This is a genomic window from Roseateles sp. (genome assembly GCF_052436255.1).
Taxonomy (GTDB): Bacteria; Pseudomonadota; Gammaproteobacteria; order Burkholderiales; family Burkholderiaceae_C; genus Pelomonas.
The window spans coordinates 1-46,612 of the sequence record NZ_JBQVNP010000030.1 but is presented as its reverse complement, the minus strand read 5'-3'; the positions used below and the strand labels follow the sequence as shown (position 1 = coordinate 46,612).

45 protein-coding genes are annotated in these 46,612 nt (G+C 68.7%); 31 read left to right on the top strand and 14 right to left on the bottom strand.

The genetic code is table 11. The annotated features are described in order from the left end of the window. Positions 1-163: 163 nt before the first annotated feature. Entirely contained in the window at positions 164-565 is a 402-nt protein-coding gene (locus tag ACT6S0_RS09665) for a PaaI family thioesterase (RefSeq protein WP_444763690.1), read from the top strand. Positions 566-572: 7 nt separating this feature from the next. Here ACT6S0_RS09665 and mpl read toward each other — a convergent pair whose 3' ends face one another. The 3 genes from mpl to thiD are packed head-to-tail and all read right to left on the bottom strand — an operon-like array spanning position 573 to position 4,210. Further along, positions 573-1,934 (bottom strand): UDP-N-acetylmuramate:L-alanyl-gamma-D-glutamyl-meso-diaminopimelate ligase, encoded by a 1,362-nt coding sequence (mpl, locus tag ACT6S0_RS09660; RefSeq protein WP_444763688.1) that lies wholly within the window; start codon positions 1,932-1,934, stop codon positions 573-575. Between the two features lie 26 nt (positions 1,935-1,960). After that, complete coding sequence (gene hemL, locus ACT6S0_RS09655) at positions 1,961-3,247, bottom strand: glutamate-1-semialdehyde 2,1-aminomutase (RefSeq protein ID WP_444763687.1); 1,287 nt, start codon at positions 3,245-3,247, stop codon at positions 1,961-1,963. 18 nt (positions 3,248-3,265) lie between these two features. After that, the gene (thiD, locus tag ACT6S0_RS09650; RefSeq protein WP_444763686.1) at positions 3,266-4,210 is read right to left on the bottom strand and encodes a bifunctional hydroxymethylpyrimidine kinase/phosphomethylpyrimidine kinase; all 945 of its coding nucleotides are present in this window, start codon (positions 4,208-4,210) and stop codon (positions 3,266-3,268) included. A gap of 182 nt (positions 4,211-4,392) precedes the next feature. On the opposite strand from thiD, the gene ACT6S0_RS09645 reads away from it, so the two are divergent. From ACT6S0_RS09645 to ACT6S0_RS09615, 7 genes are all read left to right on the top strand, one after another. Further along, positions 4,393-4,545: a rubredoxin gene (locus ACT6S0_RS09645; protein WP_056199756.1), complete on the top strand. Its 153-nt coding sequence runs from the start codon at positions 4,393-4,395 to the stop codon at positions 4,543-4,545. Positions 4,546-4,615: 70 nt separating this feature from the next. Next, complete coding sequence (locus ACT6S0_RS09640) at positions 4,616-5,020, top strand: response regulator (protein ID WP_056263019.1); 405 nt, start codon at positions 4,616-4,618, stop codon at positions 5,018-5,020. Positions 5,021-5,031: 11 nt separating this feature from the next. Further along, the gene (locus ACT6S0_RS09635) at positions 5,032-5,397 is read left to right on the top strand and encodes a response regulator transcription factor (RefSeq protein WP_056263022.1); all 366 of its coding nucleotides are present in this window, start codon (positions 5,032-5,034) and stop codon (positions 5,395-5,397) included. Positions 5,398-5,407: 10 nt separating this feature from the next. Next, positions 5,408-5,938: a chemotaxis protein CheW gene (locus ACT6S0_RS09630; protein WP_444763685.1), complete on the top strand. Its 531-nt coding sequence runs from the start codon at positions 5,408-5,410 to the stop codon at positions 5,936-5,938. A gap of 72 nt (positions 5,939-6,010) precedes the next feature. Then, positions 6,011-8,383 carry a methyl-accepting chemotaxis protein gene (locus tag ACT6S0_RS09625; protein ID WP_444763684.1) on the top strand — a complete coding sequence of 791 codons (2,373 nt, stop codon included), beginning with the start codon at positions 6,011-6,013 and terminating at the stop codon, positions 8,381-8,383. A gap of 164 nt (positions 8,384-8,547) precedes the next feature. Further along, complete coding sequence (locus ACT6S0_RS09620; protein ID WP_444763683.1) at positions 8,548-14,592, top strand: Hpt domain-containing protein; 6,045 nt, start codon at positions 8,548-8,550, stop codon at positions 14,590-14,592. 8 nt (positions 14,593-14,600) lie between these two features. Then, complete coding sequence (locus ACT6S0_RS09615) at positions 14,601-15,638, top strand: GGDEF domain-containing protein (protein ID WP_444763682.1); 1,038 nt, start codon at positions 14,601-14,603, stop codon at positions 15,636-15,638. Between the two features lie 18 nt (positions 15,639-15,656). Here the strand turns inward: ACT6S0_RS09615 and ACT6S0_RS09610 are convergent, their stop codons facing one another. Beyond that, on the bottom strand, positions 15,657-17,099 hold the full coding sequence (locus ACT6S0_RS09610) for a cryptochrome/photolyase family protein (protein WP_444763681.1): 1,443 nt from the start codon (positions 17,097-17,099) through the stop codon (positions 15,657-15,659). A 23-nt stretch (positions 17,100-17,122) separates the two neighbouring features. Here ACT6S0_RS09610 and ACT6S0_RS09605 point away from each other — a divergent pair, with 23 nt between their 5' ends. The 6 genes from ACT6S0_RS09605 to ACT6S0_RS09580 all read left to right on the top strand — a co-directional run bounded on the left by ACT6S0_RS09605 (position 17,123) and on the right by ACT6S0_RS09580 (position 21,878). Beyond that, the gene (locus ACT6S0_RS09605; protein ID WP_444763680.1) at positions 17,123-17,701 is read left to right on the top strand and encodes a YqgE/AlgH family protein; all 579 of its coding nucleotides are present in this window, start codon (positions 17,123-17,125) and stop codon (positions 17,699-17,701) included. A gap of 159 nt (positions 17,702-17,860) precedes the next feature. Further along, a complete protein-coding gene (ruvX, locus tag ACT6S0_RS09600) occupies positions 17,861-18,256 on the top strand; it encodes a Holliday junction resolvase RuvX (RefSeq protein ID WP_444763679.1) in 396 nt (131 codons plus the stop codon). Then, on the top strand, positions 18,253-18,741 hold the full coding sequence (gene pyrR / locus ACT6S0_RS09595) for a bifunctional pyr operon transcriptional regulator/uracil phosphoribosyltransferase PyrR (protein ID WP_444763678.1): 489 nt from the start codon (positions 18,253-18,255) through the stop codon (positions 18,739-18,741). Before ruvX ends, pyrR begins: the two co-directional genes overlap by 4 nt. Further along, positions 18,741-19,703 carry an aspartate carbamoyltransferase catalytic subunit gene (locus ACT6S0_RS09590; protein ID WP_444763677.1) on the top strand — a complete coding sequence of 321 codons (963 nt, stop codon included), beginning with the start codon at positions 18,741-18,743 and terminating at the stop codon, positions 19,701-19,703. Before pyrR ends, ACT6S0_RS09590 begins: the two co-directional genes overlap by 1 nt. Before the next feature lie 142 nt (positions 19,704-19,845). Next, the gene (locus tag ACT6S0_RS09585; protein WP_444763676.1) at positions 19,846-21,150 is read left to right on the top strand and encodes a dihydroorotase; all 1,305 of its coding nucleotides are present in this window, start codon (positions 19,846-19,848) and stop codon (positions 21,148-21,150) included. After that, positions 21,147-21,878: a lysophospholipid acyltransferase family protein gene (locus ACT6S0_RS09580; protein WP_444763675.1), complete on the top strand. Its 732-nt coding sequence runs from the start codon at positions 21,147-21,149 to the stop codon at positions 21,876-21,878. The genes ACT6S0_RS09585 and ACT6S0_RS09580 overlap by 4 nt, the downstream gene beginning before the upstream one ends. Here the strand turns inward: ACT6S0_RS09580 and ACT6S0_RS09575 are convergent. Then, positions 21,862-22,623 carry a hydroxypyruvate isomerase family protein gene (locus tag ACT6S0_RS09575; protein ID WP_444763674.1) on the bottom strand — a complete coding sequence of 254 codons (762 nt, stop codon included), beginning with the start codon at positions 22,621-22,623 and terminating at the stop codon, positions 21,862-21,864. The two genes, ACT6S0_RS09580 and ACT6S0_RS09575, sit on opposite strands and share 17 nt — an antisense overlap. Then, the gene (locus tag ACT6S0_RS09570) at positions 22,620-23,243 is read right to left on the bottom strand and encodes a DUF4254 domain-containing protein (protein WP_444763673.1); all 624 of its coding nucleotides are present in this window, start codon (positions 23,241-23,243) and stop codon (positions 22,620-22,622) included. The genes ACT6S0_RS09575 and ACT6S0_RS09570 overlap by 4 nt, the downstream gene beginning before the upstream one ends. 59 nt (positions 23,244-23,302) lie before the next feature. Here ACT6S0_RS09570 and ACT6S0_RS09565 point away from each other — a divergent pair, with 59 nt between their 5' ends. Then, entirely contained in the window at positions 23,303-24,235 is a 933-nt protein-coding gene (locus tag ACT6S0_RS09565) for a glycosyltransferase family 9 protein (RefSeq protein ID WP_444763672.1), read from the top strand. Here the strand turns inward: ACT6S0_RS09565 and gpmA are convergent. Beyond that, entirely contained in the window at positions 24,220-24,963 is a 744-nt protein-coding gene (gpmA, locus tag ACT6S0_RS09560) for a 2,3-diphosphoglycerate-dependent phosphoglycerate mutase (RefSeq protein ID WP_444763671.1), read from the bottom strand. The genes ACT6S0_RS09565 and gpmA overlap by 16 nt on opposite strands. 87 nt (positions 24,964-25,050) lie before the next feature. On the opposite strand from gpmA, the gene ACT6S0_RS09555 reads away from it, so the two are divergent. From ACT6S0_RS09555 to ACT6S0_RS09540, 4 genes are all read left to right on the top strand, one after another. Then, entirely contained in the window at positions 25,051-25,461 is a 411-nt protein-coding gene (locus ACT6S0_RS09555; RefSeq protein WP_444763670.1) for a rhodanese-like domain-containing protein, read from the top strand. 24 nt (positions 25,462-25,485) lie between these two features. Then, entirely contained in the window at positions 25,486-25,746 is a 261-nt protein-coding gene (grxC, locus tag ACT6S0_RS09550; RefSeq protein ID WP_444763669.1) for a glutaredoxin 3, read from the top strand. Positions 25,747-25,872: 126 nt separating this feature from the next. Continuing rightward, positions 25,873-26,349 (top strand): protein-export chaperone SecB, encoded by a 477-nt coding sequence (gene secB, locus ACT6S0_RS09545; RefSeq protein ID WP_444763668.1) that lies wholly within the window; start codon positions 25,873-25,875, stop codon positions 26,347-26,349. A 78-nt stretch (positions 26,350-26,427) separates the two neighbouring features. Further along, positions 26,428-27,438 carry an NAD(P)H-dependent glycerol-3-phosphate dehydrogenase gene (locus tag ACT6S0_RS09540; RefSeq protein ID WP_444763689.1) on the top strand — a complete coding sequence of 337 codons (1,011 nt, stop codon included), beginning with the start codon at positions 26,428-26,430 and terminating at the stop codon, positions 27,436-27,438. 2 nt (positions 27,439-27,440) lie between these two features. Here ACT6S0_RS09540 and trmL read toward each other — a convergent pair whose 3' ends face one another. Continuing rightward, complete coding sequence (trmL, locus tag ACT6S0_RS09535; protein ID WP_444763667.1) at positions 27,441-27,911, bottom strand: tRNA (uridine(34)/cytosine(34)/5-carboxymethylaminomethyluridine(34)-2'-O)-methyltransferase TrmL; 471 nt, start codon at positions 27,909-27,911, stop codon at positions 27,441-27,443. A gap of 162 nt (positions 27,912-28,073) precedes the next feature. Further along, positions 28,074-28,829: a ComF family protein gene (locus ACT6S0_RS09530; RefSeq protein ID WP_444763666.1), complete on the bottom strand. Its 756-nt coding sequence runs from the start codon at positions 28,827-28,829 to the stop codon at positions 28,074-28,076. Positions 28,830-28,852: 23 nt separating this feature from the next. Here ACT6S0_RS09530 and ACT6S0_RS09525 point away from each other — a divergent pair, with 23 nt between their 5' ends. The 7 genes from ACT6S0_RS09525 to ACT6S0_RS09495 all read left to right on the top strand — a co-directional run bounded on the left by ACT6S0_RS09525 (position 28,853) and on the right by ACT6S0_RS09495 (position 34,690). After that, a complete protein-coding gene (locus tag ACT6S0_RS09525) occupies positions 28,853-29,776 on the top strand; it encodes a methyltransferase domain-containing protein (RefSeq protein ID WP_444763665.1) in 924 nt (307 codons plus the stop codon). Between the two features lie 162 nt (positions 29,777-29,938). Further along, on the top strand, positions 29,939-31,123 hold the full coding sequence (gene coxB / locus ACT6S0_RS09520) for a cytochrome c oxidase subunit II (RefSeq protein WP_444763664.1): 1,185 nt from the start codon (positions 29,939-29,941) through the stop codon (positions 31,121-31,123). 27 nt (positions 31,124-31,150) lie between these two features. After that, positions 31,151-32,794 (top strand): cytochrome c oxidase subunit I, encoded by a 1,644-nt coding sequence (gene ctaD, locus ACT6S0_RS09515; protein WP_444763663.1) that lies wholly within the window; start codon positions 31,151-31,153, stop codon positions 32,792-32,794. 5 nt (positions 32,795-32,799) lie between these two features. Next, positions 32,800-32,910 (top strand): cytochrome oxidase small assembly protein, encoded by a 111-nt coding sequence (locus ACT6S0_RS09510; RefSeq protein WP_444763662.1) that lies wholly within the window; start codon positions 32,800-32,802, stop codon positions 32,908-32,910. Between the two features lies 1 nt (position 32,911). Then, positions 32,912-33,517 carry a cytochrome c oxidase assembly protein gene (locus ACT6S0_RS09505; protein ID WP_444763661.1) on the top strand — a complete coding sequence of 202 codons (606 nt, stop codon included), beginning with the start codon at positions 32,912-32,914 and terminating at the stop codon, positions 33,515-33,517. After that, complete coding sequence (locus tag ACT6S0_RS09500) at positions 33,514-33,756, top strand: DUF2970 domain-containing protein (protein ID WP_444763660.1); 243 nt, start codon at positions 33,514-33,516, stop codon at positions 33,754-33,756. The genes ACT6S0_RS09505 and ACT6S0_RS09500 overlap by 4 nt, the downstream gene beginning before the upstream one ends. Before the next feature lie 49 nt (positions 33,757-33,805). Continuing rightward, entirely contained in the window at positions 33,806-34,690 is an 885-nt protein-coding gene (locus ACT6S0_RS09495) for a cytochrome c oxidase subunit 3 (RefSeq protein ID WP_444763659.1), read from the top strand. 59 nt (positions 34,691-34,749) lie between these two features. Here ACT6S0_RS09495 and ACT6S0_RS09490 read toward each other — a convergent pair whose 3' ends face one another. Continuing rightward, entirely contained in the window at positions 34,750-34,971 is a 222-nt protein-coding gene (locus ACT6S0_RS09490) for a DUF2909 domain-containing protein (protein WP_444763658.1), read from the bottom strand. Positions 34,972-35,001: 30 nt separating this feature from the next. Here ACT6S0_RS09490 and ACT6S0_RS09485 point away from each other — a divergent pair, with 30 nt between their 5' ends. From ACT6S0_RS09485 to ACT6S0_RS09465, 5 genes are read left to right on the top strand one after another with little or no spacing between them, the layout of a single operon-like run. Then, positions 35,002-35,709, top strand: coding sequence for an SURF1 family protein (locus ACT6S0_RS09485; protein ID WP_444763657.1), 708 nt, complete (start codon positions 35,002-35,004; stop codon positions 35,707-35,709). 16 nt (positions 35,710-35,725) lie between these two features. Then, positions 35,726-36,358 carry an SCO family protein gene (locus ACT6S0_RS09480; protein WP_444763656.1) on the top strand — a complete coding sequence of 211 codons (633 nt, stop codon included), beginning with the start codon at positions 35,726-35,728 and terminating at the stop codon, positions 36,356-36,358. After that, positions 36,355-37,443, top strand: a complete 1,089-nt coding sequence (locus ACT6S0_RS09475; RefSeq protein ID WP_444763655.1) for a COX15/CtaA family protein — start codon at positions 36,355-36,357, stop codon at positions 37,441-37,443. Before ACT6S0_RS09480 ends, ACT6S0_RS09475 begins: the two co-directional genes overlap by 4 nt. A gap of 2 nt (positions 37,444-37,445) precedes the next feature. After that, positions 37,446-38,348 carry a heme o synthase gene (cyoE, locus tag ACT6S0_RS09470; protein WP_444763654.1) on the top strand — a complete coding sequence of 301 codons (903 nt, stop codon included), beginning with the start codon at positions 37,446-37,448 and terminating at the stop codon, positions 38,346-38,348. Beyond that, complete coding sequence (locus tag ACT6S0_RS09465; protein WP_444763653.1) at positions 38,345-38,947, top strand: SCO family protein; 603 nt, start codon at positions 38,345-38,347, stop codon at positions 38,945-38,947. The genes cyoE and ACT6S0_RS09465 overlap by 4 nt, the downstream gene beginning before the upstream one ends. 78 nt (positions 38,948-39,025) lie before the next feature. Here ACT6S0_RS09465 and rpoH read toward each other — a convergent pair whose 3' ends face one another. The 4 genes from rpoH to ACT6S0_RS09445 form a co-directional block, all read right to left on the bottom strand. Then, positions 39,026-39,949, bottom strand: coding sequence for an RNA polymerase sigma factor RpoH (rpoH, locus tag ACT6S0_RS09460; protein ID WP_444763652.1), 924 nt, complete (start codon positions 39,947-39,949; stop codon positions 39,026-39,028). 157 nt (positions 39,950-40,106) lie between these two features. Beyond that, a complete protein-coding gene (locus ACT6S0_RS09455; RefSeq protein ID WP_444763651.1) occupies positions 40,107-40,613 on the bottom strand; it encodes a chemotaxis protein CheW in 507 nt (168 codons plus the stop codon). A 38-nt stretch (positions 40,614-40,651) separates the two neighbouring features. Beyond that, positions 40,652-43,831 carry a PAS domain S-box protein gene (locus ACT6S0_RS09450; RefSeq protein ID WP_444763650.1) on the bottom strand — a complete coding sequence of 1,060 codons (3,180 nt, stop codon included), beginning with the start codon at positions 43,829-43,831 and terminating at the stop codon, positions 40,652-40,654. 73 nt (positions 43,832-43,904) lie between these two features. Then, the gene (locus tag ACT6S0_RS09445; protein ID WP_444763649.1) at positions 43,905-46,472 is read right to left on the bottom strand and encodes an ABC transporter permease; all 2,568 of its coding nucleotides are present in this window, start codon (positions 46,470-46,472) and stop codon (positions 43,905-43,907) included. Positions 46,473-46,612 lie beyond the last annotated feature (140 nt).

The following is a 46,612-nucleotide window of genomic DNA, read 5'->3' as shown; positions in this document are numbered from 1 at the left end:
ATTTGAAACTTACATTCCCCTTGTCGCCGCCGCTGCCGCCACCATCGGGCCGGCGGTTCAGTCCAACAGGTTTATCCGCCGCTGCTATGCCAAGACTTCTTCCAAGCTCGCCTGGGCGGCGGATAAACGCTATTCGTTAGACGGCTCGCTGGAGGCGAATCCAATGAAAGATTTCAACAAGCTCGGCGCGGCTCACCTGCCGGGCTATCTGGGCATCGTCATCGTCGGCGCGGCAGATGCCGAGGTGCAGGCCGAGCTCCCCGTGCGCCAGGAACTGATGGCGCCGAACGGCTACCTTCACGCCGGCAGCATCGTGACGCTGGCTGACACCTGTGCGGGCTATGGCTGCCCGGCCAACCTGCCCGAGGGCGCGGTCGGCTTCACCACCATCGAGCTGAAGTCCAACCATCTCGGCACCGCGCGTGACGGCACCTTGGCCTGCGTGGCCAAGGCCGTGCACCTGGGCCGCACGACGCAGGTCTGGGATGCGGTTGTCACCCACCAGGACACGGGCAAGACGCTCGCCTTGTTCCGATGCACTCAGATGGTGCTGTACGGGAAGTGAACAGTGACTAATGGGCCAGGGCGGCCAGCAGCTTTTCGTGGATGCCGTCGAAGCCACCGTTGCTCATGCACAGCAGATGGTCGCCGGGCTTGGCGACCTTGACGATGGCAGCAACCAGCACATCGACGTCGGCGCCGACGAACGCCTGGGCACCCATCGGCGCCAGCGCTTCCTTGGCATCCCAGCTCAGGCCCTGCTGATTGCAAAAGGCCAGGTCCGCCTCTTCCAGCGCCCAGGGCAGCTGGGCCTTCATCGTGCCGAGCTTCATGGTGTTGGAGCGCGGCTCGAAGATGGCCAGGATGCGCTCGGCCGGCGCGATGCGGCGGCGCAGCCCGTTGACGGTCGTGCGCATAGCCGTCGGGTGGTGGGCGAAGTCGTCGTAGACCCTGATGCCGCCCGCTTCACCACGCAGTTCCATGCGACGGCGCACATTCTGGAATTCGGCCAATGCCGCGGCCGACTGCTCGGGCGACACGCCGACATGCTCGGCAGCGGCAATCGCCGCCAACGCATTGAGCTGGTTGTGCTCGCCGATCAGGTTCCACTCGACCCGCGCGACCTTCAGGCTGCCGCGCAGCACGTCGAAGGCCTGCGGCTCGCCGCGGGCGCGCAGCATGCCGGCTTCTTCCTTCTTGGCGCCGAAGCGCAGCACCTCGCTCCAGCAGCCGCGCGCGATGACACGCTGCAGCGCCTCCTCGCGGGCGTTGACGACCAGCCGCCCGCTGGCCGGCACGGTGCGCACGAGATGGTGGAACTGGGTCTCGATGGCCGCCAGGTCCGGGAAGATGTCGGCGTGGTCGTGCTCGAGGTTGTTCAGCACGGCCGTGCGCGGCCGGTAGTGGACGAACTTGCTGCGCTTGTCGAAGAAGGCGGTGTCGTATTCGTCGGCCTCGATCACGAAGGCCGACCCACTGCCGAGGCGCGCCGACACGCCAAAGTTCTGCGGCACGCCGCCGACCAGGAAGCCGGGCTTGAGGCCCGCGTGCTCGAGGATCCAGGCCAGCATGGAGGTCGTCGACGTCTTGCCATGCGTGCCGGCCACGGCCAGCGTGTGGCGGCCCTGCAGGACATGCTCGGCCAGCCATTGCGGGCCGGACGTGTAGGGCCGGCCGGCGTCGAGGATGGCCTCCATCAGCGGGAAGCGCTCGCCGCGCGTGACGACGTTGCCGATGACGAAAACGTCGGGCTTGAGGGCCAGCTGCTCGGCGCCGAAGCCGGTGATGAGCTCGATGCCAAGGGCTTCGAGCTGGGTGCTCATCGGCGGGTAGACGTTGACATCGCAGCCGGTGACCTGGTGCCCGGCTTCGCGCGCGAGTGCCGCCAGGCCGCCCATGAAGGTGCCGCAGATGCCGAGGATGTGGAGATGCATGTCAGTGGCGCCGGGGGCGCGAAGGATCAGCGCAGGGCCGTGCGCGCCGCCGCGAGCGTGGCGTCGATATCGGCCTGGCTGTGGGCCGCCGACACGAAGCCCGCCTCGTAAAGGGCTGGCGCCAGATAGATGCCGGCGTCCAGCATCGCGTGGAAGAAGCCGTTGAAGCGCGCCTTGTCCGTGGTCATCACCGTGGTGTAGTTCTGCGGCAATTCGGGCATCAGGAAGAAGCCGAACATGCCGCCTTCGCTGTCCGTGCTGAAGGGCACGCCGTTCTCGGCGGCGACCGCGCCGAGGCCGTCGACGAGCTGGCGGGTCCGGGCCGACAGCGCGTCGAAGAACCCGGGCTTCTGAATCTCGCGCAGCGTCGCCAGCCCGCAGGCCGTGGCCACCGGGTTGCCCGACAGCGTGCCGGCCTGGTAGACACCACCCAGCGGGGCCAGGTGTTGCATGACCTCGCGCCGGGCACCGAAGGCGGCCAGCGGCATGCCACCGCCGATGACCTTGCCGAAGACGGAGATGTCCGGCGCAAAGCCCGGGATGAGCCGTGCGTAGTGCGCCTGTGCGCCACCCAGGCCGACGCGGAACCCGGTCATCACTTCGTCCAGCACCAGCAGAGCGCCATGCGCCGTGCAAAGCCGGCGCATGGCGCTCATGAAGGCCAGGGAGGCGCGCACGAAGTTCATGTTGCCGGCAATCGGCTCGACGATCACGCAGGCGAGCTCGTCGCCGTGCTGCGTGAACGCTGCTTCGAGCTGCTCGACGTTGTTGTACTCAAGGACGACGGTGTCGGCTGCGGCGCCCGGCGTGACGCCCGCGCTGGTGGGGTGACCAAAGGTCGCGAGTCCCGAGCCGGCCTTCACGAGCAGCGCGTCGGTGTGGCCGTGGTAGCAGCCCTCGAACTTGATGAACTTGGCCCGGCCGGTGGCGCCACGCGCCAGACGGATGGCGCTCATCGTCGCCTCGGTGCCCGAGCTGACCAGGCGCACCTGGTCCATGCTGGGCACTAGCTTCAGGATCTCCTCGGCCAGCTCGATCTCGCGCACGGTTGGCGCGCCGAAGGAGAAGCCTTCGGTGGCGGCCTGGGCCACCGCCTCCAGCACGGCTGGGTGGCCGTGGCCGAGGATCATCGGCCCCCAGGAGCCGATGTAGTCGACATAACGCTTGCCTTCCGCGTCATAGATATAGGCGCCTTCGCCGCGGGCGATGAAGCGGGGCGTGCCACCGACGGCGCGGAAGGCGCGCACGGGCGAGTTGACGCCGCCGGGGATGACGCGCGCGGCGCGTTCGAAAAGCTCGGAATTGCTGGCCATGAGGAGGGAATCAGGAGATCAGTGCATGCGCCGCGGCGTTTTGGGCGGCGTCTCGGGCTCGGGGTCGGGCTCGAAGTCGGGGGGCTCGCCACCTTCCTCGTCCGCTCCGGGCAGGGCCCAGAAGAAGCGGTCGGGGATGACATTGCCCATGCCCGGCCGGAAGCCCGCGTCGAGCGACTGGTCCAGGAAGGACAGCGCCTCGCTGACGGCGGAATGCAGTTCGGCCCCGACCGACAGCAAGGCCGCCAGCGCCGCCGACAGCGTGTCGCCGGCCCCCACGAAGGCGGTCTCGAAGCGCTCGAATTTCTCGCCGGTGATGGGCCCCTGCGCGTTGGCCAGCACGTTGTCCACGTACTGGTTGGGCAGCTGCATGCCGGTCACCAACACATGCTGGGCACCCGCCTGGGCGGCCGCGACAGCCAGCTCGCGCGCCGACGGCGCCCGTTCGTTGTCCCAGTCCGGCAGCAGAAAGTCGGTCATCGTCTTGTGGTTGCCCACCAGCACCGCGGTCTGCGGCAGCACCAGCTCGCGCAGCGCGTCCAGGTATTGCTGCTGCTCGTCTTCGTCGATCCAGGCGACCGAGGGCAAATAGGTGACCAGCGGCACGTCCGGGTAGTCGCTGAGCACCTCGGCGACGGCGCTGACGGCCTCGGCATTGCCGAGGAAGCCGACCTTCCAGGCCGTGATGGGCACGTCCTCGAGGATGTGGCGGGCCTGCTCGGCAACGGTGTCGGCGTCGAGGTTCTCGTGCTCGAAGACCTCGGCCGTGTCGCGCAGCACCACCGCAGTGACGACGGGCAGACAGTGCGCGCCCATCGCCGCGATGGTGGCGATGTCACCGGCCAGGCCGCCGGCGCCGGAGGCGTCGCTGGCGTTGAAGCTCAGCACGCAAGCCGGCGGCGGGCTTTCCTGTTCGGATTCATCGTCCACGGGGTCGGCGGGTAGGGGGGGTGTTGGGCTCATGGGGAGGTCGTCGCGGGCGCGGCCTAAGAGCGGCCGCAAAGCGTGGAGTCTGCCGCTAAAAGGGCGCGTCTGAGGCTTCGGGCACAGGCGTTTGCCCTCAGCATTGCGCTCTCGGGCCCTGGCTAGAATGGTTCGATTGTAGTGAGCAAACTCTAAGCACCGTGAGCGAACCCAGTACCTGGATGTGCCTGATCTGCGGATGGATCTATGACGAAGCGGCAGGCGATCCGGAGCACGGCATCGCGCCGGGCACCGCCTGGGCCGATGTCGACATGAACTGGACCTGCCCCGACTGCGGTGCGCGCAAAGAGGATTTCGAGATGGTGCGCATCTGACTCGGCCTCACAAGCCTCACAGGGGGCCGAAAGGGCCCGGCCCCGAGCTGAAGTTCCGAGGAGACGACGTTTGAACGATCAAGTTTCCGGTGCAGGACCCACGCGTATCCTGGTCATCGACGACAGCAACACCATCCGTCGCAGCGCGGAGATTTTCCTGAAGCAGGGCGGCCATGAAGTGGCTTTGGCCGAGGACGGCTTCGACGCTTTGGCCAAGTTGGGCGACTTCCATCCCGACCTCGTGTTCTGCGACATCCTGATGCCCCGCCTGGACGGCTACCAGACCTGCGCCATCATCAAGCGCAACCCGGAGTTCTCGGGAGTGCCGGTGATCATGCTGTCGTCAAAGGATGGCCTGTTCGACAAGGCGCGCGGGCGCATGGTGGGCTCGCAGGACTACCTGACCAAGCCATTCACCAAGGACCAGCTGCTCCAGGCGGTGCTGCAGCACCGCCGCCAGGAAGCACGTACCTAGAGAGAACTGCCATGAGCATCCATAACATCCTGCTGGTTGACGATTCCAAGACCGAACTGCATGCGCTGTCGGAAATGCTGGTCAAGCGCGGCTTCGACGTCCGCACCGCCGAGAACGCCGAAGAGGCGATGAAGCGCCTGGCCGAGGCCAAGCCCGACCTGATCCTGATGGACGTGGTCATGCCCGGGCAGAACGGTTTCCAGCTGACCCGCGCCATCACGCGCGACGAGCGCTATGCCGGCGTGCCCATCATCATGTGCACGAGCAAGGGCCAGGAGACCGACAAGGTCTGGGGCATGCGCCAGGGCGCGAGCGACTACGTCGTCAAGCCCGTCAAGGCCGAAGAACTCCTCGCCAAGATCAAAGCCCTCGGCTGAAGGCATCCGCATGGCCAACAAGACCGCCCTCCGCGAACTCCAGCAGCGCCTGGCCGAGCGCATGCAGGCTGCGCGTGAGCAGACGCTCATCGCGAACTGGCTGGCTGTGGAGTGCGCGGGCGTCGGCCTGCTGTTTTCGTTGAAGCAGGCCAGCGAGATCTTCGCGCCCGTGCCGATCAAGCCGGTGCCCTATGCCAAGCCCTGGCTGGCCGGCGTGGCCAACCTGCGCGGCGGCCTGTTCACGGTCGTCGACCTCGCCGTCTACCTGGGCCTGCGCGAGCCCTCACCGAACCGCGGCGTCGCCGCGCAGAGCCGCCTGGTGTCGCTGGGCAGCGACCTGAATCTGAACTGTGCGCTGTTGGTCGACCGGCTTGCCGGCCTGCGCAGCGACGAGCAATTGCCGCTGGCGACCCAGCAGCCGGCCGGGCCGCTGCCTCGTTTTGCTGGCGCCTTGCGCCGCGACGAAGCCGGCCGCAGCTGGCAGGAAATCAATCTCGAAGCGTTGGCGCGGCAGGAGAACTTCCTGCACATCGTCGCGTGATGGACGCTTCGGTTTCAAACTTCAAGCCGCGTGCAAACGTGGACATCACAAACACTGAAGGACGAGGGTGAGATGAGCCTGCTGGACAAGATCAGGGGAAAGTCCGAAGCCGATGAGCTGCCGTTGGCAGCACCGGAGGCTGTCGACACGACCATCGATTCGCGCAGCGGTGTCGGCTTCGACGCACCCCGCAACATGGACTCCACGCTTGCCGGCGTTGACCTGCCTACGCGCAGCGAGGCATACGCGCGTACGGAGGCGCCCTCCATCATCTCGCCGGCCGTGCCGACCGAGCCGGGTCCGAACAGCGAGTTCCCTCCCAGCACGACGATGAATTTCGCGGCGACGACGCAGGCCGCCGACCCGACGATGTTGCCGCCTCTGCCAGCCACGGGCGCCGAGAAGCTGGGTGACCTGTTCGGCCGTCACCGCCAGCGCGTGCTGACGGCCCTCGTCGTCGCCGGCCTGATCGGCACCGCCGTCTCGGTCAGCATGGTGCTGGTCAGTTCCAACCGCAGCGCCGCGCAGGTGCGCGCGACCGGCCAGGCGCTGATGCATTCGCAGCGCATGGCCAAATCCGTCTCCGCCGCGCTGGTGGGAAACCCCGCCGCGTTCGCTGAACTGCGCGAGTCGGTCGGTACGCTCAGTGGCGTCGTCAACAACCTGCGCACCGGCGAAGGTGAGCTGGCGATCGCGCCGGCCGCCGTGCTGCCGACGCTGCAAGCGCTGACGCCCCTGGTCGAGCGCGCCGAGAAGAACGGCAAGGTCGTGCAGGCGCAGGAAAAGATCCTGACCCAGGTCGGCACGGCGCTGCGCGCCATCAACCGCCAGTCCAGCGACTTGCTGGAAAGCGCCGAGGCCGTGTCATCTCAAGCCCTGCAGATCGGTTCTTCGGCGGGCGAGGTTTCCGCGGTCGGTCAGCTCGTCATGCTGACCCAGCGTATCGGCAAGAGCGCCAACGAGTTCCTGACCCAGGAAGGCGTCAGCCCCGAGGCGGTGTTCCTGCTGGGCAAGGACTTGAACTCCTTCAAGCTGATCACCGAAGCGCTGATCAGCGGCAGCCCCGAGCTGCGTCTGAACGCTGCGCGGGACCCGCAGCTGAAGGAACGCCTGCAAACCCTGCTGACGCAGTATGAGCAGACCCGTACCCAGGCCTCCGCCATTCTGGGCAACCTGCAAGGCCTGGTGTCGGCGCGTGAAGCGCAGACGGCCATCCTCAACGACTCCGAACCGCTGCGCAAAGGCCTGGAGCAGGCCGCGGCGGAGCTGGAGAAGTCCGGCGGTGCGGGGTTTGGCCTGGGTCTGCTGATGGCGCTCTCGCTGATCGCCCTGGTCGGTGGTTTATACGGCTTCCTGCGCCTGTATGTCGCCGACCAGTCCGAGCGCGCTGCGCTTGCCGATGCCCAGCGCCGCGAGGCCGAGGCGCAGGAGCAGGAAGCCAAGCGCGTCAACGATGCCAACCAGGCCGCCATTTTGCGTTTGATGAACGAGCTGGCCAGCGTCGCTGAAGGTGACCTGACGCAGCAGGCGACGGTGACGGAAGACATCACGGGCGCGATTGCCGACTCGGTGAACTACACCGTGGAGGAGTTGCGCAACCTCGTGGGCCAGGTGCAGGCCACGGCGGCCCGCGTGACCGACACCACCGGCGCGGTCGACCAGACGTCGACCGACCTGCTGGCCGCGTCCAAGGAGCAACTGCACGAGATCCGCGCGACCGGCGAGGCCGTACTCGGCATGGCGAGTCGAATCACCGACGTGTCCGTGCAGGCGCAGACAACGGCCGAGGTGGCGCGCCAGAGCCGTCAGGCTGCCGAGCAGGGCCTGTCCGCGATGCAGAACAACATCGCCGGCATGAACGCCATCCGCGACTCCATCCAGGAGACGTCCAAGCGCATCAAGCGCCTGGGCGAGTCGTCTCAGGAAATCGGCGAGATCACCGAGCTGATCTCCGACATTACCGAGCAGACCAACGTGCTGGCCTTGAACGCCGCCATCCAGGCCGCGTCCGCCGGTGAAGCAGGCCGTGGCTTCTCGGTCGTTGCCGAAGAAGTGCAGCGCCTGGCCGAACGCTCGGGCGATGCGACGCGCCGGATTGCCGCGCTGGTCAAGACCATTCAGACCGACACCCACGACGCCGTCGCCGCCATGGAGCGCTCGACGCGCGGTGTGGTGGAAGGCACGCAACTGTCCGACGCGGCCGGCAAGGCGCTGGAAGACATCGACAGCGTGTCTCGCCAGCTCGACGAGCTGATCGGCAAGATCTCGTCACAGGCCCAGCAGGAAGCCGCGTCCGCCAACGAGGTGGCCTCCAACATCCAGCACATCTTCGCGGTGACGGAGCAGACGTCCGAGGGCACGCGCTCCACCGCCCAGATGGTGCATGAGCTGTCCCGCTCGGCCGAGGCGCTGCGCACGTCCGTGTCCCGATTCAAGGTCGCCTGACATGGAGCCCCTCGCCCAGTCTTGCCGCGCTGGACGCGGGCAAGCCCAGCCGGTCCCCCTGGGGGACGGCGATGCCTGCGGTATCGAACCGCAGGCACATCGTCCGGCCCGCAATACCCGCACTTCAGCCGTTGGGGTGGCGCGCGGCGCCGTGAATCACTGATATGGACAGCGCCCTGCGAGACTCCGAACTCCCGGCCGACCTGAGCCCACTGGCCTGGGTGCAGGAGGAACTGCGCCGCTCCCTGGAGTCGGTGCACAAGACCCTGCGCCGCCTGGTGCGCGAAGGCAGTGACAACCGGCTGTCGGCCTTTGGCGGCGATGCCCAGCCCAGCCTGCCGCTGCAGCAGGCGGCTGCTCAGCTGCACCAGGTCAGCGGCGTGCTGTCCCTGGTCGGCCTGCCGGCTGGCGCCACGGTGCTGCGGGCTGCCGAGGCGGCCGTTGCCCGGCTGGCCGAGCGGCCGCTCGAGGTCGAGCTCAGCACCGTCGAGACCATCGAACGCGCCGACTTTGCGCTGCTTGCCTATGTCGCCCGGCTGCTGGCCGGCAACAAGACCTCCTCGCTGGCCCTCTATCCCAGCTATCGCGCGCTGCAGCAGCTCAATGGTGCTGAGCGCATCCATCCGGCCGACCTCTGGCAGTACGACTGGGCCTGGCGCAGCATTGCGCCCGAGACCGGCGTGCAGCCACGCCCGGCCGAGGCCGTGCGGGCGCCCTTCGAATCGGCGCTGCTGCGTCATATGCGCGAGCCCAGTTCCGCGCATGCGGCCAATCTGTCCGGCCTGTGCGCCGGCCTCGCCGCCACGCTGCCTGCTGGCAGCTCGCGCACGCTGTGGCAGCTGGCCGCCGCGGTCTTTGAAGGTCAGGCGCTGAGGCTGATTCCCAGTGACGGCTACACCAAGCGACTGGGTTCGAAGCTGCTGCATGAGCTGCGCGTCGTCGAACAGGGCGATCAGGCCGACCCGCAGCGGGAGCGCCTCGCCCAGGACCTGCTGTTCTTCTGCGCCCAATGCCGCGTCACCCGGGGCGCCGGCCCGCGCCTGACGGCCGTGCACGAGGCCTATCGCCTGAGCGAAGAGCAGGTCGGCGACTACGAAGACGACAGCCTGGGCCGCATCGACCCCGCCTGGGTCACCCAGGCCAAGCGCCGCGTCATCGCCGCCAAGGAAAGCTGGTCCAGCGCCGCCGAAGGCGACCAGCACCGCCTGACCGGCCTGGACGAACAGTTCGCTGCGCTGGCCGATTCGCTGACCCGCCTGTTCCCCAGTGGCGAGGTGCTGGCCCAGACCTTGCAACGCGCCGTCGTGGCCACGCTGCGTTCGCGCAGCACGCCTGCGCCAGCGCTGGCGATGGAAGTCGCCACCAGCCTGCTTTATGTCGAGGCCGCGCTCGAAGACGCCGCCTTCGACCAGCCCGAGCAGGCCGACCGCGTGCGCCGCCTGGCGCGTCGCGTCGAGGCCGTCGCCCACGGTCAGCCGGCCGAGCCGCTGGAAGACTGGATGGAGGACCTGTACCGCCGCGTCTCCGACCGCCAGACCCTGGGCAGCGTCGTGCACGAGCTCCGCGCCAGCCTGTCCGAAGTCGAGAAGCAGTGCGACGAATACTTCCGCGATCCGGCCCGGCGTGAGCTGCTGATCCCCGTGCCCGGCCAGTTGCAGGCCATGCGTGGCGTGCTCAGCGTGCTCGGCCTGGACCAGGCCGCCCAGGCCACCGTGCGCATGCGCGACGAGGTCGACAGCCTGGCCAGCACCGAGATCGATTTCGAGCGCGCCGGCGCCCGCGGCGTCTTCGAGCGCCTGGCCAACAACCTCGGCGCTCTCGGCTTCCTCATCGACATGCTCAGCGTGCAGCCGCAGCTGGCCAAGCGCATGTTCCAGTTCGACGAGGCCAGCGGCCGCCTGGACGCCGTCATGGGTCGTCGCGAAGGCGCCGTCGAGCTGCCTGACTTCGAGGCCAGCGGCTTCCATGTCGACCTGGAGCCTGAAGTCGCTCCCGCGATGGACAAGACGCAACCCCTGCGCATCGACTTCGGCAGCCTGGACCTGCCCGACCTCAGCCTGCCCGACGTGGATCTGTCCCAGCCCGCGCCCGTTCCGGCGTCCGTCTCAGCACAGGCGCCTGCGGCGCCCAGCGTCGCGGACGACCCGGAGATGCGCGAGATCTTCCTGGAGGAGGCCGACGAGGTCATCGCCAACGCGCGCGCCGCGCTGGCCGCACTGCGCGAGCAGCCGGCCGAGCACGGCCAGCTGACCATCGTCCGCCGCGCCTTCCACACGCTCAAGGGCAGCGCCCGCATGGTCGGCCTGGACCCCTTCGGCGAAGCCGCCTGGGCCTGTGAGCAGCTCTACAACGCGCGCCTGTCCGAGGCCTCGCCGCTGGCAGACGCGGCGCTGCTCGATTTCACTACCCAGGCGCTGGACTACTTTGATCATTGGCGCGGCCAGATCGCTGGCACCGAGGCCGGCCACAGCCTGCCCGACCCGGTGCGCCGCAGTGCCGATTCCCTGCGCCTGCATGGTCAAGCCCTGCCCCTGGGCTGGCCCGTGGAAGCCGACGGCATGGCAGCGGCGCCAGACAGCGCGGCGCAGCCGGAAGCTTTCGAGCACGCGCCCGAAGCCATGGCCGATCTGGCTGCCGAGCCCGTCGTAGCCGCGATCCCGTTTGCGTTGGACGAGGCGCCGCCGCTGGTACCCGACTTCGTCCTCGAACTCGGCGAGCCGGCCACCGCCGAGGAGATCGCGGCTCTCGGCCTGCCCGACGTCACGCTCGATTTCGCGCCGACCGAACTGCCGATCGACGAGACCATCGACTTCGCCACCCATGCGCCGACCGAACCTTCGCCGCTGCCTGCCCCGCCGCACGAGGAGCAGACGCTGGCCAACTTCGGCCTGACGCTGGACCTGGACGAGCCCGAGATCGTGCTGCCGGTCGAGCCGTTGGCCGACCTTGCCGACCCGGGCGAGCCGCTCAGCCGGCCCGAGGAATCCACGCTGGCCCTGCCCCGGCTGGTCGTCGACAACGAGGCCGCCGCCGACCAGGCGCAGCCCGCAGCCGGACCGGACGATGACGCCGATACCGACGAGGGTTTCAAGCTCATCGGTCCGCTGCGCATCAGCATCGCGCTGTTCAACATCTTCCTGAATGAGGCCGATGAGCTGTCGCGCAAGCTCTCCATTGGCCTGGCCGAATGGGCCGCTGAGCTGAGCGAACCCGTGCCATCGAGCTGCGAGGTGCAGGCCCATGCCTTGGCCGGCAATGCCGCCACCGTTGGCTATGAGGAGCTTTCCAGCCTGGCTCGTGAGCTGGAGCATGCCCTCGGCCGCGCCCAGCGCGCGGTGCGCTACGAGGTGGCCGATGCCGAGCTGTTCGTGCGCGCTGCCGACGACATCCGCCGCCTGTTGCACCAGTTCGCCGCCGGCTTCCTCAACCCCAACGATCCCGACCTGGTCTTTCGCCTGCACGCCTACGAGCCGCAGGAAGAGGCTTTCACTGCGGCTGCGTCCCTCGACGAGCTGCCGGCGCCAGCCTCGCATGACACCAGCGCAGGTGGCCTGGACGCCTTGCCCACCGAGCCGGGTCAACTGCCCGAGCTGGTCGTCGACCTCAGCGATGCCGCGCCCGCCGAGACATTGACGCAACCGGGGGCCCTGTTTGAAACCGAGGCCGAGCCCGACACCGTGCCGGAGGCGGCAGCCGAGCCCGAACCTCAGCCTGAGCCGCTCGCCGAGCCAGCGCACGTGCCAGCGCCCGCTGTTGCCGCACTGCCTGACCTGGGGCCCGAGCCCGAGCCGGGCATGCCCGACAACATCGAGCCCGACCTCTACCCGATCTTCGAGGAAGAAGGCCGCGACCTCATGGAGCAGCTGCATGGTGCGCTGCGCGACTGGCTGGCCCATCCGGGCGAGTTGGGTCGCTCCGACGCCTGCATGCGCGCGCTGCACACGTTCAAGGGAGGCGCCCGCCTGGCCGGTGCCATGCGCCTGGGCGAGCAGGCCCACCACCTTGAATCGGCCATCGAAGCGCTGCTGCGCGCCGGCAGCGCGGACCGCGCGCAGGTGCAGGCCTTGCAGCACGAGGGCGACGCGCTGGAGCATGCCTTCGAGGCGCTCGGTCGCAGCCTGACGGGTGCGGGCTCGCCGGTGACCCCGGTCGTTCCCGTCGTCATGGCCGCGCCGCCGCCCGCTCCCGTCGCCGAGGCGCCAGCTGTCGAGGCGCGCGCGCCAGTGGCCGTGGCCGCCCAGCCGGCCGTGCCCGCCGTCGCCGACAGGCCGGTCGAATCCGCCCGCGAGATCGACTGGAGCCGCTTCACCGACACCGCCGAGGTGGCCGCCGGCAGCGACAACCTGGCGATCGGTCAGGCCCTGGTGCGCGTGCGCGGCAGCCTGCTGGAGCGCATGGCCACGCAGGCCGGCGAGGTCAGCATCCGCCGCGCGCGGATGGAGTCCGAGCTGACGCAGATGAAGGTCGCGCTGCTCGACCTGGACGACAACCTGGAGCGCCTGCGCGCCCAGTTGCGCGAGCTGGAGCTGCAGGCCGAGGCCCAGATGCACACCCAGCAGGAGCTGGCGCAGCAGGGCGGTCGCGAGTTCGACCCGCTGGAGTTCGACCGCTACACCCGCTTCCAGGAACTGACCCGCATGCTGGCCGAGTCGGTCGGTGACGTGGCGACGCTGCAACGCACGCTGGGCCGCAACGTCCAGACCGGCGAAGACGAGCTGGCCGCGCAGTCGCGGCTGACACGCGAGCTGCAGGACGACTTGCTGCGCACTCGGCTGGTGGATTTCGACTCCATCGGCGAGCGCATGCACCGTGTCGCGCGCCAGGCCGCGCGCGACAGCGGCAAGCAGGTCAAGCTGGAGATCACCGGTGGCCAGACCGAGCTGGACCGCTCGGTGCTGGAACGCACGGCCGGTGCCTTCGAGCACCTGCTGCGCAACAGCGTCGCCCACGGCATCGAGACCCCCGAGGTGCGCACGGCGGCCGGCAAGGATCCGGTCGGCACGCTGCGCATCGAAGTCAGCCAGCACGGCAACGAAGTGCTGCTGAACTTCGCCGACGACGGCGCTGGCCTGAACCTGCAACGCATCCGCGAGCGCGGCCTGCAGCTCGGCTTGATCTCGGCCGACGCCGAGCCCGACGACGCCCAGCTCAAGCGCCTGATCTTCGCGCCAGGATTCTCGACGGCCAGCCAGGTCACCGAGCTGAGCGGACGTGGCATCGGCATGGACGTCGTGCGTGCCGAGGTCGGCACGCTCGGCGGCAGCATCGAGACCGCGTCGACGGCCGGTCAGGGCACCAGCTTTCTGCTGCGCCTGCCGCTGACGACGGCGCTGACCCAGGTCGTGCTGCTCAAGAGCGCCGACCAGGTCGTCGCCGTGCCGGCGGCGCTGATGTCCTCGGTGCAGCGCGTGCCGGTCGATGCCGTCGAGGCGGCCTATGCCACCGGCAAGCTGCAGCATGGCGGCGCCGAGATGCCCTTCTACTGGCTGGGCGGCCTGCTCGGCCACGCCGGCCGCGGCCACGTGCATGGCAAGCACACGCACGTCGTGCTGGTGCGCAGCGCCCAGGGGGCGCTGGCCCTGCACGTCGACGAGGTCGTTGGCAACCAGGAAGTCGTCGTCAAGAACCTGGGCGCCCAGCTCAACCGCGTGCCTGGCCTGGCGGGTATCAGTCTGCTGGCCTCCGGCGAAGTCGCGCTGATCTACAACGTCGTGGCGCTGGCGGACTGGTATGGCATCGACGCCCAGGCGCGCCTGGCGGCGGCCCACGTCCAGTCGCAGTCCCCGACGGCGCAGCGCGCCGCCCCGGTGGTGGAGACCTTGTCCCAGGCGCCGCTGGTCATGGTGGTCGACGATTCCCTGACGGTGCGTCGCGTGACCCAGCGCCTGCTGGAGCGTGTCGGTTTCCGCGTCATGCTGGCCAAGGACGGCCTGGATGCGATGGAGAAGCTGTCGGCCGACGAACTGCCGTCGGTGGTACTGTCGGACATCGAAATGCCCCGCATGGATGGTTTCGATTTGGTACGCAATATGCGCGCCGATTCGCGCCTGGCCCCGCTGCCCGTCATCATGATCACTTCGCGCATCGCGCAGAAGCACCGCGACTACGCCGCCCAACTCGGGGTCGATCACTACCTCGGCAAGCCGTATGACGAGGAACAGCTGCTGGGCTTGATCCACCAGTACACGCAGCAGGCACTGGCGGCCTGAGCATCGAGATGTCACAGGTAGTCGACCACCTCGCCGAGCTGACCGGTTTTCGTGACCGGGATGTCATGGACGTCACCCTCGTCATGGCGTTGCGCGACCTGCTCGAGCCAGAGTCCGTGGCGATCTACCGCAGCATCGGCGAGCCCGGCGAGGAACGCTGGCTGACGCGGGCCCATCTGCGTGCCGGCGATGCCGTCGCGTCGGCCGACCCACTGTGGGCCAAGCCGGCGAACCTGCCGAAGGGGAGCGACCATCCGTTGCGCCTGGAGGCGATGCGCAGCCGCAGCGTGACCCAGGTGGCCCAGGGCGGCCAGTGGCTGTATCTCTTCCCGATTGCCACCGACCGCGATGTCGTCGGCGTCATCGAGATCCTGTCCACGCGCCGCCTCGGCACCGGTGCGCAGCGCATGGTCAGCAGCGTGCTGCGGATCTATCACAACTTCCAGGGCCTGCTGGACTACTCCGAGCGCGACACCCTGACCGGCCTGCTCAACCGCAAGACCTTCGACGAGAGCTTCCTCAAGGTGCTGTCGGACATTCCGACGCGGCCCGACACCCAGCACGAGGCCGAGGACCGCCGGCACGAGACGGCGGTGCAGCACTATGTGCTGGGCGTCATCGACATCGACCACTTCAAGACCGTCAACGACCGCTTCGGCCACCTCATCGGCGACGAGGTGCTGCTGCTGCTGTCGCGGCTGATGCGCGGCTCCTTCCGCTTCCACGACATGCTCTACCGCTTCGGCGGCGAGGAGTTCGTCGTGCTGATGCGCTGCGACGAGGAAGTCCACGCCGGCGAGGCCTTCGAGCGCCTGCGGCTGAACACCGAGCGCTATGCCTTTCCCCAGGTCGGCCGCATCACGGTCAGCATCGGTTTCACCGAGGTCCGCCCGGGCGATGGCCCCGCCGACGCCTTCGAGCGGGCCGACAAGGCCGTCTATCACGCCAAGGGCCACGGTCGCAACCAGGTCCACAACTACGCGGCCCTGGTGGCCAGCGGCGTGATCAAGGAATCGGCACAGCTCAGCGACGTCGAGCTGTTCTGACCCGGCTCGCCGGCAGGCTCAGGTCGCGCGGCTCTTGACGACGGCGTAACGCGCCAGCGTGCGTTCACGCGCCACGGCATGGTCGACGATGGGGCGGGGATAGCCACTGCCCTGCATCTGCAGCGGCGCACGCGCCCAGGGCTCGTGGATGGCCTTGGCGGGCAGGTCGGCCAGCTCCGGGCAATAACGGCGGATGAAGCGACCCTCGGCGTCGAACTTCTCGCTCTGGCTGGTGGGGTTGAAGATGCGGAAGTACGGCTGGGCGTCGCAGCCGCTGCTGCTGGCCCATTGCCAGCCGCCGTTGTTGGCCGCGAGGTCGTAGTCCAGCAACTGCAGCGCGAAATAGGCCTCGCCGCGCCGCCAGTCCAGCCCCAGGTCCTTGGTCAGGAAACTGGCCGTCACCATGCGCAGGCGGTTGTGCATGTATCCGGTCTGGTTGAGCTGGCGCATCGCGGCGTCCACCAGCGGGTAGCCGGTGCGGCCCTCGCACCAGGCAGCGAACAAGGCGTCGGCGGCGGCGCCGGTCTCCCAGCGGATGGCGTCGTACTCGGGCCGGAAGGCGCCCGTCATCGCATGCGGATGGTGGTGCATGACCTGATGATAGAAGTCGCGCCAGATCAGCTCCGACAGCCAGACTTCCGCGCCATGGTCGCCCCCCTGCATCAACTGGTGGGCGATGCGCGCCAGGCGGCGGACGGACACGGTGCCGAAGCGCAGGTGCACGCTCAGATAGCTCGGCCCCTTGACCGCGGGGAAGTCGCGCGCCTTGTCGTAGTCGGCGATGCGGTCGAGGAAATCGTCCAGCAGCGCCGCAGCGCCGCGGCTGCCCTGGCCGACGTGACCGGTCAGCCCGGCCGGCTTGAAGCCGATGTCTTCCAGCGTCGGCACGCCGGTTGCCAGCGCGGTCTTGGCGAGCGCATGCGTGTGGCGCTCGACCGGGTAGCTGCTCAGGTAGAACCCGTCGACCTTGCGCAGCCAGGCGTTCTTGTAGGGCGTGAACACGCCATAAGGACCGCCGGCGGCCGTCATCACCTCGCGGCGCTCGAAGACGACATGGTCCTTGAAGGTGCGCAGTTCGGCGTTCGTAGTCTTCAGCAGGTCGGCCACCTGGGCATCGCGCATCAGCGCCTGCGGCTCGTCGTCGTGATTGGCGAAAACCGCCTGTACGCCCAGTTCGGCGGCCAGACGCGGTATCTCGTCCGCCGCAAAGCCATGCCGAACGATCAGTGCGCCGCCAAGTTTGCGCAGGTCCTCGTCCAGCACCTGCAGGGCACCGAGGATGAACTCGACGCGCCGGTCCGCGCGGGGCAGGGCGGCGAGGATGTCGCGGTCCAGGAGGAAGGCGCAGAACACCTGCCTCGCACTTTCGAGCGCCTGGTAGAGGGCCGCGTTGTCGTCCACGCGCAGGTCGCGACGGAACCAGACCAAGGCGCGGTCGAGGCGGTCAGGGGAGGGATTCATACCCAAAGAATAAAATGCCGCCCATGCCTGCCGACCGGATCGTCCTGACCAACCAATTCCTCATCGCCATGCCTGGCATGGCCGACGAGGCCTTCGCAGGCACGGTGGTCTACCTCTGCGAACACAACGACAACGGAGCCCTGGGCCTCGTCATCAACAAACCCATCGCGCTGACGCTGGGCAACCTGTTCGAGAAAGTCGAGCTGAACCCGCCTGCCGACCCGCTGGCGGGCAGTCCGGTCTTCTACGGCGGCCCGGTCCAGACGGATCGCGGTTTCGTGCTGCACGAGCCGCTGGACGAGGAAGGCGGCCACTACAACGCGACGCTGGCCGTGCCCGGCGGCCTGGAGATGACCACCAGCCGCGACGTGCTGGAGGCGCTGTCCAACGGCGCCGGGCCGAGGAAGATCCTCGTCACGCTGGGCTACAGCGGCTGGGCCGCCGGCCAGCTCGAAGAGGAAATCGGCCGCAATGGCTGGCTGACCGTGGACGCCTCGCCGGCCATCATCTTCGACACCCCGGCAGAGCTGCGCTACGAGCGCGCATTGGCGCTGCTGGGCGTGGACCCGCGCATGCTCAGCTCGGACGCGGGGCATGCATGAGCCCCTCGCCCGGTCTTGCTCCGCTGAACGCGGGCCAGCCCAGTCGGTCCCCCGAGGGGACGGCGATTGACCGGGCTCGGAGCCCGGTCAACATCGCCCAACGGGCCGGCTTGGGGCGGCCCGGCGCTCGGCCCCAATCCGGCCGCCTGGGCTGCTGAGATGGCAGCAACCCTTTCTGCGGCCCATCAGTCCTTCCTGGCTTTTGATTTCGGCACCCGCCGCATCGGCGTGGCGTCCGGCACGCGCCTGCTGGGCGCCGCCGAGCCGCGCGGCACGGTCAGGAGCGGCGACTTCGCGGCCATCGCCGCGCTGATCAAGACCTGGCAGCCCGACGCCCTGGTCATCGGGGTGCCGCGCTACCCGGACGGGGCGCCGCACACGATGACGACCAAGGCGCAGAACTTCGGCCGCCGCCTGGCCGGGCGTCACCATCTGCCGGTCTTCGAGGTGGACGAGCGCTACACCAGCGTCGAGGCCGAGGCGGAAGGCGCCCACGATGTCGATGCGGCCGCAGCCGCTCTCATCCTCGAACAATTCTTCCGGGAACATCCATGAGTGAACTGCTGCTCGACGCCGAGGCCCTCTACCTCGAGCTCAAACGCGGTGTGCAGCGACTGCTGACCGCCGACACCGCCTTGGTGGGCATCTGGAGCGGCGGCGCCTGGCTGGCCGAGCGGCTGGCCGTGGACCTGGGCCTGGCCGACGCGGGGGTCATCTCCAGCGTGCTGCACCGGGACGATTTCGGCTCGCGCGGCCTCGCCAAGGCCGACCACACCTCGCTGCCCTTCAATGTGAACGGCCGCGACATCCTGCTGATCGACGACGTGCTCTACACCGGCCGCACGACGCGGGCCGTCATCAACGAGCTGTTCGACTTCGGCCGCCCGGCCAGCGTGCAGCTGGCGGTGCTGGTGGACCGCGGTGGGCGGCAGCTGCCCATCGAGCCGGCGTTCTCCGCAGCCCGCGTCACGCTCTCTGCGGGCCAGAGCCTGCGCCTTGCGCGTGCTGACGACGGCCGATTTGCCTTCGAGGTCAAGTAATGCTCAGCAAACGCAACCCCCAGCTGAACAAGCACGGCGAACTCATTCACCTGCTGTCTGTCGAAGGCTTGCCGCGCGCGGTCATCGAGCAGATCCTGGACACCGCCGGCAGCTTCCTCTCGGTCAATGATCGCGAGGTCAAGAAGGTGCCGCTGCTGCGCGGCAAGTCGGTGTTCAACCTCTTTTTCGAGAACAGCACGCGCACCCGCACCACCTTCGAGATCGCTGCCAAGCGCCTGTCCGCCGACGTCATCAACCTCGACATCGCTCGCAGTTCCACCGCCAAGGGTGAGACCCTGCTGGACACCGTCGCCAACCTCAGCGCCATGCACGCCGACATGTTTGTCGTGCGCCACAGCGAGAGCGGCGCGCCACATCTGATCGCCCAGCACTGCGCGCCCCATGTCCACGTCGTCAACGCTGGCGACGGCCGCCATGCCCACCCGACTCAAGGGTTGCTGGACATGTACACGATCCGGCACTTCAAGCAGGACTTCCGCAACCTGACTGTCGCCATCGTGGGCGACATCGTGCACTCGCGCGTGGCCCGCAGCGACATCCATGCGCTGTCCATCCTCGGCGTGCCCGAGATCCGCGCGGTCGGCCCCAAGACCCTCGTGCCCGGCGACCTGCGCGACATGGGCGTGCGCGTCTGCCATCGCCTTGACGAGGGCGTGAAGGACGCCGACGTCGTCATCATGCTGCGCCTGCAGAACGAGCGCATGAACGGCGGCATGCTGCCCAGCAGCGGCGAGTTCTTCAAGCACTTCGGCCTGACGCCCGACAAGCTGGCCCTGGCCAAGCCCGACGCCATCGTCATGCATCCGGGGCCGATCAACCGCGGCGTCGAGATCGCGTCCGAAGTGGCCGACGGCAAGAGCAGCGTGATCCTTCCTCAAGTGACATTCGGCATCGCTGTCCGAATGGCTGTCATGGCCATCCTCGCCGGGAACGAAGCATGAGAAAGGCCCACCCCCGCGGCGCCTCGCGCCACCCCCTCAAGGGGGCACTCCCGGCCGCCCGGCAGAGCCGGATCGGCGGGAGTCACTGGACGGGCGGCGACGCTGCGCGCGCCTTGAGTGGTTATGCAAGGGAGTGCTGCAAGTGAAGATCCTCATCAAGAACGGCCGACTTGTTGATCCGGCCTCCGACCTCGACCGCATCGGCGACGTCGCCATCGCCAACGGCCGCATCGTCCACCTGGGCGATGTGGGCGACTTCAATGCCGACCGCACCGTGGACGCCAGCGGCCTTATCGTCGCGCCCGGCCTGGTCGATCTGTGCGCCCGCCTGCGCGAGCCCGGCCACGAGCACGAAGGCCTGCTGGAAAGCGAACTCGCGGCGGCCGCAGCCGGCGGCGTGACCAGCCTGGTCTGCCCGCCCGACACCGACCCCGTGCTGGACGAGCCGGGCCTGGTCGAGATGCTGAAGTTCCGCGCCCGCAAGCTCAGCCGCTGCCGCCTCTTCCCGCTCGGTGCGCTGACGCGCCAACTGAGCGGCACCGCGCTGACGGAGATGGCCGAGCTGACCGAGGCCGGCTGCATTGGCTTCTCGCAGGCCGAGGTGCCGATCAAGGACACGCTGGTGCTGAGCCGCGCGCTGCAGTACGCGGCCACCTATGGCTACACGGTCTGGCTGCGCCCGCTGGATGCCTACCTCGGCGGCGGCGTGGCGGCCAGCGGCGCGGTGGCCACGCGCCTGGGCCTGTCCGGCGTGCCCGTCAGCGCCGAGACGGTGGCCCTGCACACCCTGTTCGAGCTGGTCCGCGCGACCGGCGCCCGCGTCCACCTGTGCCGCCTGTCCAGCGCCGCCGGCGTCGAGATCGTGCGCGCCGCCAAGCGCGAAGGCCTGCCCGTCACGGCGGATGTGTCCATCAACTCGCTGCACCTCAGCGACGTCGACATCGGTTACTTCGACTCCGCGATGCGCCTGACGCCGCCGCTGCGCCAGGGCCGCGACCGTGACGCGCTGCGCGCAGGGCTGGCGGACGGCACCATCGACGCCCTCGTGTCCGACCACATGCCCGTGACGACCGATGAGAAGGCCGTGCCCTTCGCCGAAGCCACGCCGGGCGCGACCGGGCTGGAGCTGCTGCTGAGCCTGGCGCTGCGCTGGGCCCACGACGCCAAGCTGCCGCTGCAACGCGCGCTCGCCGTCGTTACCGCCGAGCCGGTGCGCGTGCTCGGCAGTGCGCTCGGCTCGCTGTCGGCCAGCGCGGGCCGCCTGGTCGAAGGCGGCGTGGCCGACGTCTGCGTCTTCGATGCGGCAGCAAGCTGGGCGGTCACGCCCGAGGCGCTGGCCAGCCAGGGCAAGCACACGCCGTTCGCGTTCTCGTCCAGCGGCTTCGAGCTGCCGGCGCGCGTGCGCTGCACGCTGGTGGCCGGCCACATCGCCTACGAAGCCGCATGAGAGCCGGTTTGAGGGGCGTGGGGCGCCTCGCGCGCCTGGTGCCCCACGTCCTGCACGGCCTTTGGATCGTGCGCCGGCGCTTCCGGCACATGACGGCGGCGCAGCGCCATGAGCGCATCCATTGGTGGTCGGCCAGGACGCTGCGCATCCTCGGCATCGAGCTGACGGCCTCGGGCCACGCGCCGCCGCAAGGTCACCTGCTGGTGGCCAACCATGTGTCCTGGCTGGACATCGCCGGTATCCACGCCGTGCTGCCGCAGGCACGCTTCGTGTCCAAGGCGGACGTCAAGCACTGGCCCGTCGTCGGCGAGCTCGTCGTGGGTGCCGGCACCCTCTTCATCGAACGCAGCAGCAAGCGCGATGCGCTGCGCGTCGTCCACCAGACGGCCGCGGCGCTGCAGGCGGGCGACTGCGTGGCGGTCTTCCCCGAGGGCACGACCGGTGCGGGCCCCGAGCTGCTGCCCTTCCATGCCAACCTGCTGCAGGCGGCCGTGGCCACGGGCGCGCCGGTGCTCCCGGTCGTGTTGCGTTGGCATGAGCCGGGCGAGCGCTTCAGCACAGCGGCGCGCTTCATCGGCGACATGACGCTGGCGCAGAGCTTGTGGGCCATTGCGACGGCGCGCGGCTTGGGGCTGGACGTGCAAATCCTGCCGAGCGTGGCGACCGCCGGGCAGGACCGCCGTGTGTTGGGTGAAACGCTGCGCGGCGCGATCAGCGCGCGGCTGTAAGCCAAGCTAGGCCTGTCGAGGTCGCGCCGCGGGGGCGGTACTCCAGCCCGATGGCGCCGGGCCAGGCGCGCTCGTCCAGCAGCGCGAACTCGTCAACGTATTCGCCAGCTGCCGGCTCATGGCGACCCGCGACACCGGCAACCTGCACATGGCCGAGCCGGCCGAGGTCCAGTGCCCGCGCCAGATGGCTCAGCGATTCGCCGCCCTCGGCGACGCGGCAGTGGTAGAGGTCGAGCTGCAGTTGCACGCGTGGCGAATTCAGCGCATCGAGCAGGGCCAATGCCTGCGCCTGGCGGTGCAGGAAGTAGCCCGGCATGTCACGCCGGTTGATGGGCTCGACGACCAGCGGCAGCGGCGACTGCGCGGCCCCCCAGGCAAGGTTGGCCAGCCACGTGCTGCGCGTTTCAGGCGTGTCCTCGGCAACGCCCGACAGCAGATGCACGCTGGCCGCCCCAAGGCGAGCGGCCAGGTCCAGGCCGCGCAGCGTCGTGTCGCGGAACGCAGCCTCGCGGCCGGGCAGGGCCGCAAAGCCCCGGTCGCCTGCCGCCCAGTCGCCGGCAGGCGCGTTGATCAGCACGACGCTCAGGCCGGCCAGCCGCGAGGCCAGGGCCTCGATGTCATGCAGATGCGGCTGTTGGAGCTCGACGGCGCCGAAGCCGTCGGCGCGCGCAGCCTGCATGCGGTCGAGGTAGGCGTGCTCTGCGTAGAGCCAGTCGAGGTTGGCCGCAAGCTGCCGAGTCGTCACGGGGACTCGGCCGCCAGCGCCGGATTCAGCCGTGGGTCGTTGTACATCTTGAACTGACGGTAGACCTTGAAGTAGGCCCGGCCTGCGCGGGCGTCGGCCAGCAGCTCGTCATAGCAGCGGCCGAGGTCGGCACGCTGCTGGATGAGGCGGGCCAGGCGTTCACCGCAGGCCTGGCGACGCCAGTCGTCGAGGTCGTCGCGCTGGGTCTGCTCGCGCATCGAGGCGATCTTCAAGCTCAGGATGGATAGGCGGTCCAACATCGAGCCGGCGGTCTCGCTGTTCAGCCTGGCGCCCGGCGGCACCGTCGAGCGCGGCAGTGCGCTGGCAATCGTCGCCGGGTCAACGAGGCCGAGGGCCGACAGCAGCAGCTCGTCAATGCGCTCGACCGCGTCGTTGCGGGCCTGGTTGTGGCGGTCGATGGCACGTTTGTTCGCGACGATCTCCGCGTCCGGTGCCTGGGTGCGCCGGGCCAGGTCTTCCTGGGTCCAGAGGCAGCGGTTGTGGAAGTGGTTGGCGGCGATGTAGCCGCGCAGATCGCGGGCGTCGACCGGCGCAGGTGCGCAGAGCAGGGCCGCGTCGTGCATGGCGAGCACGTCGGCGGAGGAGGGCAGTGAATTCATGACTGAAGTGGAAAATCTCGTGCCACTTGGATGATCTGCCGATGATAAAAGCCCGCCCCTTGATCGTCCGCCTGCGCAATTTCGTCGGTGACACGGTGCTGAGCCTGCCGGCGCTGCGCTTGCTGGCGCAGCATGGCTACAGGCTCGAGCTGGTCGGCAAGGGCTGGGCGCGGGAGCTGCTTCAGGCCGAGGGCTGGGCGGTGCACGTGCGGCCCCAGGGGCTGCGCGAGCGCGTCGCCCAGCTGCGCGAGTTGCGGCGGCGCTGTCGGGCCGAAGACCCGGGCTTCGACAAGCGTTCCAACGCCCTGCTGTTCCCTTATGCCTTCTCGGCCGCACTGGATGCGCGCCTGGCCGGCCTGCGGGCCGAGGGCCACGTGGGCGATGGCCGCAGCTGGCTGTTGAAGCGCGGCCACCCGCGCCGCGAGGGCCGGCACGTGCTCCTCGAGTATTGGGAGCTGGCCAGCGACTTCCTGGGCATCCAGGCCGAGGCGCCCGGGGAGGTCGGCATGCGGGTCGGCGAGGCGCAGCGCGAACAGGCGCGGGCGCTGCTGGCAGCGCATGGCATCGCTCCGGGCCGCTTCGTGTTGATCTGCCCGTTCGCCAACGGCAGCGTCGAGTTCCTCGACCGCAGCTGGCCGGCGTTTCCGGACTTCGTGCGCCGCTTGCGGGCGGCCGGCCACCCGGTGGTCATCGTGCCGGGGCCGGCAGAAGCAGCGGGCGCCCGGCAGCTGTATCCGCAGGCGACGGCGCTGGAGGGCGTGGCGCTGGGGGTTTACAGCGCGCTGCTGCAGCTGGCCGGCGTCGTCGTGGCCAACGACACCGGACCGGCCCACATGGCTGCCGGCGTCGGTGCCAGGCTGATCAGCGTGCTGGGGCCGACCGACCCCGCTCGCTGGGCCCCCTGGGGCTCGACGGTGACCGTGCTGCGGCGCTGGCCCGAATGGCCCGGCGCGGCAGAGGTTCAGTCAGCCGTGGATCAGGCCTTGCCCTGATTGGCCACCGCCGCGGCCGCCCTGGCCGCCGCTTCGGCGTCGCCGAGGTAGTAGCTCTTGATCGGCTTGAGGTCGGCGTCCAGCTCGTAGACGAGCGGGATGCCATTGGGAATGTTGACGCCCACGATGGCGTCGTCGGCGATGTTGTCCAGGTACTTGACCAACGCGCGGATGCTGTTGCCATGGGCGGCGATGACGATGCGCTGACCGCTCTTGATCGTCGGCGCGACGGCCTCATTCCAGAACGGCAGCACGCGGGCGACGGTGTCCTTCAGGCATTCGGTCAGCGGCACGTCGCCCTCGGCGAGGCCGGCATAGCGGCGGTCACTGCGCTCGCTGCGCGGGTCGTTCGCTTCCAGCGGCGGCGGCGGCGTGTCGTAGCTGCGGCGCCAGATCAGCACCTGCTCGTCGCCGTACTGCTTGGCCATGTCGGCCTTGTTCAGTCCCTGCAAGGCGCCGTAGTGGCGCTCGTTGAGGCGCCAGGCATGGCGGACCGGCAGCCAGGTGCGGTCCATCTGGTCCAGGCAGTGCCACAGCGTCCAGACGGCGCGCTTGAGCACCGAGGTGTAGGCGATGTCGAAGTCATAGCCCGCCTCCTTCAGCAGCCGGCCGGCCGTCTTGGCCTGCTCGACGCCGGTCGGCGTGAGGTCGACATCGGTCCAGCCGGTGAAGCGGTTTTCCAGGTTCCAGGTCGATTCGCCGTGGCGGATGAGGACGAGCTTGTACATGGGCTGATGGCACGCAGGTGGTGGAGGCGCCGGATTATCCGACCCAGCGATAATCGCCGGCTTCGTTGAATTACACGGGATGCTTGCTTGAACTTCCTGATCGAGAACTGGTTTTTGATCGTCGCCGCGCTGGTCTCCGGCGGCATGCTCATCTGGCCCCTGGTGGTGTCGGGTTCACAGGGTGCAGCGGTCGGCCCTGCCGAAGCGGTGCAACTGATCAACCGCGAGAAGGGCGTGCTGATCGATGTCAGCGAGCCCGAGGAGTTTGCCAAGGGCCATGCGGTCGGCGCTCGCAATATCCCCTTGGGCCAGATCGAGGGCCACAAGTCGCTGCCGTCCAACAAGGCCCTGCCGCTGGTGCTGGTGTGCCCGACAGGTGCACGCGCCGGCCGTGCTGCAGGCATGCTGCGCAAGGCGGGCTACGAGAAGGCCCGGGTGCTGGCCGGCGGCCTCAGGGCCTGGCGGGAGGCTAGTTTGCCGGTGGAGAAGAGCGCGTAAGGCTTTCCGCATGAGGAGATCAAGATGGCAGCCGTGAAGATGTATACGACCCTGGTTTGTCCGTTCTGCGTGCGCGCCAAGATGCTGCTCAAGCAGCGCGGTGTCGCGCAGATCGAGGAGATTCGGGTCGACCTCCACCCCAGTGAACGCCAGGCCATGATGGACAGGACCGGCCGCCGCACGGTGCCGCAGATCTTCATTGGCGACACCCATGTCGGGGGGTGCGACGACCTCATCGCCCTCGACCAGAAGGGCGGGCTGCTGCCCTTGCTCCAGGCAGCGTGATTTCAAGCCCGGGCAAGCCCCCACATTGCCGGAGCCGGCTTGTCACGGGGCCTCGCCCATAATCCATCACCGCCCGCAGCGCGACGCCTGCGGGCTTTTGTTTGACGCTTCGCTAGAAAGACTCCCATGGCCGACGAGATCCAAGCCGCCGCCCCCGAAGGCACCCCCGTGTTCCAGATCCAGCGCATGTATCTGAAGGATCTGTCGCTGGAGCAGCCCAACGCGCCCCACATCCTGCTGGAGCAGCAGCAGCCGCAGGTCGACATCAACCTGACGCTGTCGGCCGAGAACGTCACCGACGGCATTTTCGAAGTCTGCGTGACGGCCACGGTCAACACCAAGGTCGGCGACAAGACGCTGTTCCTGGTGGAAGCCAAGCAGGCCGGCATCTTCGAGATCCGCAACGTGCCTCAGGACCAGGTCGAGGGCATCCTCGGCATCGTCTGTCCGCAAATGGTCTATCCCTATCTGCGCGCCATCGTGTCGGACGTCTGCACCCGCGCCGGCTTCCCGCCCGTGCTGCTGACGGAAGTGAACTTCCAGGCCATGTTCGAAGCCCAGCAGGCCCAGCGCGCGGCCCAGGGTGGCCAGGCCGTCAATTGAGGACCGAGGCTCGCCTCGCGACGACGCCCCGCCCCGTGCGGGGCGTTTTACTTGGGTGAAACTCCGCGCATGACGACGATGAAGATCAGCGTTCTTGGCGCCGGGGCCTGGGGCACGGCCCTGGCCATGCAGGCGGCCGGTGCCGGGCATCAAGTGACCCTGTGGGGTCGGGATGCGGCGGCCGTCGAGCAGATGAGCGCCAGCCGCCGCAACGCCGCCTACCTGCCCGATAGCGAACTGCCTGCTTCCCTGGCGCTGACGGCCGATCGCGCGCAGGCGATTGCGCATGCCGCCGACGGCCTGACCATCATCGCCACCCCGATGTCGGGCCTGCGCGAGACGCTGGCGGCGCTGCCATCGACGCAGCGCGTACTGTGGCTGTGCAAGGGCTTCGAGGCCGGCACCGGTCGGCTGGGCCATGAGATCGCACGCGAGCTGCGGCCCGCGGGTCAGGGGGCAGTGCAGGTGGGCGTGCTGTCTGGCCCCAGCTTTGCGCAGGAGGTGGCGGCCGGCCGGCCGACGGCGCTGGTTGCCGCCAGCGAGGACGCTGCGCTGGCCCAGGCCGCTGTCGAGGCCTTCCACGGCGACAGGCTGCGCGTCTATACCTCCAACGACCCGGCCGGCGTCGAGGTCGGCGGTGCGGTCAAGAACGTGCTGGCCATCGCGGTGGGCGTCTGCGACGGGCTCAGCGCGGTCGCGCCTGATGCGCCGGGGCTGAACGCTCGTGCTGCGCTGATCACTCGCGGCCTGGCCGAAATGCTGCGCCTGGGCCTGGCCCTGGGCGCCAGGGCCGAGACCTTCATGGGTCTGTCGGGTCTTGGCGACCTCGTGCTGACGGCGACGGGCGACCTGTCCCGCAACCGCCGCGTCGGCCTGATGCTGGCCCAGGGCCTGGCGCTGCCGCAGATCCTGCAGCAGCTCGGTCATGTGGCGGAAGGCGTCTACAGCGCGCCGACTGTGCTTGCACGGGCGCGCGATGCCGGCGTGGAGATGCCCATCACCGAAGCCATGGTGGCGCTGCTGCAAGGCCGCCTGCGCGCGGCCGAGGCGGTCGAGTTGCTGATGGGGCGTGACGCCCGCGCAGAATAGGGTCAGGCCCCGCCGGCGTAACCGTTCTGCCGCCAGGCTTCGAACACCGCGACAGCGACGCTGTTGCTCAGGTTCAGGCTGCGCTGGCCTTCACGCATTGGCAACCTGACGCGTTGTTCGAGCGCAAGGCCGTCACGCAGCGCCGCGGGCAGGCCGGCCGTCTCGCTGCCGAACACCAGCCAGTCGCCCGGCTGCCATGCCACCTCGGCGAAGGGGCGGCTGCCGCGCGTCGTGAAGGCGAACATCCGCGTCGGGTCGGGCGACTCGTCGGCGAGGAACGCCGACCAGTCCGCATGCCGCTGCACCCGGGCGTACTCGTGATAGTCCAGGCCGGCACGCTGCAGCAGCTTGTCTTCCATCGAGAAGCCCAGTGGTTCGATCAGATGCAGGCTGCAGCCGGTGTTGGCCGCGAGCCGGATGACGTTGCCGGTGTTGGGAGGAATCTCGGGATGGACGAGGACGATGTGGAACATGGGGCGAGAGTATCCCGCTGGTCCCGAAGCCGGTCCCCGGAGCCGGCCGCTTGGCGATGCGCGGGCGCGACGAGCCTGCCGAAGAGCGCGCCACTGGCGCAGCGCGGTCTGCAAGACCGACCAGGCTCGCCGCGTCCAGCGGTGCGAGCGTGGGCGAGGGGCTCACAAGTCCCCGGGTTCCGGTGTGCGCGCGACGACCCAGGCCTGCACGCTCATGGCACCGGCCTGAAGCAGCACACTGGCCAGCTCGAACATCGTGGCGCCGCTCGTCATCACGTCGTCGAGCAGCGCGACGCTGCTGCCCCGCAGACGCGCTGCAAGCAGCGGTTCCACGGCGAAGACGCCGCGCACATTGGTGGCGCGGGCTTCCAGCTTGAGCCTGGCCTGGCGTTCGTTGTGGCGCACACGCAGCAGCAGCTCGGGGTCGCAGCGCAGGCCGCGCCGGCGTGCCAGCGCCCGCGCCAGTTCATGCGACTGGTTGTAGCCGCGCTCGCGCAGCCGCTCGCTCGACATCGGTACCGGCAACAGCCAGTCGGGCGCGCGGACCTCGGCCGCGTCCAGCGCCGAGTTCAGTCGCTCCAGCAGACTCTCGCGCAGTTCCAGGGCCTGGTGGTACTTGAAGTGCTGCAGCAGACCGTCCCAGGGGAAGCGGTAGTCCAGCGCCGCGACGCTGCGGTCCAGCGGCGGCGGCTCGCGCAGACAGCGCCCGCACAGCGGCCTGGGCCGGCCGGCGAGTTCGAGCGGCAGGCGGGCCGCGCAGGTCCAGCAACGCGTCTGGGGGTTGGCGTACAGAGCCAGGCAGCCCTCGCAAATGGTCTGGTGGCTCCAGGTGCGGCAGACGGCGCACTGGCCGGCGCAGCGCAACAGCACCTTCTCGATCAATGGGGGCTTCGGTGCCGACTGGGCGCGCTCGGACATCGGCTCAATATACTGATCGGCCCATGAGCGAGCCGGCATCGACCCCTACTTCAAACAAGGGGCCGAGGCCTCAAGACCTTGATGCTGCGGCGCTGCGCCATCAGGCCCGGCGCCTCGCTCGCGAGCCGCAGCCGCCCTGGCTGCACGCCGAGGTCGCACGCCGCATGGCCGAGCGACTGTCCTTCATCAAACTGCAGCCGGCCCGCGTGCTGGACGCGTCGCCGGCATTGGGCGCAAGTGCCGAACTTTTGCGGCACGCCTACCCGAATGCGCTAGTGCTGTGGCATGAGGCCGATGCGGTGATGGCGGCGCGCGCTGCGCAGGCCCGTGCGCAAAGTTGGTGGCGCAAGCTGCGCGGCGCGCCCTCCGGCCAGGTCGATGCCTTGCCGGCGCGGCCCGAGGTCGACCTGTTGTGGTCCAACATGGCCCTGCATGCCAGTGCCGACCTGCCTGCACTGCTCGGCGCGTGGCAGGCCAGCATCGCCGTAGGGGGCTTCGTCATGTTCTCCTGCCTGGGGCCTGACAGCTTCGTTGAATTGCGCCAGGTCTATGCCCGCGCAGGTTGGGGCCGGCCCGCGCCGGACTGGTGGGACATGCACGACATCGGTGACCTGGTGCTCAAGGCCGGCTTCGCTGACCCGGTGATGGACCAGCAGACGCTGCGGCTGACCTGGGCCAGCCCTGAAAGCCTGCTCGCTGACCTGCGCGCGCTGGGCGGCAACCTGGCGCCGACGCGTTTTGGTGGCTTGCGCGGGCGCGCCTGGCGTCAGCGGCTGCTGGCGGAACTCGGCACACTTCGGGACGAGACGGGGCGGCTGGCGTTGACGCTCGAGCTGGTCTTCGGCCACGCTTTCAAGACCCCGCCGCGACTTGCGGTGGCGGCGCAAACCCATGTGTCCGTTGATGCAATGCGCGCCACGCTGCGCCGCGGAAGGACCACTGGCTGAACGCCCTGCGCTGCCCCGAGTCGGGGCTCGCGTTGCCTGGGCTAAAATCCCGCGCCGCATAGGGAGACGGGCACAAACCCGGCTCAATCCACGGATCTTGCTTCCCAAATCCGACTTTGGGGGACGAGCAAGGCCGGCTCTTCAAAGAACCAAGTGACAACCATGACGATGATGAACGCACGAGTGCACGGCGCCTCACGCGCTTTGGCCATGTGGGCCACGGCGGCGTTGGCCCTGGCAGCGGGCCCGGCCTTCGCGGTGAACGACCTCAAGGGCGGCCCGGGCGTCAATCAGCTCGACCTGCACGAGCCGGTCACGCGCATCGCGGCCGAGCAGATGTGGTTGCACAACTTCGTGCTGATCGTCTGCCTCGTCATCTTCGTCGCCGTGTTCGGCGTGATGTTCTATTCGATCTTCAAGCACCGCAAATCCAAGGGCGCGGTATCGGCCAACTTCCACGAGAGCGTGGCCGTCGAGATCGCCTGGACCGTCGTGCCGCTGTTGATCGTCATCGCCATGGCGCTGCCAGCCACCAAGGTCGTTGTCGCGATGAAGGACACCACCAACGCCGATCTGACCATCAAGGCCACCGGCTACCAGTGGAAGTGGGGCTACGACTATCTCAAGGGCGAGGGCGAGGGCATCGGCTTCCTGGCCACGCTCGACGCCGCACAGCGCGAGGCTTCAGATTCGGGCCGCCCCGAGCCCGTCGATGACTACCTGCTCAAGGTCGACAACCCGCTGGTCGTGCCGGTGGACAAGAAAATCCGCATCATCACCACGGCCAACGACGTCATCCACGCCTGGATGGTTCCCGCCTTTGGCGTCAAGCAGGACGCCATCCCCGGTTTCGTGCGCGACACCTGGTTCCGCGCAGAGAAGACCGGCGATTTCTACGGGCAGTGCGCCGAGCTCTGCGGCAAGGAGCACGCCTACATGCCCATCCACGTCAAGGTCGTGTCCGCGGAGGATTACACCAAGTGGGTGGAAGGCAAGCAGAAGGAAATCGCTGCCAAGGCCGATGACCCGAACAAGGTCTGGGAGCAGGCGGCCCTGATCGCTCGCGGCGAGAAGGTCTACAACGCCAACTGCGCGGTATGCCACAAGGCCGACGGCTCCGGCGCCGGTCCGATCAAGGCGCTGGTCGGCTCGCCGGTAGTGCTGGACGCGGACAAATCCAAACAGATTGCCATCTTGCTCAACGGCATCGTCGACAAGGGCATGCCGGCTTGGAAGCAGCTCAGCGACACCGACATCGCCGCAGTCGCGTCCTACACGAAGAACAGCTGGTCCAACAAGACGGGTCAGATCGTGCAGCCCGCCGAAGTCCTGGCCGCGCGCAAGTAAGTCGAACACCGAAAAAGAGGAATCCAAATGAGTGCAGTGCTTCCCCCCCACGGTGTTCACGCGGGCCATGACGGCCACGCCCACGACGATCACCACGACCACCACGCACCCGCCGGCTGGCGCCGCTGGGTATTCGCGACCAACCACAAGGACATCGGCACGCTCTACCTGCTGTTCTCGTTCGCGATGTTGATGGTCGGCGGCATCCTGGCGCTGTGCATCCGCGCCGAGCTGTTCCAGCCCGGCCTGCAGTTCTTCAACCCCGAGCTCTTCAACCAGTTCACGACCATGCACGGTCTGATCATGGTGTTCGGCGCCATCATGCCGGCCTTCGTGGGCTTCGCGAACTGGATGATCCCGCTGCAGATCGGCGCGGGCGACATGGCCTTTGCGCGGATGAACAACTTCAGCTTCTGGCTGCTGATCCCCGCGGCCATCATGCTGGTGGGCAGCTTCTTCATGCCCGGCGGCGCGCCCGCTGCGGGCTGGACGTTGTACGCGCCGCTGACGCTGCAGATGGGCCCGTCGATGGACGCCGGCATCTTCGCGATGCACATCATGGGCGCCTCGTCGATCATGGGATCGATCAACATCATCGTGACCATCCTCAACATGCGCGCGCCCGGCATGACGCTGATGAAGATGCCGATGTTCGCCTGGACGTGGCTGATCACCGCCTATCTGCTGATCGCCGTCATGCCCGTGCTGGCCGGCGCCATCACGATGACGCTGACGGACCGCCACTTCGGCACCGCCTTCTTCAACCCCGCGGGCGGCGGCGACCCGGTCATGTACCAGCACATCTTCTGGTTCTTTGGCCACCCCGAGGTCTACATCATGATCTTGCCGGCCTTCGGCATCATCAGCCAGATCGTGCCGGCCTTTGCCCGCAAGCGCCTGTTCGGCTACGCGTCGATGGTCTATGCGACGGCCTCCATCGCGATCCTGTCCTTCATCGTCTGGGCCCACCACATGTTCACCACCGGCATGCCGGTGACGGGCCAGCTGTTCTTCATGTACGCGACCATGCTGATCGCGGTGCCCACGGGCGTGAAGATCTTCAACTGGCTGGCGACGATGTGGCGCGGCTCGATGACCTTCGAGACGCCGATGCTGTTCGCGGTCGGCTTCATCTTCGTGTTCACGATGGGCGGCTTCACCGGCCTGATCCTGGCGATGGCGCCGGTCGACATCCAGCTGCAGGACACCTATTACGTCGTGGCCCACTTCCACTACGTGCTGGTGGCCGGCTCGCTGTACGCGCTGTTCGCCGGCGTCTACTACTGGGGCCCGAAGTGGACCGGCGTGATGTATTCGGAGTTCCGCGGCAAGGTCCATTTCTGGGGCTCGCTGATCTTCTTCAACATCACCTTCTTCCCGATGCACTTCCTGGGTCTGGCCGGCATGCCGCGCCGCTACGCCGACTACCCGATGCAGTTCACCGACTTCAACGCCATCGCCTCGGTCGGCGCCTTCGGCTTCGGTCTGATGCAGGTCTACTTCTTCCTGTTCATCGTCGTGCCGATGATGCGCGGCAAGGGTGAGAAGGCGACGCAGAAGCCTTGGGAGGCCGCTGAGGGCCTGGAATGGGAAGTGCCGTCGCCGGCACCCTTCCACACCTTTGAGAACCCGCCCAAGCTGGACGCTTCGGCCACCAAGATCATTGCCTGAACGCCATGACACCGGAGCAGCGCAAGAACAACCGGCGGCTGGGGCTGATCCTGCTGACGATTGCGCTGGCCTTCGGGGTCGGCTTCGTCGCCAAGATCGTGTTGCTGGCCGGCTGACATGAATTTTCTGACGGCCCTGCAACGCGACAACCATCAGCTGCTCAAGAAGCTGCTGGTCATCGTCACGCTGATGTTCGGCTTCAGTTATTCGCTCGTGTATTTCTACGATGCGATCTGCAGGGCGCTGGGCATCAATGTGCTGTCGCTGGCCGAACGGCAGGTGGTCTCTGCGGACAAGGGGCTGGCCAACGGCAACGGCCAGATCGACTACAGCCGCGAGATCACGGTGGAGTTCGACACCAATGCGCGCGGCCCCTGGGACTTCAAGCCGGCCGTGCGGCACATGACGGTGCACCCGGGCCAGCTGAGCCAGGTGATGTACGAATTCCGCAACAAGCAGGACCGCACCATGGCCGCGCAGGCCATCCCGAGCTACGCGCCCATGCAGGCCAGCGCGCATTTCAACAAGCTGGAGTGCTTCTGCTTCAACGAGTACACGTTGCAGCCGGGCGAGACCAAGCAGTGGCCGGTCGTGTTCGTCATCGACCCCAAGCTGCCCAAGGACGTGAGGACCATCACCCTGTCCTATACCTTCTTCGAGGTGGCGGGCAAGGGTGGGTTCAAGGTCGGCGAGGCCCCCAAGGGTGCGGGGGCCGCGCTGTGAACAAGCCGGGCCAGGATTTCAAGGACGCGCTGGGCCGCAAGGCCTCGTTGCGCCAGACGATCTCGGCCGTGGCCTGGAGTTTTTTCGGCGTTCGCCGGTGGCGGGACCATGAGCAGGACATGGCCAGGCTCAACCCGGTGCACGTGATCATTGCGGGCGTGCTTGGCGCCGCGCTGTTTGTATTGGTGCTGGTGTTGCTGGTCCGTTGGGTCATCAGCAGCGGCGTGGCTGGGGCCTGACGACCCGGTCGCAACAGAGTTCAGAACGAGCGAGTACTAGGAGAACAATATGTCGGCAGCGACTACCCCGGGCAAGACCCCGTACTACTTCGTCCCGGCGCCCTCGTGGTTTCCGGTCGGGGCCGCCATTGGCCTGTTCTTCGTCATCCTGGGCGCCGGCCAATGGATCAACGGCCACGGCTGGGGCATGTATTCGCTGATCGGCGGGCTGTTGTTCTGGGCCTTCGTGCTCCAGCAGTGGTTCCGCGAGGCCATCCACGAGAGCGAGACCGGCCTCTACAGCGACCGCATCGACATCTCGTTCCGCTGGAGCATGGGCTGGTTCATCTTCTCGGAGGTGATGTTCTTCGCGGCCTTCTTCGGCGCGCTTTTCTGGGCGCGGGTGTATTCCGTACCGGAACTGGGCAACCTGGAGAACTCCATCCTGTGGCCCGATTTCAAGGCCATCTGGCCGAGCACCGCGGCCGGCTACACCGCAGCCCCTGGCGGCACCGTCGAGCCCTTCTCGACCATCGGCCCCTGGCCGCTGCCGACCGTCAACACGGCGCTGCTGCTGACTTCGGGCGTGACGCTGACCATCGCCCACCACGCGTTGATCGCCGGCAACCGCGCCAAGACCATCGGCTTCATGTGGATCACCGTGGCACTGGGCCTGATTTTCCTGTTTGTGCAGGGCTTCGAATATGCCCACGCCTACCAGGATCTGAACCTGAAGCTCAACTCCGGCGTGTTCGGCTCGACCTTCTTCATGCTGACCGGCTTCCACGGCTTCCACGTGTTTGTCGGCATGCTGATGCTGCTGTTCATCACCATCCGCCTGCACAAGGGCCACTTCACGGCCGACCGCCACTTCGGTTTCGAAGGCGCAGCGTGGTACTGGCACTTTGTCGACGTGGTCTGGCTGGGCCTTTACGTTGTCGTCTACTGGATGTAAGTCGCGCACCGCGGCAACAAGGACAAAGCGCCGCACCAGCGGCGCTTTTTTGTTGCAGTTCAGCGGCTGCTCAGCGGCACGCCGGTCGGCTGTATCCAGCCCATCCACCAGCAAAACAGGATGACGAGAAAGAGCGCCACCGACACGCCGACGCGAACCGCCAGCGCGCGCGCCATGCTCGGGCTGCGCTTGTCGCCGTGCCCCTTGCGCAGCATGAAGAAGCCCGCCGCGGCCAGCGCACCGAGGATGCCGATGAAAGCGATCAGGATCACGAAGTTCATGACCGGGGATTATCCGCTGCGGGTTTCGTCATGTTGAGTCGCCGCGGCTGGGTGGTGTTGGTGGCGGCGCTGCTCGGCGCCGCAGTGACGGCGCGACTGGGCGTCTGGCAACTCGACCGCGCCGCGTACAAGCGTCAGCTGCAGTCGGCCATCGACGTGCAAGCCGAGCGACCCGTCCTGGGCAATGCCGAACTGGATGGTGCCGAGTTGCACCGCCGCGTCGTGCTGCTTGGCACCTGGGTCGCCGATCACACCGTCTGGCTCGACAACCGTCCCATGGACGGCCGTGTCGGTTTCTTCGTCGTCACGCCACTGCGCCTTGCCGGCCGCAGCGATGCCATCCTCGTGCAGCGCGGCTGGGCGCCGCGCCACTCGGTCGATCGCCAGCTGCTGCCGCCGCTGACCGCGCCGGCCGGCGAGGTCAAAGTCATCGGGCGCCTGGCCGCTTCACCGTCCCGGCTTTATGAGCTGGGTGAAGGCTCGACCGGGGCGATCCGGCAGAATCTCGACCCTGCGGCCTTTGGTGCCGAAGCCGGCCTGAAGCTGCTGCCGCTGACCGTCGTGCAGACCGACGCCAGCACGGAAGATGGCCTGCTGCGCCACTGGCCGGCGCCGGAGCTGGGCCTTCACAAACACTATGGCTACGCCTTTCAGTGGTTTGCGCTCTGCGCGCTGATCCTCGTCCTCTATGTCTGGTTCCAACTCGTCCGCCCCCGGCTCCGCAAGCAGCAGTCCTGAACCGCTGAGCTTCGCGGTGCACAGCCTGCCTGACCCGCGTGCAGTGCCTCAACAGCGCGCCGGCCGCTGGAAGATGCTGCTGGTGCTGGCGATGTGCGCCGCGCCCGTCGTCGCGTCCTACTTCACCTTCTACGTCGTCAAGCCCAGCGGCTCGGCCTACGGCGAGCTGATCGCGCCGGCCGTCGACATGCCGGCCGACCTGCCGCTGACCGATCTGCAGGGGCGGCCGGTGACGCCGGCCTCGCTGCGCGGCCAGTGGCTGTTGACTGTTGTGCAGGGCTCGGACTGCCCGGCCGCCTGCGAGCGCCAGCTGTTCGTGCAGCGCCAACTGCGCGAGATGCTGGGCAAGGAGCGGCCGCGTGTCGACAAGCTCTGGCTGATCCCCGACACCGGCACGCCGCGCGTCGAGGTGCTGGCCGCCGTGACGCAGAAGGGCGCCGAGGTCACCGTGCTGCGCGTACCCGCCGAGCAGCTGGCCGCCTGGCTCAAGCCCGCCGAGGGCCGCAGCCTCAGTGATCACTTCTTCATCATCGACCCGATGAACCGCTGGATGGAGCGTGCGCCGGCCGAGCCCGAGCCCAAGAAGTTGCAGGCCGACCTCAGCAAACTGCTGAAGGCCAGCGCAAGCTGGGACACGGCGGGCCGATGAACGACATGCTGCTGCCACTCGGCCAGGTTGCCGCCATCGGCGGGGCCGTGGCCATCGGCCCGCTGCTGTGGTGGCGGCAACGCTCGCGCGCCAGTTCACCGGCCGGGCGCCTGCGGGCGCTGACGGCGCTGACGCTGTTCCTGACCTTCGACCTGATCGTCTTCGGCGCCTTCACGCGCCTGAGCGATTCCGGCCTGGGCTGCCCGGACTGGCCCGGCTGCTACAGCTCGGCCAGCCCGCTCGGCGCGCGCGAGCACATCGACGCCGCCGAGGCGGCGATGCCGACCGGCCCGGTCACCCACGGCAAGGCCTGGATCGAGATGATCCACCGCTACCTGGCCAGCGGCGTCGGCCTGCTCATCCTGGTCATGACGGTGCTGAGCTGGCGGCTCAGGCGCGAAGGGGGCGCGCGTGCGCCCTCGGCCTGGCTGCCGACACTGACCTTCGTCTGGGTCTGCGTGCAGGGCGCGTTCGGCGCCCTGACGGTGACGATGAAGCTGTTCCCGGCCATCGTCACGCTGCACCTGCTGTTCGGCATGGGCCTGCTGATGCTGTTGGCCTGGCAGCACGAGGCCTACGAACCGCGCCCGCTCGCCGTGCCGCCGGCCCTGCGCCGCGCGGTGCTTGCGGTGCTCGTGCTGACGCTGGTCCAGGTCGGCCTGGGCGGCTGGGTCAGCACCAACTACGCGGTGCTGGCTTGCGACGAGTTCCCGACCTGCCACGGCGGCCAATGGTGGCCGCAGATGGACTTCGCCCAGGGCTTCCAGCTCTGGCGAGAACTTGGCCAGCGCGCCGACGGCAGCTGGCTGGGCTTCGAGGCGCTGGCGGCCATCCATATGGCCCACCGCATCGGCGCGGCTGTGGTGTTCGCGGCCATCCTTGGTCTGGCCTGGGCGTTGCGTCGGCAGGCGCCGGGTTGGTCGAAGCTGCTGCTGGCCGCGGCCGGCTGGCAACTGGCCTCGGGCCTGTCCAATGTCGTGCTCGACTGGCCCATCGTTGCCGCCCTGGCCCACACCGCCGGCGCCGCCGTGCTGCTGGCCCTGCTCACCACCCTGTTCGCGCGCCTGCCGAAGGCGCTGTCCTGACCATGTCGACCTCCACCGCCAGTGCCCTCATGCACAGCCCGCGCTGGCAGCAGTTCTACCAGCTGACCAAACCGCGCGTCGTCCAGCTCATCGTCTTCTGCGCCGCCATCGGCATGGCGCTGGCTGTGCCCGGCCTGCCCAGCGGCGAGCAGGCATTGACCATGCTGGCCGCCGTCGCCGGCATCTGGCTCGTGGCGGGAGCCGCTGCCGCCTTCAACTGCCTCATCGAGGACGGCATCGACGCGCGCATGAAGCGCACCGCCTGGCGCGCCACCGCCAAGGGCGAACTCAGCCGCACGCAGACGCTGGCGTTCTCCGCGCTGCTGTGCGCGGCCGGCATGACGCTGCTGGGCGTCTACGTCAACGTGCTGACGATGTGGCTGACCTTCGCCACCTTCATCGGCTACGCCGTCATCTACACCGTCATCCTGAAGCCGATGACGCCGCAGAACATCGTCATCGGTGGCGCCTCGGGCGCGATGCCACCGGTGTTGGGCTGGGCCGCACTGCGCGGCGACCTCGGGCCTGAGCCATGGCTGCTCTGTCTCATCATCTTCCTGTGGACGCCGCCGCACTTCTGGGCACTGGCCCTGTACAGGGCCGAGGACTACGCCCGCGCCGGCCTGCCCATGCTGCCGGTGACCCACGGCAACGACTACACGCGGCTGCAGATCCTGCTCTACACCTGGGTGCTGTTTGCTGCCACGCTGCTGCCCTTCCTGACCGGCATGAGCGGCTGGTTCTACCTGGCTTGCGCCATCGCGCTGGGGCTGGGCTTCTGCGGCTACGCTTTCCGCCTCTGGCGCGCCTATTCGGAGGCGCTGGCAAGGCGGACCTTCTGGTTCTCCATCTGGCACCTGTCGCTGCTGTTTGCGGCCCTGTTGATCGACCACTACCTGCCATGACCACTCGTCGCTTCGCTGTTGCCGTGCTGGCCGCACTCGCCTTGTCGGCCTGCCAGAAGTCCGGGCCCGACAAGCTGGCCTTCAAGGGCATCGATCTGACCGGCGCCGAGTACGCCAGGCAACTCAACCTGACCGACCAGGACGGCCGCGCCCGCTCGCTGGCCGACTTCAAGGGCAAGGTGCTGGTGGTCTTCTTCGGCTTCACGCAATGCCCAGACGTCTGCCCCACGACGATGGCCGAGGTCGCCGAGGTCAAACGCTCGCTGGGCGCTGATGGCGACAAGGTGCAGGGCATCTTCGTCACTGTCGACCCGGAGCGCGACACGGCCGCTTTGCTGAAGGCCTACCTCGCCAGCTTCGACCCCGGCTTCATCGGCCTGCGCGGCAGCGAGGAGCAGACCAAGGCGGTCGCCAAGGAGTTCAAGGTCTTCTACGCCAAGGTGCCGGGCAAGACGCCCGACACCTACACGGTGGACCACACCGCCGCGAGCTTCATTTTCGATACCGAAGGCCGCGTGCGCGTCTACGCCCGCTACGGGTCAGGCGCGCAAGCGCTGGCCGACGACATCAAGCTGCTGCTGGCTGAACGCAAAGGTTGAGCGGCTCGGCCTGACCCGCATTCGCCAAAAGCGAACGGCCCCGCGGGGCCGTTCTTGATGGCGGTGCCGCCGTGGAGGTCAGGCGGTGGCCACTTCGGTCAGCGCCTTCTTCATCTTCTTCATCGCCGCCACTTCGATCTGGCGGATGCGCTCGGCCGACACACCGTACTCGGCCGCCAGTTCGTGCAGCGTCATGCCGCCCGACGCATCATCATTCACCTTCAGCCAGCGCTCCTCGACGATGCGGCGGCTGCGCGGGTCCAGCACGTCGAGCGCGCGGTGGATGCCGTCGCCCGCCAGTTCGTCGCGGGTGCGCGCCTCGATGACGCGCGTCGGCTCATGACTCTCATCGGCCAGATAGGCAATCGGCGCAAAACTTTCACCGTCGTCGTCCGTCTGCGGCTCCAGCGCCACGTCGCCCCCCGACAGGCGCGTTTCCATCTCCAGCACTTCCTCACGCTTGACGTTCAGCGTGCTGGCCACATGCGCTACCTCGGCGTCGGTCAACGTGTTGCGGTGCGTGGCAGGGTTGCTCTCGGCGGCCTTGAGCTGGTGCTTCATCGAGCGCAGGTTGAAGAACAGCTTGCGCTGGGCCTTGGTCGTCGCGACCTTGACCATGCGCCAGTTCTTCAGGATGTACTCGTGGATCTCGGCCTTGATCCAGTGCATGGCGTAGCTCACCAGACGCACGCCCTGGTCCGGGTCGAAGCGCTTGACGGCCTTCATCAGGCCGATGTTGCCTTCCTGGATCAGGTCACCCTGCGGCAGGCCGTAGCCCACGTACTGGCGCGAGATGGAGACCACCAGGCGCAGGTGCGACAGCACCATGCGGCCGGCGGCTTCCAGGTCACCCTTGTCGCGCAGGCTGCGTGCCGCAGAGTCTTCCTCTTCGGCGGTGAGCAACGGCAGGCGGTTGACGGCGGAGATGTACGCGTCCAGATTGCCCAGCGAAGGCACCAGGGCCCAAGGGTCGCGGACGGCAATGACAGAAGAAGCAGACATCGGCTTGAATCCTTGCAAACCGCGGCGCGAAATGCCGCAGTGAGAGGATATTAGCACTCCAATTGATCGAGTGCTAAGAGTGGCGCTGTCAGCGCTGCAACGCAGTGTTTCTGTAGCTGAAACAGTTTGCGGATGCTAACTTGAGCAGCCATCCGGCTCAGTCAATCAAGCCGAAATCCGGGCTTCGGATCATCGCCTCGATGTCCAGCAAGATCAGCATGCGCTCGCCGAGCTTGCCCAGGCCGGTGATGAAGCGGGCGTCCAGCGCGGCGGGCACCTCGGGCCGAGGCTTGATCTGGTCGGCGGTCAACTCCAGCACGTCGGACACGGAATCGACGACAACGCCGACGATGCGGCCGCCCACGTTCAGGACGATGACGACGGTGAAGGCGTTGTACTCGCCGGCCTGGCCCAGGCGCAGTCGCAGTCGCAGGTCCAGGATGGGCACGATGACGCCACGCAGGTTGACGACGCCCTTGACGAAGGCGGGGGCATTGGCGACACGGGTGGGCGGCTCGTAGGAGCGAATCTCCTGCACGCGCAGGATGTCCAGGCCGTACTCTTCCTCGCCGATGCGAAAGGTCAGGAACTGGCGGCCATCGGTGGAGGCCTGGGCCTGCAAGGCCTGGCCAACTTGGCTGGGAACGAGGTCTGTGGAGCTCATCGGGCGCTGCTGCGTATTTGAGGCTGGGGGCTGGGGCGTCATTCTGCCCGCTTGCCCTCCGGGGACTGTGCCAACAATTCGTCAACCAGGTCGAGCAATTCGCGCACGTCCAGCGGCTTGGTCAAGTAGTGCTGCGCCCCTGCGACCTGGGCTGCGGCGATCTGCTCCGGCTGGGCGTTGGCGGACACGACGACGACCGGCGGCAGCGCACGGCCAAGCTCGCGCATGCGGCTCAGCAGCGTCAGGCCGTCGCCATCGGGCAACTGCCAGTCCAGCAGCAGCAGCGCCGGCGGTCGCTGCAGCAGCGCGCGCACGCCGGCCTCGACGGTCGGCGCCACCTCCAGCTCGATACCCGGGCGCTGCTCCAGGATGCCGCGCATGACCTCCGCATTCAGCGGGTTGTCTTCCACATAGAGCAGGTGGCGCTGCGGCCCGGCGCGCGGGCCGGTCGGCGCCTCGGGGTGGCGATCCTCGCTGGCGGACGCCGTGGCGCTGGCTGCAGGCAGCCGCAGCACGAAGCAGGCGCCCTCGTCGACCGCCTCGGCGCGCAGGCTGCCGTCCATCATCACGGCCAGGCGCTGGCTGATGACCAAGCCGATGCCAGTGCCCGGCAAACCGCTGCGCTCGCGGCCCAGGCGGTTGAAGGGCTGGAACAGGCCCGCGCGCTGCTCGTCGCTCAGGCCCATGCCGGTGTCGCGCACCGCGATTTCGACCCAACCCGGCTCGGGGCTGACCGCCTCGATGCTGATGCTTCCGCCGGCGCGGTTGTACTTGACCGCGTTGCTGAGCAGGTTGGTCACGATCTGCGTGACGCGCGTCGGGTCGCCGACAACGCAAGTGGCATTGGGGTCGATGCGTTGGCTGACCAGCAGCCCGCGCTCCGACGCCAGGCCCTGCAGCAGCGCCAGCGACCGCGCCAGCAGCGCCGGCAGTTCCAGTGCCACCGGCTCCAGCCGCAGCGAGCCGGCCTCGATGCGCGACAGGTCCAGCGTGTCGTTGATCATCTCCAGCAGATGCCAGCCGGCCTGGGCGATCTGCTGGGCGCGGCCACGTTGGCCGGGCGGCAGCGGCTCGCCGGCGTCCATCTGCATCAGCTGCGTGAAGCCGAGGATGGCGTTCATCGGCGTGCGCAGCTCATGGCTCATGCGCGACAGGAACTCGTTCTTGGCCTGGTTGGCCGCGACGGCGGCCTCACGGGCGCGGTCGAGCTCCTCGATGCGCAACTGGTCGGTGATGTCCTCGACGACGCCCACCAGCCGGTGCGGCCGGCCATCGGCGCCGCGCAGCAGGCTGACGAGGACGCGCGCGTGGGCGCAGCTGCCGTCAGGGCGGATATAGCGCTTCAGGCGCCGGTAGAACGGGATCTCGCCGCGCATCAGCCGGCGCGCCAGGCGGACGTCCTCGCGGCGGTCATCGGCATGGGTCACGTCGATGGAGCGTTTGCCGATCAAGTCCTCGGCCGAGTAGCCCACGAGCTTGCAGAAGTGCGCGTTGACCTCCTGGAAGCCGCTGTTCAGGTCGGTGAACGCGATGCCGATGGGTGCCGTCTCGAAGATGCTGCGGAAACGCTGCTCGCTCTGGCTCAGCGCCCGCTCGCCCAGCGCCCGGTTGGCTACCTCGCGCTCCAGCGCAGCCGTGCGCTCGCGCACCAGCGCCTCCACGTGCTGGGTCCGGCCCGACATCAGCAGCAGCAGCGCCCCCACCATGGCGGTGGCCACCAGGCCGACGAGGGCAAACGCCCAGCTGCGGCCCGCCGGCTGTACCACGCCGGGCAGGTCGTAGACGCGCACCTCCCACTGCCGGCCGCCGAAGTCCAGCGGCAGCTTGACCAGCGGCAGCCCGGCTCCGCCGCCGCGCTGCACGGCCTCGCAGCCGAGGCGGCCGCCTAGGCGCGGAAAGACCGCACCGGGCTCCAGATCGACGAGGCAGGCGCCCAGGTGTTGGGGCCACTCCGCCGCCAGGCGCGACAGCAGCAGGTCGGGCCGCAGCGTGGCGAAGACGACGCCGTCCAGCGCCTGTTCGCTGGGCGCCATCTGGCCGCGGTAAAGCGGCTGATAGACAACCACGCCGACGGCGGCCTCCCTGTCTTGCGACAGCTGGAAGGCCGCCGATGCGACCGGCCGGCCCAGCGGCGCAGCCCTTTCGATGGCCGCGCGGGCACTCGGGATGGTGCGCACATTGACGCCCAGCGCGCCGGCATTGCGCGACAACGGTTCGATGAGGCGGATGGCCAGCATGTCCTCATCCGCCGGCGGACGCAGGTCACCCGCGCGCAGGCGGTCGCGGGCCCGGTAGCCGCCCGGGAAGGCATCGCCTGCGGCGGCGGCGTTGAAGCGCTCGGCATCGGCACGCGCGACGCGCAAGGTCAGCCCCAACGCGATCAGCGAGCTGTCGCCCGTCAGGAAACCGCTGGTGGCGCGCGCGAACTCCTCGCGCGTAGGCCGCGGCTTGACCTTGACGAGGCCATGCACGCCCTCCAGCGCCAGCAGCGGCTCGCGCAGCCGTCCCGCCAGCGACTGGGCCGCGGTGGTCGCATCGCGCGTGAAATCGGCGCGGTTGCGCTGGCGGTCCCATTCCAGGGTGGCCGCCACGCCCAGGCCGACCAGCAGGGTCGTCAGCAGCATGGGCAGCGCCACGCTCAAACGCCGCGATGCCCAGGTGGAGCGGGGCTGCCCGATCAGCGCCAGCGTGATCGGCGTGGCGATCAGCATGCCCATCACGTCGCCCGTCCACCAGACGGTCCACACCAGACCCATCTGCGCCGCGGCAATGACGCCGGTGGCCTTCAGCAGCAGCGTGGCGCAGGTCGGGCTGATGACGCCGGCCAGCGCGGCCGCGGCCAGATAGGCCAGGATTTCGCGCGGCGAGGCCAGTAACAGCGGCCGGCCGCACCAGCGCCGCAACAGCAGCGTGCCAGCCGCCGCCTGGGCCGCCGCACCGCAGCCGATGCCGATGCCCAGGAGCAGCGCGCTCTGGCTCAGGTCGGCCAGCATGGTGGCCTGCACGACGAAAGACCCCAGCGCCACTGCCGGCAGATAGCGCAGGCCCCAGACCAGCAGCACCGCCAGACCCCAGCCGGCGGCCGGGTAGATGGGGGCCACCTCGTAGGGCGGCAGCACCATCAGCAGGCCGAGGCGGCCGAGCAGGTAGTAGACGAGGGTGATGCCCGCCGACAGGGCCAGGTAGCGCCCGGCCGCGCGGCCGTCCACCGCGGTCACTGGTGCACCCTTCGGCCTGCGGCCTGTCCCGCCAAGCGGGAGCGAGCTTGCTTGGGGCGGCCCGGCGCCGCGTTCATTCGACCTGCGCCTCCCGCAGTGTCTGCACGACGGGCCGTTTCAGCACCCCGCGCAGACTCCACCAGCCCGCGCTCCAGGCCAGCAGTGCCCCGCAGACGGCGCTGACCACCGGCACCCAGGGCTTGATCTGCCAGTCGAACTCGAACACATAGCGCGCCAGCAGCGCCGCCAGCACCAGCGCCACGCTGCCGGCCAGGAAGCCGGCCAGCGCGCCGACACCCAGCAGCTCGGCCCGCTGCACCTGGGCCAGCAGCGACGACGGCGCGCCCAGGGCCCGCATCAGTGCGAACTCGCGCGTACGCGCCTCACGCGTGCTGCCCACGGCGGCCAGCAGCACGACCAGGCCGGTCGCCAGGGTGAAGCTGAACAGGAACTGCACAGCCTGGATGACCTGGTCCAACACGCGCTGCACCTGGTTCAGCTGCGCCGACACATCGATGACGGTGAGGTTGGGGAACTGTCGAGCCAGCGCGCGGTCCAGCGGGCTGCCCGCCGGCGTGCGGTAGGCGGCGATCTGGGTGGCCGGCAGGTCGGGCAGGGCGGCGGCTTCGAACAGCACGAAGAAGTTCACCCGCATCGACGACCAGTCCACCTTGCGCAGATTGGTGATGCGACCCTGCACCGGCTGGCCGGCGATGTCGAAGGCCAGCTGGTCGCCGAGCTTGAGGCCTAGCGTCTGCGCCAGGCCTTCCTCGACGCTCATGCCCATCTCGCCCGGCGCGGCAGCACCCCAGCGGCCGCCCACGATCTCGTTGTGCGCCGGCTGCTCGGCGGTGTGGCTGAGGTTGAACTCGCGTTCGGCCAGGCGCTGGGCACGATCTTCGGAAAACTGCTTGCCCTGCACGGCCTCGCCATTGATCGCGGTCAGGCGGCCGCGGATCATCGGATACCAGTCGAAGTCCTTCACGCCGGCGTCGACCAGCGTCTGGCGCACGGCCTCGCGCTGGTCGGGCTGGATGTTGATGATGAAGCGGTCCGGCGCCGCGGCCGGTGTCGCCTGGCGCCAGCTGTCGATGAGGTCGGTACGCAGCAGCACCAGCAACGCCAGCGCCAGCAGGCCGACGGCGAGCGAGGCGACCTGCATGACGGCAAACCCGGGCCGCGCCGCGACCTGGCGCGTGGCCAGCAGCAGCCAGCGCGGTACGCCGGCGCCGCTGACATTGGTCGGCACGACGCGGCGCAGCAGCTTGACGGCGATGAAGGCCAGCAGCGCGAACAGCAGCACCGCGCCGGCGAAGCCCGCCGCAGCGATGGCGCCCAGCTTCGCGTCGCCGGCCAGCACGACGAGGATGGCCGCCAGCCCAGCCACGCCCGCACCCAGCACCAGCACCGAGCCGGCCTTGGGTGCGCCTAGATCCCGACGGATGACGCGCAGCGGCGGCACGGCCGCCAGCTGCAGCACCGGCGGCAGACCGAAGCCCAGCAGCAGCGACAGGCCCAGGCCCAGGCCGAGCAGTGCCGGCCAGATGCTGGGCGGCGGCAGCGCCACATTGATCAGGCCCGCCAGCAAGGACACGAAGACCTGGTGCAAGCCCAGGCCGAGCAGCACCCCCGCCAGGCTGGCGGCCAGACCGGCGAGCAGGAACTCCAGCCCATAGGCCCAGGCAATGCGCCGCTGCGGCTGGCCGAGCACACGCAACATGGCGCAGGCGTCCAGGTGGCGTGCCGCAAAGTCGCGCGCGGCCAGCGCCACGGCCACGGCCGCGAGCAGGGCCGACAGCATGGCCACCAGGCGCAAGAAGCGCGCCGCGCGGTCCAGTGTCTGACGCATCTCGGGGCGGCCCGATTCGAGCGACTCCAGACGCACGCCGCGCAGCTTGTTCTGCTCGACCCGCTGTTCGGCACCGCTGACGAAACGCTTGACCGCGTCGGCCGCCGCGCCCGGGCCCGGCACGAGGGCCAGCCGGTAGGTGAGCCGGCTGGCCGGCTGCACCAGCCCGGTGGCGGCGAGGTCGGCTTCGGTCAGCATGACGCGCGGCGCGAAGTTGATGAAGCCGCCGCCGCGGTCGGGCTCGGTCTCGATGAGGGCGGCCAATTTGAGCCGGCTGTCGCCGAGCAGCAGCATGTCACCCAGCTTGAGGCCGAGGCTGTCGGCCACGGCCGGGTCGGCCCAGACCTCGCCGGCCGCCGGCGCGCCGCTGCGCCCCGGCAGCGCCTCGCGCAGCGTGACGCGACCCCGCAGCGGATAGCCTTCGCTGACCGCCTTGACCGAGACCAGGCGGCTCTCGCCACCCTGGGCCTCGTCGGCCCGCGCCATGCTCGGGAAGGCCGCGCTGCGCACGGTGGTCAGCTTGAGCTCGGCAGCCAGGTCGACGATGGCCTGCGGTGTCGGCTGGTCGCTGGCGACGATGGCGTCACCGCCGAGCAACTGGGCGGCGTCGCGGCGCAGGCCCTGGTCGAGCCGGTCCGACAGGAAGGCCACCGCGCACAGCGCCGCGACTGCCAGTGCGACCGCCAGCATCAGCAAGCGCAACTCGCCGGCCCGCCAGTCCCGCAACAGCTGTCGCCACGCGATCAGCAGCGTGGCGGGCGGACGTTGGGCGGCGACAGCAGGGGACGTCATGCGCGCGACTGTAGCCGCGCGCGGCGACTCACCGCGCCTGGGTAGCGGCCAATGTGGCGCGTGCCGCACTGCGCCAGGCCGGCTCGGCGGCATCAGCCTGCTGCACCGCCCGCTCCGCCGCCGCGCGGGCGCCCGTGCGG

Excerpts from the sequence above, each read along its gene's own strand:
- ACT6S0_RS09665 (WP_444763690.1), top strand. The coding sequence starts at position 164 with ATGAAAGATTTCAACAAGCTCGGCGCGGCTCACCTGCCGGGCTATCTG.
- ACT6S0_RS09445 (WP_444763649.1), bottom strand. The coding sequence starts at position 46,472 with ATGACGTCCCCTGCTGTCGCCGCCCAACGTCCGCCCGCCACGCTGCTG.
- trmL (WP_444763667.1), bottom strand. The coding sequence starts at position 27,911 with ATGTTCCACATCGTCCTCGTCCATCCCGAGATTCCTCCCAACACCGGC.
- ctaD (WP_444763663.1), top strand. The coding sequence starts at position 31,151 with ATGAGTGCAGTGCTTCCCCCCCACGGTGTTCACGCGGGCCATGACGGC.
- ACT6S0_RS09525 (WP_444763665.1), top strand. The coding sequence starts at position 28,853 with ATGAGCGAGCCGGCATCGACCCCTACTTCAAACAAGGGGCCGAGGCCT.
- ACT6S0_RS09635 (WP_056263022.1), top strand. The coding sequence starts at position 5,032 with ATGAGCATCCATAACATCCTGCTGGTTGACGATTCCAAGACCGAACTG.
- ACT6S0_RS09580 (WP_444763675.1), top strand. The coding sequence starts at position 21,147 with ATGAGAGCCGGTTTGAGGGGCGTGGGGCGCCTCGCGCGCCTGGTGCCC.
- ACT6S0_RS09505 (WP_444763661.1), top strand. The coding sequence starts at position 32,912 with ATGAATTTTCTGACGGCCCTGCAACGCGACAACCATCAGCTGCTCAAG.
- ACT6S0_RS09590 (WP_444763677.1), top strand. The coding sequence starts at position 18,741 with ATGCTCAGCAAACGCAACCCCCAGCTGAACAAGCACGGCGAACTCATT.
- gpmA (WP_444763671.1), bottom strand. The coding sequence starts at position 24,963 with ATGTACAAGCTCGTCCTCATCCGCCACGGCGAATCGACCTGGAACCTG.
- ACT6S0_RS09625 (WP_444763684.1), top strand. The coding sequence starts at position 6,011 with ATGAGCCTGCTGGACAAGATCAGGGGAAAGTCCGAAGCCGATGAGCTG.
- mpl (WP_444763688.1), bottom strand. The coding sequence starts at position 1,934 with ATGCATCTCCACATCCTCGGCATCTGCGGCACCTTCATGGGCGGCCTG.
- ACT6S0_RS09570 (WP_444763673.1), bottom strand. The coding sequence starts at position 23,243 with ATGAATTCACTGCCCTCCTCCGCCGACGTGCTCGCCATGCACGACGCG.
- rpoH (WP_444763652.1), bottom strand. The coding sequence starts at position 39,949 with ATGTCTGCTTCTTCTGTCATTGCCGTCCGCGACCCTTGGGCCCTGGTG.
- ACT6S0_RS09630 (WP_444763685.1), top strand. The coding sequence starts at position 5,408 with ATGGCCAACAAGACCGCCCTCCGCGAACTCCAGCAGCGCCTGGCCGAG.
- ACT6S0_RS09605 (WP_444763680.1), top strand. The coding sequence starts at position 17,123 with ATGCCTGCCGACCGGATCGTCCTGACCAACCAATTCCTCATCGCCATG.
- thiD (WP_444763686.1), bottom strand. The coding sequence starts at position 4,210 with ATGAGCCCAACACCCCCCCTACCCGCCGACCCCGTGGACGATGAATCC.
- ACT6S0_RS09485 (WP_444763657.1), top strand. The coding sequence starts at position 35,002 with ATGTTGAGTCGCCGCGGCTGGGTGGTGTTGGTGGCGGCGCTGCTCGGC.
- ruvX (WP_444763679.1), top strand. The coding sequence starts at position 17,861 with ATGGCAGCAACCCTTTCTGCGGCCCATCAGTCCTTCCTGGCTTTTGAT.
- ACT6S0_RS09465 (WP_444763653.1), top strand. The coding sequence starts at position 38,345 with ATGACCACTCGTCGCTTCGCTGTTGCCGTGCTGGCCGCACTCGCCTTG.
- ACT6S0_RS09610 (WP_444763681.1), bottom strand. The coding sequence starts at position 17,099 with ATGAATCCCTCCCCTGACCGCCTCGACCGCGCCTTGGTCTGGTTCCGT.
- grxC (WP_444763669.1), top strand. The coding sequence starts at position 25,486 with ATGGCAGCCGTGAAGATGTATACGACCCTGGTTTGTCCGTTCTGCGTG.
- ACT6S0_RS09620 (WP_444763683.1), top strand. The coding sequence starts at position 8,548 with ATGGACAGCGCCCTGCGAGACTCCGAACTCCCGGCCGACCTGAGCCCA.
- ACT6S0_RS09475 (WP_444763655.1), top strand. The coding sequence starts at position 36,355 with ATGAACGACATGCTGCTGCCACTCGGCCAGGTTGCCGCCATCGGCGGG.
- ACT6S0_RS09455 (WP_444763651.1), bottom strand. The coding sequence starts at position 40,613 with ATGAGCTCCACAGACCTCGTTCCCAGCCAAGTTGGCCAGGCCTTGCAG.
- hemL (WP_444763687.1), bottom strand. The coding sequence starts at position 3,247 with ATGGCCAGCAATTCCGAGCTTTTCGAACGCGCCGCGCGCGTCATCCCC.
- ACT6S0_RS09645 (WP_056199756.1), top strand. The coding sequence starts at position 4,393 with ATGTGCCTGATCTGCGGATGGATCTATGACGAAGCGGCAGGCGATCCG.
- ACT6S0_RS09540 (WP_444763689.1), top strand. The coding sequence starts at position 26,428 with ATGAAGATCAGCGTTCTTGGCGCCGGGGCCTGGGGCACGGCCCTGGCC.
- ACT6S0_RS09530 (WP_444763666.1), bottom strand. The coding sequence starts at position 28,829 with ATGTCCGAGCGCGCCCAGTCGGCACCGAAGCCCCCATTGATCGAGAAG.
- coxB (WP_444763664.1), top strand. The coding sequence starts at position 29,939 with ATGACGATGATGAACGCACGAGTGCACGGCGCCTCACGCGCTTTGGCC.
- cyoE (WP_444763654.1), top strand. The coding sequence starts at position 37,446 with ATGTCGACCTCCACCGCCAGTGCCCTCATGCACAGCCCGCGCTGGCAG.
- ACT6S0_RS09495 (WP_444763659.1), top strand. The coding sequence starts at position 33,806 with ATGTCGGCAGCGACTACCCCGGGCAAGACCCCGTACTACTTCGTCCCG.
- pyrR (WP_444763678.1), top strand. The coding sequence starts at position 18,253 with ATGAGTGAACTGCTGCTCGACGCCGAGGCCCTCTACCTCGAGCTCAAA.
- secB (WP_444763668.1), top strand. The coding sequence starts at position 25,873 with ATGGCCGACGAGATCCAAGCCGCCGCCCCCGAAGGCACCCCCGTGTTC.
- ACT6S0_RS09615 (WP_444763682.1), top strand. The coding sequence starts at position 14,601 with ATGTCACAGGTAGTCGACCACCTCGCCGAGCTGACCGGTTTTCGTGAC.
- ACT6S0_RS09510 (WP_444763662.1), top strand. The coding sequence starts at position 32,800 with ATGACACCGGAGCAGCGCAAGAACAACCGGCGGCTGGGGCTGATCCTG.
- ACT6S0_RS09490 (WP_444763658.1), bottom strand. The coding sequence starts at position 34,971 with ATGAACTTCGTGATCCTGATCGCTTTCATCGGCATCCTCGGTGCGCTG.